A 57,671-nucleotide genomic window follows, 5' to 3' on the forward strand; every position below is an offset into this window, starting at 1 on the left:
TTTGGGGAGTCGAATCCGTTCGAGATAAGCCCGGCTATTCCGCCACAGAGATGTTCGAAAATTTAAAGAACGGAAAGATGAAAGCGATTTGGATTGTTTGTACGAATCCAACAGTGAGTCTTCCCGACGCAAGAACTGTAGAGGCCGGACTTAGAAATGCAGAATTAGTAGTCGTTCAAGATATTTCGAATCAACATGAATCGATCCCGTTCGCTCATTATGTTCTTCCTGCCGCAGGTTGGACAGAGAAACAAGGCACTATGACCAACTCAGATAGGAGAATAACGTATCTGCCTAAAATTTTCAATCCACCTGGAGATGCAAAGGCGGATACTTGGATACTAACTGAGTTTGCGGAAAAGATGGGGTTCGGTCCTTCTTTTAATTATAAAAATGAAGAAGAAGTTTTTCTAGAACATTGTCTTCTTACTAAGGGTACGAATCTGGACATCGGCGGTTTGGACTATTCTATCTTACAAGAAAGAAGATCCGTGCAATGGCCTTTTCCTTCCAGGGATCATGTTGGAACCCCTCGTTTGTTTTCCGACGGAAAGTTTTATCGTCCAGGCGGAAAAGCAAAAATACATGCGGTAGAACCGGAAGATAATTCCGAAAGAACGAATAAAAATTTTCCGCTTATTTTAACCACAGGAAGGATCAGGGACCAATGGCATACGATGACCCGAACCGGAAAGGTAAGAAAACTTAAAGAACACAAAAGAGAACCATATCTAGAGATCCATCCGATTGATGCAAAAGAAAGAGAAATTATAGAATCTCAGATAGTAGAAGTTAAAAACCAAAGAGGAAGCGTTCGTGTTAGGGCCACGATCACCGAAAGTATACGACAAGGAACTGTATTCTTGCCTATGCATTGGGGACGAAAGAATGGAAACGACGAAGCAAGAGCGAATAATCTCACAAGCTCTAAGTTTGATCCGTTCTCAAAACAACCTGGATTTAAAATTTCTGCTGTAGAAGTCCTTCCTTATAAAAAACCTAAGGAAAAAATACTGATCATAGGCGGAGGCAACGGAACTCTTGCATTCCTCAGAAAGTTTAGAGCAATCTCTCCCGAGGACGAGATCACAGTATTATGCAAGGAAGAACATCCATTCTATAATCGTATTCTCTTACCTGATTTGATTAGCGGAGATAAACAATTCTCACAATTGTCCGCAGTCAGCGAAGAAGAGATCGGAACCTGGAATATAGAAGTTAAACCTTCTATTTCCGTTTCGGAGATCCTACCTGAAGGGAAGAAGGTGAGAGATTCCCAAGGTAACACGTATTCTTATAATAAACTGATTATTGCAACCGGTAGTAGACCTTCCATCCCTAAATATATCCCAGAGAAGATGTTAGGTATTTTCAGTCTTCGTTCAAAAAATGATGCGGATCGTATCAAAGGATTTTTCGTTCCGAACACTCATGCGTTGATAGTGGGAGGCGGACTACTTGGTTTGGAGCTTGCAGCCGCATTAAGAACTTTGCATGTGAATGTAACCGTTCTCGTAAGAACGGATCGATTGATGTCCAAACAATTGGATGAGATCTCCGGAGAAATTTTAAGAAGAGAAGTGGAAGCCAGAGGGATCCAGATCTTATTCGATACCGAAATTTCTAAAGTATACGGAACGGAAAGACTGGAAAGTGTTAAGTTCAGAGACGGTTCCAGCATTCGACCGGACGGGATCGTATTTGCAGTAGGTACAGTCCCGAATTTGGAATTAGCGAAAGAAGCAGGGATCGATTGTAAGTCCGGTATTTTGGTGAACGACTTCTTGCAGTCCAGCGATCCGGATATTTACGCAATCGGAGAAGTCGCTGAACATTCTACCGGAATGTATGGAACTGTTGCAGCTACGGAAGAGCAAGCTGAGTTTGCCGCTTGGCATATATATGGATATAAGATAGGTTCTTATTCAGGATCCATGCATTCAAATCTTCTAAAGATACCCGGATTGGAATTGGTTTCCTTGAGATTGCCCGATGTTCCGATGGACGAGGCTGGCCCTGAATACGAAGAGATAGTATTCTTCGACAAAAGAAAACGCCGTTATAAAAAATGTATCATTAAAGGAGATCGTTTGGTGGGAGCGATCTTAGTGGGAGACAAGTCCGAGTATTCAGAATTTAAGGCGATGATCTCTTCCGGTATCGAGCTTGGAGATAAGAGGGATAGACTTTTGACTGGATCTTCTCCCCTGAAACCTCCAATAGGTGCTTTGGTCTGCTCTTGTAATGGAGTAGGAAAAGGTAATATAGAAGAGGAGATCCGAAATGGCGCCTGCGAGCTTAAGACAATTTCAGAGAAGACTGGCGCGGGAACAGGTTGTGGAAGTTGTAGGCCTGAAATATCGAAAATTTTAAGAGAGTCCGGCGCAGTTGCCCCGGCTTAATAACTTTCAATACATAGGACAAAGGATTAGATTATTCTATATCCAGATCTATATCGGGTTTATCCCCAATAAAATCGTCTTGGGAGTAGATTACTTCCAAAACGTCGTCCATCCAATCAGGGGCGCCGTCGAACAAAGTGTCCTTTGTTCTGTATTTTTCTATGATACGGCTGTGTTTGATGATTTGCTCTTTGGTAGCTGCGTTCATATTATTAGCTTCGGTCGAAACGGTGGTTTTATTTCGCCTACGTAGGAAAAATAGAGAAAGATATTTCCAAAAAGTACAAGAAAAATTCGTTATAATCCGGATTTTTTTCTCCGACAAAGAACGTCGGTAAGATGAGTTCTTTATATAGAACGAATGTTAGGCTGTAGTATATTAGAAGATAATAATAAAAAACCCGGTGGTCTTTTTAGGGACACCGGGTCTATAAAAGGAAAGATCGGTTCTATTAGAACAGTTCGTTTCCTTTGAAGAAGAAGCTGATCTCTAATGCAGCGTTATCATCCGAGTCTGAACCATGCACTGCGTTTGCTTCTTTGCTTTCCGCGAATAGAGCTCTGATAGTGCCTGCAGCAGCTTCTTTAGGATCGGTTGCTCCGATTACATCTCTCCAATGCTGGACCGCATTATCTCTCTCTAGAGCGGCAGCGACGATAGGTCCGGAAGACATATAGCTGCAAAGGTCGTTATAGAAAGGACGAGCGGAATGGACTTTATAGAATTGTTTTGCGTCTTCCAGAGAAAGTTTAAGATATTTTAGTCCTAAAATTTTGAATCCTTCTTTTTCGATCCTTTGTAGGATGTCGCCGACATGTTTGTTTTTTACTCCGTCGGGTTTGATCATGATAAATGTTCTAGCCATTTTTATTCCTTAGTTACTTGTGGTATAATTTTTTAAGTAATGCTTTGCTGACGTGGTCCGGCACTTGAGCCGAAACATCCCTTCCGTGTCTTGCAACTTCTTTTACGATCGTAGAGGATACGAAAGAATAGTCGTTGGAGGACATTAGGAAGATTGTCTCCACTTCGGGAGCGAGCTTCTTATTCATTAGAGAAATCGCATATTCGTAATCGAAGTCGGTGACTGCTCTAAGTCCTCTGATGATACTTTTAGCCCCTCTCTTTTTGCAATAGTCCACTGTCAGTCCTTCGAAAGTGTCTATTTCCAGATTATCCCAACCTTTGGTTGCTTCTCTGATGAATTCTATTCTTTCTTCGATCGAAAAAAGAAGACTCTTATTGGAGTTTACCGCCACTCCTACGATCACTTTATCGAACAGACCGACTGACCTATGGAGAATGTCCAAATGCCCTCTAGTCAAAGGATCGAAGGAGCCGGGATAAACAGCAATTCTTGTCATTTTCTACGCAACCTTGCGGCTTCTTTTGCAGGCAATCCGTATAAGTTGATAAAACCTTCGGCATCTTTTTGGTTGTACAGTTCTTCTTTTTCAAAAGTTGCCATCTCCGGATTGTATAGTGAAACGGAGGATTTTCTTCCTACAATAATGCAGTTTCCTTTATATAGTTTCACTTTTACTGTTCCGGTCACAAATCTTTGTGTTTCAGAAATGAATGCTCTAACTGCAGCCATTCTGGAAGAGAACCAATGTCCATTATAGATTAACTCTGCAAATTCCGCGGATAATTTATCTTTATGATGTTGTGTGTCTCTGTCGATTGTGATGGATTCCAAGTCTCTGTGTGCATGGAATAGGATTGTTCCGCCCGGAGTTTCGTATACTCCTCTGGATTTAATTCCCACAAGTCTGTTCTCTACTATGTCCACTCTTCCGATCCCGTGCTTTCCGCCGATCGTATTTAGAGTGTCCACTACCTGGTACGGATCCATTTTTTTGCCGTTAACCGCGACACAATTTCCCTCAACGAAGTCGAGTTCTACATATTCAGGAGAATCTGGAGCCTTCTCCGGAGAAACGGTAAGAAGGAACATATCCTCATTCGGTTCTCTATAAGGATCTTCTAATATTCCACCTTCATAAGAGATATGCATTAAGTTCCTGTCCATGGAGTAAGGTTTGGATGCAGTAACCGGGACCGGGATACCTTTGGACTTTGCGTATTCAATAAGGTCGGCTCTTCCTCCGAAGGACCAGGTCCTCCAAGGAGCTATGATCTCTTTTTCGGGAGCTAAAGATTTGAACGCCAATTCGAAACGAACTTGGTCGTTCCCTTTTCCGGTCGCGCCGTGAGCGAACGCATCAGCTCCTTCTTTTTTACCGACTTCCACCATTGCTTTTGCGATCAAGGGTCTTGCTAAGGAAGTTCCGAGTAAGTATCTCATCTCGTAGATTGCATTTCCTTGGATGGCAGGATAGATAAAGTCCCTTGCGAATTCTAGACGAAGATCTTCTATATAAACTTTGGAGGCTCCGGTCTTGATCCCTTTTTCTTCCAGGCCTGTGAGCTCTTCTTTTTGGCCCACGTCTGCGGTAAATGCTACCACTTCGCAACCGTAGGTTTCCTTAAGCCAGGTAAGAATTACGGACGTGTCCAATCCGCCGGAATATGCTAATACGATTTTCTTTATGTTCTTTTGAGCCGCCATTCTAAGGATAGGGAAATCGCTGGACCCCTCCCGACAAGTCGGATTTTGGTTGGAATTTCTATATTAAGAATCGATCCGGAAGGAATTGTTATAATTTTCCTGGCCAGCTTAACTTATCAGCTAAAGCCCTAAGAATGAGAATTAAAGCATAAGTATCCATCTTGCAATAAGCGATTAGGTCGGACTCCACTCTTCTTTTCTCTTGCTCAGATACAATCTCAGTCTTGATCCTTAAGAATTCGGAGTTAGCGATATGACCCGCGTTGATCGTAAGTTCTTTGTAATTCGCACCGGTAAGAACCGGGAGAACCACCTTTAAAGAAGTGGTTCCTTCTTGTGCGGGATGATAATAGTCATAATCCCAAAACGGTTTTGCTAGATCCGAGAAATCATGTTCTATGGATTGGAACCATTCCTTAAACTTCGGATAAGCTTGGACGGATTCTTTCAGACAACGTTTTTCAAAACTATCATTGAATGCAAGAATGGTCCCCCCCGGCTTGATATGGGAAGAAAGTGATTCCAAGATCCCGAGTCTTGGGTCATTATCGTGATCATCCAAATAGATATGTTCTTCCGGTTCTTCATTTAGATCTTTTCGGATTATATGCAAAGAATATAAAAAAGGAACATGCTGAAAGGGATGTGTATCCTTATATACCGGAACCGGGGGATTGATCGTTTCAAAGTCCAAACAATATAAAGGAAATTTTAAATGATTTAGATAAGATAGAAGAGCATCCCTGTCCAAATATTCTTTTCCTGTTTTTACGGCTTCTACTTGTATTCTTTGACGATGGGTAAATTCGGAATCAGGTTCGACTTCGGAGAGGTTTCGAATACCTTGGTTCCAAAGTGTAAGTGTGAGTTCTTTTCCTTCTCTCAGAGTAAATAGGTCTCCAGGAGGAGAATCGGAATAACAGGATTCAGGATGTATACAATTTCTGGGATGCTCGCAATGTTTGGAGAAGGTGATGGAAGGAATTTTATCATTTTCTAATACTTCAAGAAGTTTGTAAGCCTTCTCTTTTGTATCTTCTAAATTTGCTAAAGTTTCCTTGCTACAATCCTTTTTGTGAAACAATCGATCCGGATCTATTTCAGCTCCGGTATACGAATAATCCGAATTTACCGTCCATACTTGGGTAGAACTTACTTTGTATCCCGCTTCTTCCAAAACCATTCTGATAAAAGAAAGTTCCGAGATATGTGTCCTTTTGGCGGAAGAAGACGCTTTGATAATAATGACTTTCCAACCTTCTTCTCCTGGAATTAGAAAGTCGGCCCTTGTATCGAAAAATTTTGTCCTGACACAAGCACCTTTGGTCGGTTGTCGTGAATCCAAATAAGATCTGGTCTTAGCGTCTTTGTATCCGGCATGTTTTGCATCAGGGAATAAATTGCCTGCAATATCTTTAAGTAAGGATTTTTGTTTGGGGGAAATGAACTGATTGGAAATATCGAACTCGGAATGAGGCTCTTTTAGAAATTTCCAAAATTGTAATTCACAATGTTGTCCCGTTTGGAAAGCGGATCTTCCTAAGAGGGGAAGTTCTTTTTCCCTATAGGGAGCAAGAACGTCGAATAAAAGTTTTCGTCTGAGTGATTCCGGAAAGAGAAAAGACAACCGCCGAATCGAGGTTCTTATTAATTTAGGAACCGAATCCATGGCGGAGTCTTTTCTTGTCCGAAGGGAGAATTCCCTAGATCGGAAAGTTTAAGCCAGAAGTACCTTAATGTCTTTCGGGCTGGATGCGCTATAAATTTTGTTCTCAGAAGTTCCCAAGTTTGCTTGGGTTAGTTTTTGAGAAACGACGCTCGGTCCAAAATCGATACCGACTAACTTAGGGGTTTTTACGAAGGTGGTAGTCGCTTTGTCCCAATAAAGAGCTTTGATCAAAACTTCTCTGAATAGAGGTAAGCTGATGTCCGCTTCGTTTTGGTAGTTCCTTCCGTCAAAGATGGAATAAACAGGGATTTTTAGATCGGAACCTTTATAGCTGAATCCAATCCTTTCCATATCTTTTGGAACGGTCTTTTCAGTTTCGTCCATGATAGGGCAATGAAAAGGTGCAGTAGTTCTTAAGTAGACGAATTTTACTTTTTTCTCATCCATCTCCGCTTTGAATTTTTTGCGGAAAGAAAGAAGAGCCTCCGGAGTTCCGGAAACGATATTTGAATCAGGAGTGTTGAATAGAGAAACATAAATCGCTTTTGTTCCGCTCAGTCCAAGTTCCGTATTCGTTTGTTGAACTCTTTCAGAAAGTTCAGCTGCGCTGTAACCGATTACCGCAACCATTGGAGCAGGTTGTTTGTCACCGATCTCTTCGTTACCTTTTAGAACTTCTTCGGAAGGATTATAAACTCCGAAAAGTTCCTGAGCGCGATATCCGAGATAAAGAACGAATTTCAGGAATTTTGCGTATTCTTTGTAGAAGTCTGCGCCTTCTTTTCCGAGCGCGATCAATACTGCCGGAATGATCCCTTGGCTATGGCCGGTTGCTCCTACTGCGTTTGCAATAAGTTCGGAAGTGGCGAAACCTTTATTAACTAAAGAGACGTAATTTGCCGTTTGTGTGAGGAAGATACCTACGATGGAAACGGTAGCGCTGCAGAGATAATTTTCATCCGGAGCAGATTCAGGGTTTTTGATCCAGGATTCGAAATCATATCCTTGGGAGATGATTTCCTTTTTTAAACTAGGAACTTCTTCCGCTAGAGTTTTGAAAGCAGTATCAAATAATTCTTTTAAAGAAGGATCTGTTTCGTAAAGTTTAGAAAGTTCCTTCAACCAAGGAGATCCCTGGCCCCCAAATTGCAAAAATAGTTTATTGCCTTGAGCTTTTGCTTCGTTCAAAAAGTTTGCTACTGCCATACATTGCCTTGTTATAAGTCGTTAGAAGATGCTTTTCTTTCCAGCCTTGGGTTCGCAATTCTTTTTTAAAGAGCTTTTTCGTCCTTAATGGCGTTCGTAAAGAACGACCGTTCCATTGAATATATGATTATTCCCTTGAAATCTCCCAAAACCTTATGGTTCGGTCCTTCTCCGGGAAAATGATTGACCTAGTCGGGTCCGCATGAGGTTATTCTTTCCAAAACCCTTCTAATTAGAAATATCTTCTAATCTCCGGTACACGGGACAGAAAACAATATGATAAAAGTAAGGAATCTTTCCAAATTTTACGGAGAGAAATTGGCCATTGATCGTCTGAATTTCGAACTCAAAGAGGGAGAAATCGTAGGATTGCTTGGTCTTAATGGTGCAGGAAAAACGACTACGATCCGGATACTCACAGGTTACCTGATGGCAACCGACGGATTATGCGAGTTCAACGGACTGAATACATTCGAACATCCTATCGATGTAAAGAAGAAGATCGGTTATCTTCCGGAGACTCCTCCTCTTTATCCGGAATTGACTGTGACTGAATATCTTACTTTTGCAGCTAGGATTAAACAGATCTCAGAAGAGGATATTTCTTCCGAACTGAATAGAGTTTTAAATCTTACCGATCTTACTCAAGTAAAAGATAAGGTGATCGAAACTCTTTCTCTTGGTTTCAGAAAGAGGGTAGGGATCGCTCAGGCTATTTTAGGAAATCCTGAAATTATCATTATGGATGAACCTATATCCGGCTTGGATCCGAAACAAATAGTAGAAATTCGTAATTTAATTCACGGCTTGAAGGAAAAACATACGATCCTTCTTTCCAGTCATATTCTTCCTGAAGTCTACAAAACCTGTAATCGATTCCTCTTCTTACATAAAGGAAGATTGGTTTACCAATGTGATCGCCAGGAATTGGAAAGAGAGATGGAAAATCTTTCCGGTCTGGAAGTGACCTTATCCGGAAAATCCAGATCGGAAACCGAATCTTATCTGAATGGGATTGCGAACAAATCGGGTGCGACATTCAAATTTGTGGGGGAAGATTCGGTAGGTTCTACTTTTCTTGTGAACGCTTCCTCCGAGAGGAAGTTTAAAGAAGAATTATATTCCGGAATTTCTTCCTCCGGTATCCTGCCTGAATTTATTCGTAAGCAGGATGTGACTCTAGAACAAATCTTTATGAACAAGGTTTAATTCATGTTTCGAAATATTAAATGGATCTTCTGGAAAGAAGTCAGGGTATTTTTCGGTACTTATTTGGCTCCTTTGGTTTTAGGCGGGACTGCGTTCTTAAATTCATTATTCGTATTGATACTGAATTTTAACTCAGGTACTAACTACACTGAGACCACAATTATCACTTTCATTTCCTTTATGAGCACGATGCTGATCGCGATGTTGATCGTTGCTATGGGCTCTATCACGGAAGAAAAAAACAGAGGAACGTTGGAGTTCCTATTTACTGCTCCGATTTCGGATCTGGAAATCGTAGTCGGTAAATTCCTGTTCGGAACGTTTGTATGTGCGATCATCGCTATCGCAGTAGATGGACTTTTTCCTCTATTCCTTTATTTTTTCTGGAAAGCTCCTTTGTACATAGTCGCCTCGGGGACCATCGGAGTATTTTTACTCGGATTATTTACTTTTGCCGTGGGATTGTTCGGATCTAGTTTAGGGAAAAACCAAATGATCTCTCTTTTGATCTCGATTGCGATCTTGTTAACACTTTGGGTGATCGGATACTTCTCCCATTTATTCGATGCAGCAACTCGAAGTATTTTGTTCCATTTGCATATATTCACCCACTTTATCAGTTTTTCGAAAGGAGTGCTCCCTTTGAGCAGTACCGTTTTTTTTATCAGCGGAACGATCTTCTTTTTGTATCTGACCGTAAAAGTTTTGGAATCTAGGAGATGGAGAGGATGAGATCAAATCTAATTTCCAGAATTATTTCCTGGGCATCCATCGTATTTTTATTACTCTTCTTCCCTGTTTATGAATCTTTTGCGAGTGCAGGAGTCCGATGGGCGATTTCTATACTAGTAATTTCGGTTATAGCCGGATCAGGATTTTTGTCTTACATAGGTTCCAAAAAAGAAGATAAGGAAATCAACTTACTCATCTCTTCCGGACTAGGCATTCTTTCATTGGGAATTTATTTTCTGAGAGTGTACTTAGAAGATCTTTCTTTGCAAAAAGGAGGAACTGCTCCTGTTTGGATCACAAATTTAAGAGAATTCCTTTTGGTCTTTTTGGTGCTCTTCGTATTAGGAAGCGTATTCTTAGGAATATTAAGAGAATGGGAAAGAAGTTCCTTTGAGAATCAATCAAGCCTTAAAGGAAGAAAACAAAGCTTGGTCCGGGATTTTTTCCTTGGAACAGGGATACTTCTTCTTATTCTAATATTAGCAAATTATATTTCCGTAATGAGAAATCATAATTTCGATCTAAGTTCTAAGGGAGTTCACTCCTTCTCTATCGAAGCTAAAAAGATCTTAAAGGAAATTCCGGAAGGTGCAGAAGTAGACGTAATTGCTTTTTATCCTCGCCCACTGGACAGCACCGCTAGAAATGCGGATGGAAGTTCGTCTCTCGCCCTAAAAAGAATTCGTCCCGATCTAGAAATTTTACTCAGTCAATTGGTGTCTATTCATCCTGGATTCAAAGTAAAATTCATCAATGCTGATGTGGAGCTGGACGAGATTGCCGAATTCGGACAAGTTTCCAATGGAAATATTTTGATACGTTATCGTAAAGCCGGTGCGACGGCTGGGCCGTATCCCGAACAAAAAGTCGGAGTAAAAGACAAGTCAGAGTTGGAAGATCTGGAGAGAAGATTGGTCCAAGCGTTCATGAATGTAACTACCAAAGAACGGAAGGTATACTTCACGGAAGCAAATGGAGAAAGATATTCCCAAACTTTCCAAAATCTTCCGAATGAAAAACTGGTTCGTTTTGCTGATGCATTATCTTTCTTGAATTTTAAGTCCACAGGCATCGGTTTCCAAAATAATTGGCCTCCAAAAATCCCTGATGACGCGGAGTTCTTAGTAATAGCGGGACCAACTGTTCCTTTTTCTCCGGAAGCAAGAGTTTCTATCTTGGATTTTGTATTCAAGAAGAAGGGAAAACTATTCATTACTATCGAACAAAGAGGCGCTGAAAGTTTCGATTGGCTATTAGAAGCCGCCGGATATTCTTTTGTAAAAGGAAATCTTTCCCAAAGCCCAAGCAGGGCTCCCGGTTTGATCTTAACTAAAGCATTCAGAGATCATCCGATCGAAGAATCTCTATCTAAAAAAGATACTGGGATCGTATTCCCTTATGGAGGATACTTCGAGCAGAAACCTCCTACAAATCCTTCGGAGATTAAGTTAGACTCTTCCATCCTTTTGGAAACTGGCGGAGATGTTTATCTGGATAAGAATGGAAATGGAAAGCAAGAGAAGGAAGAAGAGAAAAAGAATCTTCCGATCGCTTTGGTATTAAAAACCAAATCGACTGCTCCGATCATTCCACCTACAGATCCAAATGCACCTCCAGCTTCCTTACCGGAAACAAAATCGGAAGACGAAGGAAGGATAGTGATCTATTCGGGAACTTCTTGGATCACTAATCAGTATATTCCTTATGAGGCGAATTACGAACTCGCAGGCGCTTCTGTGACTTGGATGTATCAAGATGTTAGCCTTCCTGCGATCGCTCCTAAAAAAGAAGAGATCGAAACTGTTTCCTTAACGGACGGGCAGAAAAGAGCGGTTTGGATCTTAGGAATGTTCTTATTCCCTGGGCTGATTGCCGGCCTTGGTTCTATCTATGTGATCAAAAGAAAAAGGGCCGGACAAAAAGATGCGAAATAAACTCTATCTACTCGCCGTAGCAGTTGTTTTACTTTTTCTGGCCTTCTTCCTTTTGGAAAAAACAAAAGAAGATGCAACTGAGATAGAATACTGGAAACTTTCCTTAGATCGTATCGAGTATTATCCTCCCAGTGAACAATGGGTGGAAAGGACCGGAGATAAATTTTATTCTAAACCCTTTACGATCTCAGTAAAGGAAGGGATCAAGAAGGGAGAAAAATTTTTTACGGTCCTGAACAAAGACTCTGAAACCGGAAAGGATATAGAATACGAAGGCGGTTATAATTCCGAGAATACTGTCAGGGATTTCGGAACTTATAGAGTAAAAGGAACGGAAGAAATTTTAGAAGGGATTCAGATCAAGGAATCCTTACAAGTAGGAGAAGATTCTCCTAAGTTGGTTTTTTATTCCGGAAATATTTCCAAAACTTTGAGGATCGGTAAAAAACATTCTTTGGGTTCTACTCGAGTGATCTTGCATGAAGGACCGGTCCGCAATATTCTTACATCTTCTTCTTATCTATTCGATAGATTCCAAAAAGGTCCTCAGGACTTCCGTCAGAAGAGTATCCTGACTTTGAACAAAGAATATGTAAAAGAAATTTCTTATATAGATGAAAATGGGACTTCTATCAAAATAGATAATACACCTTTCGAATCTAATAGTATTAAAAAGAATTTTTGGCGTAGACTTTCCGGAGAGATTATCCTGCTGGAACCGAAGTTGGGAGAGGATCTCTACCGATACATGACCGGTTTGAAGGTAGAAACTTTCCCGGACGACGAGAATGGTGCGGGTTTCGGCATTGGCAATATCCTGGCTCCTAGTGTCGAGAAGTCCGAATTTTCGTTAGCAAGCGTAAAGGTTTTGATTTCAGATGGGAACGAGATCGTTTATCGGTTCCATAAAGAAACAAGCATAGGAGATAAAAAACTGACTCCTGTGATCAGAATTATAAATTCTAATTTTAAAGAACCTCCTGTTTATGTAGTAGCAAATGCGTTTACTCAGATCCAAGCTGCGGCAAAGGCGATCAAAGATGCAAAGGCAATCGTAAAACCTGATAAGTCTAGATCTGGAAATACTTCTCGGAAAAAATAATGTTTTTGATCACACCGAATTCGGAACTCACAGAAGTAGAAAAGTCGAAACTTTCTCTCTTAGAGAAAATTTTCAGGGCTCCAACGGAAGCTTTCGACCTATATCTCAGAAATCCTTCTCTTGGTAGAAAAGAACTATTAAGATTACATTATGCACTTTGGGCGCTCGCTCCGATTTTCAAAATTGCCGGTAACCTGATCAAGATCATTCTGGATCTGGTCTCTGGAGACGAGGTTGATTTTAATCCGTTCTCCGGAGTCGTTACTTCTTTGATCATCTATCCTGTTCTACTTTTGGTAGTGTCGCAGTATGATGTTGTCCGAGTATTTTATAGAAAAGTGGATCGTACAAAAGGCGAGAATTATCCGGCTGCGGATGTCTTGACTCTCGCATTCTTAGCATTCTCCTCTTCTTCCGTGTTTTGGATCTTACCAGGTCCGATCAATTTTGGACTGATAGGGATCTCATTTTTGTATTCCGTATATCTTTCCTTTATAGGAATGAAGAGAGTAAGCGGAGTAGATACTAAGGAAATACTGATATTCTTTCTTTTTGGAACCGCTTATCTTTTAAGTATTTCTTTGATTTTCGTATTCATTTATAATATTATTAGGACTTTATTAAATTGAAAATCCATCTGATAGGGATAGGCGGGATCGCAATGGGAAACCTGGCTTCTATGTTGAGAAGCTTAGGTCACGAAGTTTCCGGCTCCGACGCCGGAGTATATCCTCCAATGTCCGATAAACTCAAGGAGTGGGGGATCCCTTATTCGGAAGGTTTCGATGCCGAGAGAGTCAAGGGTAAAGATCTGATTGTAGTCGGAAACGCCATCTCTCGAGGAAATCCAGAAGTAGAAGAAGTCCTAAATACCGGATTGGAATATGTTTCCATGTCCGCCGCTTTAGAAAGATATATTCTTGCAGGGAAAAAGGTAGTAGTAGTTGCGGGGACTCACGGAAAGACCACGACTACATTCTTAATCCATCATATATTGAAAGAAACAGGACTAAATCCTGGATTGTTCGTAGGTGGAATTCGTAAGGATGGATTTCCCGGTTTCGAGTTTACAAACGGAAATTATTTCGTAATCGAAGGAGATGAGTATGATACCGCATTCTTCGACAAAGCATCTAAGTTCTTACATTATAGACCTACTTATGCAGTATTGAACGCGTTAGATTTTGATCATGCGGATATCTTTAAAGATATAGGTGAGATTGAAACAATGTTCTCCAGATTATTAAGACTTGTGCCCGGGAACGGAAAAGTATATTACTGGGCAGGGGCCGCCAACTTAAAAAGGATTTGTGGAGAAGCATCCAAATTCGTAAAATCGGAAGCATTCGAATTTAATAAAAAAGATTCGATTCTCACATGGAAGAAGGGAGAATTATATAGCGGGCAACGACTTCTTCGTCCCGGATTTTTCGGAAATCATAATTACAGAAACGCAGAAGTCGCTCTCAGGGTCTGCGAAGAGATATTAAATAAAGAGAATGTTCCTAAAGCTAGGGAAAAATTACTAGATGCTTTAGAATCCTTCCCAGGTGTAAAACGTAGACAAGAGATCTTATTCGAGTCTGCGAAAAGTATCCTGATCGAGGATTTCGCCCATCATCCTGTGGCTGTCGAAGAAACGATCCGCTCTGTAAAACAGAGATTTCCTGGCTTTAAGATTATAAGTTTATTCGAGCCAAGAAGCGCCACTTCTCATCGAAACGTTTTTCAAAAGGAATATTCCTTTGCGTTTAAAGGCTCTGCTGTGACCATGATTACCGAAATTTATAATCTCAAAAAGGTCTCCAAGGATAGCCGTTTGGATGTGAAAAAATTGATCCTGAAACTTCCGAAACATTCAGGCACCCTTCCATTTTATTGCAAGGATCCCAAGGATCTGGTCCAGAAAGTTCGGAAAATCCTTCCCCAATTCGAGAAGGATAAAATCCTGATCCTAGCGATGTCCAATGGGGCTTTTGGCGGAATTTATCCTTCTTTGAAGGAACTGGTCGGATCTAGAAAATGAATCTATCGGAAGAATTAGACAAAATTTTTGAAGAAGCAAATCGTCTGATCGGATCTTCCGTAGACGAAGCGGACCTGGACAAAAATAAGAACGAGTATCTTGGTAAAAAAGGAAAACTTACCTCCGTACTCAAAAACTTAGCTTCCTTATCTATCGAAGAAAAAAAAACCGTAGGTCAAAAGGCGAACGATCTTTCAAAAAGTCTGGAAGAGATCGTTTCCAAAACCAGAGAAAATCTCAAAGCCAAAGGTTTTAAAGAGCAATCCGAAAAAGAATGGTTCGATGTCCTTCGTCCTTTGGGAGAGACTGAGCCTGGCACGTTACATCCTATTACAAAAATACAATATGAGATCGAAGACATATTCACTTCTATGGGTTTCGAGATCTGGGATGGACCGGAAGTAGAAACGGACTTCAACAATTTCGGAGCACTGAACTTTACGGACGATCACCCTGCGAGAGATATGCAGGATACTTTTTATTTGGAAAACGGAAGCCTTCTCCGCACCCATACTTCCGCGATCCAAGTTCGTGCATTAAGAAAATTGAAACCTCCATTCAAGATCATTGGACCAGGACGAGTATTCCGTTACGAAGAAGTAGACGCTTCTCATGAAACATCCTTTTATCAAATAGAAGGTATGGTGGTCGGAAAAGACATTTCCGCGGGAAATATGCTCTATACGATGGAAGTCCTACTTTCCAGAGTTTTTGAGAAGGAAGTAAAGACCAGACTTAGACCTGGATTTTTCCCGTTCGTAGAACCTGCATTCGAGTTAGATATCAACTGTCAGGTATGCGGAGGAAGCGGCTGCTCCGTATGTAAACACTCCGGTTGGTTGGAATTGATGCCTTGCGGTTTAGTGCATCCTAACGTTTTCAAATTGAACGGTTTAGATCCGAAAGAATGGACTGGTTTTGCATTCGGATTAGGATTGGATAGGCTGGTAATGATGAAATACGGGATCCACGATATCCGTTATCTTCATTCAGGAAACCTAAGATTCTTAAAACAATTCTAATATGATTATCACTCCGATCCAGACGAGATGGAACGATTTGGATCCTTTCGCTCATGTGAACAATGCAAGATACATGTCTTATTTCGAAATAGGAAGAGTGGATTATTGCTCTAAAAAGTTTAATACAAAAGATATCTACGATGTACCTTTCTTACTCGCCAGGATGGAAGTGGATATGCTCAAAGCAGTGGAACTTTTCGATCCCATTCAAGTTTGGACCTGTGTTTCCAAAATAGGGAATAAGTCTTGGGATTTTACTTCTTTGATAAGACATTCTGAAACACAGGAAATTTTTACTAAAGCAAAAACGGTCCAAGTATCTTACGACCATAGAACCAAAACATCCATTCCGATCCCGGATTGGATCCGCAAAATTTTGGAAGAGGATTTGGAGAAATTCAAAGCCGCTTTCGGAAACGTGGATTAAATTCTCCGCTTTTATAATCCTCCCTCAAAACCTAGGTGATCAACCTTCTCCCATCGGAAGTTCTAAAGGTTTTCCTGTTTCCGCTAAACTTTTGATAGAAGATAAAACTCTTGCCCAACCTCCGTCAGCAGAACGTTCGTAGGAAGGATCTCCTTCTTTAATTTGATCGTTCACTAGTTTTAATCTGGTTAACTTACCATAAGGTTCCAAAGTATAAATTGTCCTGGACTCAAAGTTTTTGTAATGTTCTCCGTATACGGAACCAACTAATAGGGTCATGGATAGAATTTTGTTTGGAACGATCTCCAAAATTTTTCCTTCTACATGGACTGTTCTGTCTCCGGAAGGTCCAGGGCCGATGTAGGCGTAATTACTTCCTGTTTTGAAATCCGATTCGATCCCGCAACCATGGAAAATTTTGCTACTCTTTTCATTAGAAACTAGAATGTCCCAAACTTGTTCCGGGCTTGCTGCTATATAAATTTCATATTTGATTTCCATATTTATATCCTTAACTAGATCCGATCGATCTTCTCCTTCGTTTTTGTAATCAGAAGAATAGCAGAGCACTAAACAAAAAGATTGTAAAAACGCGACAAACTCGGAGAATTTGGAAGAAATAATCCAGGGTCCTATCTTGAAAACAGACTTAAACAAACCCAAAGGGATCATAAAGTCCTTCGCAGGAGAGAATTGGAGTTTAACTAGAAGCGCTCCTTCTCAGGGATTAAGTTTTTTTGTAGAACATTATTGGTCAGTGCGTTGGGATATGAGAGAAGTAGGACCAAAGGTACAAGAAAATCTTCCTCATCCTTCCGTTCATTTGGTTTTCGAAAAGAATAACACTAAAATTTTCGGAGTGGTTAGTGGTAGGTTCGCGCAAAGGTTAGAAGGAGAAGGTCGCGTATTCGGAATAAAATTCAGGCCCGGTGCATTCTATCCCTTTTATAAAAGATCGCTTTCTGAGATCACTGATAGAACAATTCGGATTGAAGAAGTTTTTGGAACTCCAACAGAACCTTTAGAAAGAGAAGTATTCGAATTAGAGTCTGAATCCGATCTTGTACAATTTGCAGAAAACTTTTTATACGAAAGACTTCCGGAAGAAGATGAAACAATCACTTGGATCAACGATCTGACTGAAAAAGTTTCTAACGATAGATCTATCTTAAAAGTAGAAGATATGGTCAAACTTTCAGGAATGAATAAACGATCTTTACAACGTATCTTTAATCAATATGTGGGAGTCGGTCCTAAATGGGTGATCAATCGTTATAGAATGTTCGAGATCTTAGATCGAATTACCAAAGATACAGACTGGGTCGAGTTAGCATTGGAGTTAGGATATTTCGATCAGGCTCATTTTATAAAAGATTTCAAAAGAATGGTGGGTAAAAGTCCGGAAGAATATTCCAAAAGTATTCCGGAATCTTAAGTAGATCTGTAACCTGGGGGTACGTTGGAATTCCCACAGAGGCGAAATGCCAGGTCACTCCACACAGTTTACCTGGCATTCTGCTCCTGCTTTTTTTAAGATCTTAACTATATTAGGATTTTCGTATCGATTCTTTTGAACTGCCCAGTCCATAGGAGTCCAACCAATATTATCTTTTTCGTTTACTCTTGCGCCTGCTTGGATCAAAAGTTTTAAGGATTCAGGATCTCCGCTTTCTGCAGCTTTATGAACAGGTGTCCAGCCCTCGTCATTCTTCATGTTCAGATCAGATCCTCTTTGCAAAAGTAATCTTGTGATCTCAGGAAATTGAACTGCTAAATGTAAAGGAGTCATTCCATCATTCCGAGTTGCATTTGGATCAGCCCCAGATCTTAAAAACAATACACATAATTCATAAAACCCATGAAGAACTGCTCTATGTAGAGGAGTTTCTCCTTCTCCATTTTTAGAATTTAACTCTGCTCCGATCTGTAAAAGAAAGGAAGATACTTCATAATATCCGAAACCTGCAGACTTATGAAGAGGAGTGTTATCTAAATAATCTTTTGTGTTTGGATCGGAACCTCTTAGTACAAATCGATTGATATCATCTATTTTTCTTTGGCGAACTGATTCAAAAAAATCCGAATCTAAACTTGAATTGGTCTTAATTGAATTTCTTAAAATTTTTAAGGAATCAGGACTGATCAAGATTGTATCACTTTCCGCTAATCTTTGGGCAGCGCTTTTGCCTGAGTCGGATTGGATAGAATTCGGATTGGCTCCTAACTTAATGCAAGTATCCACTTGTGTTTTGGATTTTTTATCAATTCCTTCATGAAGAAGAAGGTCCGCAGTTTCCTGATCGAATAGATTTTTGCCAATCTGAGGAGCTGCCTTGGTTCGGAAGTGGTTGAAATATTTGATCTGCTCTTCTGAAACAAATTCGGACCGAGCTAAAATCTCTAGGATCTGTTTGAAACCTTCTCCTATCTTTTCCGCATAATTTTTTTTGCGGTCAGGATCCGACTCTAATGCTTCCGCTAAAAAGGATTTTTCTAAATTTTGGTATGACCCTGAAAGTTTACTTTGTAGATAGGATCTCCCTGTTGTTTCGGAAGTAAGGATCTTTCTTTCTACTCTTGCCTTTAATGCGGAGGATTCAGGTCCGGACTTCAATTTGATAAGCTCGTTTCTAACAGATCTGTAATTTAAGATAGCTCCCGTAAAATCGAAATCCGCATAAAGTCGATCTCCTTCTTTCTCTTGAAGTCCAAAGATCAGAAAATTCAGTTTTTCGATCCGATCATCTAACGCTTTTTCAAACTCAGACAATCGGAAGGAAAAAGGTGTTTTAGTAGTGTAATCTTTTTTGAGATCCTTATATTCTCCATTTAATCTTTTTAAAAATGAGATCTCTCCTCCTTTCTGAGCGGCTAAGTCCATTTCGGATAATTTATCTTTATATATTAAAAAATAAGAATTTGATATTTTTCCTCTGATATTTTTCAGATAATCCGACATTTCCGTTTTAGATCTGTCCGAAAGTCTTTGTTCCAATGCGTTTAATGTGTCCCCATATTCTAGAATGGATTTCTCGTAGAGTTTTTCTTTTACTAGATCGTCTGCCTTGGAAAGTTTGGGCCGGATTGTTTCTATAAAACTTTTAGCGCTTTGGTCCTCTATTTTGAAATTTAGGACATTGATCTCTCCAGTTTTATCGTCTTGGATCTTGAAATTAGGAAATTCTATCTTTTCTATTGCTCCGGGAAATGCGGCTGCAAAATTGATCGCATATCTTGGATCGATTAGTTTACGTCCCGCTTCCGAAGAATAATAATCGATTTGGTATTCTGGAAATTCCAGATCGAAAGAAGTTTTGATCGTATAAGTTAACGCGACTGAGTCCCTTTTTTGAGATCTCAAATTGATCTTATAACCTTTATTCGTTTGAAAAATAGTGCCGGAGATCAGTTCGTCTGCATCGATTGCATCTGCGATCTGCTTCATACAGATCTCGTCGCTGCAATTTAATTTTTGGCTCAGTTCTACTTGTTTGAGAAGCGCTGCCAAAGAATCGTCGTCGGCTATATTGAACTTTCCTTCAAAATTTTTTAATATAGAATTGATGATCCCGTTTCTAAATCTGCTCTCTAAATATTTAGGAACTCCACTCTCTAATTTGAGTTTATGTATATAGATCTTTTGGACTGAATTTTCTTTCGAGAGAAGTTCTGAGCTCGAGATAAGAAAAAATAAAAAGATGCAAGCAAATTTAAAAAAACTGCTTCTTGTAGGAATTCCTACATTGTGAGATTTCCAGGTTACAGAAGGTCTTTCAAAAATAATTTCCAAACGATTACCTCCTATTTTCCAGAACGGAGATCATTTTGGACCAATTCTCCTGAGTGTATCCGTATTCTTTGAATAGGACGTTTTTCTTTTGTACCACCATAGTTGTTGGAGTTCCTGGAAATTCCAAAATTCTCATACTGGTCTGTAAGCTATCAAAATATAAGGAAGCTTGCTTTTTAATCCCGAGTTCAGTCGCTAATTTGGAGACCGAACTTGGATCATCTCCCACAAAAACGATCCAAAGATGTAACTTTCTTTTTGGATGAGATCCATTCCATTTTTTCGAATATTCCAAGAGGTTAGGAACTTCTTCTTTGCAAGGAGGACAATCGGAACTAGTGAAATTTAGGATTACCAAATCTTCTTCCGGGATTCGGTTAAGTTCTTGATACAATGTTTTTCTTTCAAGATCCAACGAATAGAGAGGAATGTTTTGGATCTCATTTTGGTCTTTTGGAACAGAGGAAAGACTTCCGAAAGTTAACAATAAGATTAATATCCAAAGGATCGTTTTCATACAAAAGCCGGACAGGAATTGTCCTTGGAAAATTGGACCCGGATTAGGTCCGATTTACTCCCGAGGTTTTTGGATTTAGAACGAAGTTCTATAAATGGAGAACGGATTTTGGATAAGTTAATCTTCTTCGCTTGAAAAAGTGAAAACGAAACATGCCAAGATGCTTAAGACGGATTGGTAGAATACCCAAAGCCAGATCAGTTTTACCGGGAATGCGCCGGTAAATTGAGAGATCGCTAAGGCAGGTGACACAAAAGCAGCGATTGAAAAACAGATCCCGGTGAGTAACCCGCCCAAAAGCCCGTAAGGTAATGCAGGTTTAACAAGAGATGCTAATATTCCAATGAAGAATACTTGTAAGATGTCTGCGACGATAGGCCCGATCCAAAAGACTTGGGACATAGGAACGAAGAAGTTTTTTAAGTTTGGATCAAAATAGAAAGTAGAGAATAATAAAGTTCGAAGGGAAACAGAGGCTACTTCCCAAATTCCAAGGGCAACGAAGAACCTAAGTAAGAATTGATTCCAATCTTTTGCCGTGCGTAAACCCATATAAACGAAAAGCCCGGGGATACCGGGCTTTTCCATTCTTTTTTGTAGAAAGAATTTATTTTCCGACTACGAACACGTAATTGGTGGTTGCAGATCCGCCAATATTGAGCATCAGTCCGTTTTTAGCGCCTTCTACTTGGTAATCACCTGCAGTTCCGGTAACTTGTTTGTAGATGTCTAACATCATTCTAACACCGGAAGCTCCTACTGGGTGTCCCGCTCCGATAAGTCCGCCGGATGGGTTGATCGGTTTTTTGCCGTGGAAGTCGATTACTCCGTCTTCGATCGCTTCGTGTTCTTTACCAGGTTGAGTGATCCCGAATGCGGAGATCGCTGCATACTCGGAAGAAGTAAAACAGTCGTGAGTTTCGAAAACGTCGATGTCCTTAGTGTTTAGACCGGAACGATCGAATGCGTCTTTAACGGTTTGACGAGTCCAAGGAAGAACCCATTTGTCTCCTTTGGATTCGGCAACTTTCGCTTCGAAAGTGATCGGAGCAACTCTGTGTCCCCATCCTTTGATCTTAGGATAAGCGGATAGTTTGGTCCCTTTTTTCTTAGCGAATTCTTCCGCGTAGTTCTTGTTAGCAAGAACTACTAACGCAGCGCCGTCGGTTACCTGAGAACAGTCGGTGATCGCAAGACGTCCACCCACTGCCATATTGAACTCTCCGCCCCTTGCGTTCGCATGTTCGTTGTTCATGAACCAAGAACGAGTTTGAGCTTTAGGGTTACGTTTAGCGTTTGCGTAATTAATTCTAGAAATTTCCGCAAGTGCTCCCATATAACGTTTTTCATCTAACTTATAACGCTCTAAAAGAACGTCTGCGAGTTTTCCGAAAAGTTTAGGGAATGGGAATTGAACTCCCTTAGCTTCTTTTTCGTAATAAGCTGCTGTTCCTAAGAAGTCTCCTCCAACAGAAGAAGAAACTGTCTTCATGATTTCCATACCTACAACGATCGCTACGTCATAATCTTTAGCGCGAAGTTTGGTTTGAGCAGCATCAAGAGCAACGGATCCGGAAGCACAAGCTGCTTCATAACGAGCGCCTGGAACTCCGAAGAAACAAGGATCAACTTCGGTTAAAAAAGCGCCTAAATGTCCTTGGACTGCATACTGTTCCCCGTCAAAGTTCCCTACGAAAACTCCGATACGGTTTTGTTTATTTAACTTTTTGATCTCTTCGGGAGTAAGACCAACTTTTTCTAATCCGTCTTGAACGGCTTCCCTGAACAAGGACATGAAGGTTTTTCCTTCTTTAGTCCAGTTACGTTGGAAGTCTGTTTGTTCTCCGCCGAGTACGTAAACTGCATCTTTCATGTAATCTTTCCTCCCTTATTATCCTTTAAAAAGAGAACGAGCGTCTAGAATATCTTTCAGTTGATAGAAAGGTTTCCCCGCTTTTGCCTTTGCCAATACTTCCGGAACAGGAAGTTTTGCTTTAGTGATTAGACTGATCGCTTCCTTAGGTCCGCCTAAGAAGTCTACGAATGCAGATGCAGGCGCCCAGTTAAATCCGGTTCCCATTGCAAGGTCGCTCATTTCTTTCGTTTCTACCACTTCTCCCACGATGGAAAGAGAGTAGCTTACGTAACGAGCGATAAAGTAACGAGCGATGTCCGCTTCAAGACCTTTCGCTTCTTTTACGATATTCATTGCGCCGATATAATCAGCTTCGCCGATCCTGCGGTTTGCTTCTTTGATAAAAGGAATATCGAATTTAGGGACCGGAACATACAGGTCACCTTTGATATCGTAATACAATTTTTCCTTTTTACCGTCAGGAGTTTTGGTCATCTTATAAAGACCTTGTCCGGACTTTCTTCCTAAGTCGCCTTTATCGATCAACTTTTGGAAATAACCGGGAAGTTTGAATGTAGAATGCGCGGCATCTTTAGTCATCTCATAGAGGTTGTCTACGATCGCTTTGTGAACATCCAAACCTACGAAATCAGCAGTGTCCAGAGGAGCCATTGCTCTTCCGGTATATCCGCTCATGATCGCGTCGATAAGTGCGATACCACCTTTGTCGGAATATTCTTCCGCTTTGATCGCAGCCTCGTTGATGAGCTGGAATCCGATCCTGTTACCTGCGAATGCCGGAGTATCGTTCGTATAAACTACAGCGCGTCCCAGAGTGTTGTCTAAGTACTCGCCCAGTTTTTTAGTAACTTTTTTATCGTTTCCTGCGTGAGTTACCAATTCGCAAAGGATCATTTTATACGGAGGGTTGAAGAAGTGAGTTCCGTAATAATGTTTTTTACCGTCTTCGTCGAAAGCATCCGCTAAACGAGCGATAGAAAGACCGGAAGAAACGGTGGATACGATAGTGCCCGGTTTACGAGCTTTCGCGATCCTTTTGTTGATCGGTTCTTTTACTTCATAACTTTCTGCAACAAGCTCGAAAACCCAATCGGATTCGGAGACTGCTTTTTCCAGGTCTTGGTCGTAAGAACCAGGAATTAATCTAGGACGAATAGTGTCCGTTTTAATGGAAGAAATAGCTTTTTCGATCCCTTCTTTAGCTTTGTTTACGTCACGGGCCAACATATGGACTTTTGCCTTACCAAAAGCTGCCACGATAGCTGCGGATCCGGCGCCCATTGTCCCATTTGCGCCAAGAACGGTTACGGTTTTGATTTCCCTCATGGAATTATACCAACATCTCGGTTTTTGTAGAGTTAATCCTTGTTTAAAACAGGCTTTTTAGAGGGAAAGGCTTTTTTCTCCTTCGAAGCGCCTGCTTTAGCCGTTATCTATAAGACTTTGTAGAACGGTCGTTACGTTCGAAATAAACACTGTTCTTCAAAAAAATCGAATTTTCCCTCGAATCAAGGAAAGTTTCACGGATTGTAGGAGTATCCGTTACCTCTTTAACGGCTATAACTCACTCAAGTGGGGGATGGGTTTTCTGAGCGCTCGTCGTCCATCTTTGTTACATTATTATGAGGTTTCCCGCTTGCCTCTTGTTAGATTAGAATAAAATGATTCCGATAATTTAGATTGATAAGCGAAACAAATTTAGCAGGAATCATTCGGGGGAACCTTTTCTATGATCTTAGAAAAGAGCTTATTAGATATACTTTGGGTCTTGGTATGTTCAGGACTGGTGCTAATCATGCAAGGCGGTTTCCTTGTATTAGAATCCGGGCTTACTAGAGCCAAGAACTCGATTAACGTCGCTATCAAGAATGTGGCGGACTTCGGGGTCGCCACTCTTCTTTTTTACACATTCGGATTCGGACTTATGTTCGGAGTCACTTGGAACGGTCTTGTAGGGACTTCTTTATTTGCCCCTGCATTTCCGGAAGGTAAGGCTTGGCCTCCGACCTTCTTTCTATTTCAATTAGTGTTCTGTGGAACTTCTGCGACGATCGTCTCGGGAGCAGTTGCAGAAAGATTAAAGTTCCATTCTTATTTATTCGCTACTGCTCTCATCTCTGGATTGATCTATCCGATCGCCGGTCATTGGTGTTGGGGAGGAAGCCTGACGGATGAGAATCATGGTTGGTTGGCCGCAAGAGGGTTTCATGATTTTGCAGGTTCCACTTTAGTTCATAGCGTAGGTGGTTGGGTATCACTTTCACTTCTTCTTATCGTGGGAGCAAGGATCGGAAGATTTCCGGAGAACGAACCGCCAAAAACCGTGACCGGAAGTAATTTGCCGATGGCAATGTTAGGCGGGATTCTTCTTTGGTTCGGATGGATGGGATTTAATGGGGGAAGCACCTTAGCTTTTAACGAAAAAGTTCCGGGCATTATACTGAACACGATCATTTCATCCGGGTTCTCTCTCATGGTTGCAATGTTGTCAGCGTGGTTGATCAAAGGATTTCCGGAGCCTACTGCTCCTTTGAACGGTTCCTTGGCGGGACTAGTGGCAATCACTGCGGGCGCAGATTGTTTTTCTCCGATCCAATCCGCGATCATAGGTAGTATTGCGGGTTCCTTAGTCCTTCCCGCAGAAAAACTTTTAGAAAAATTAAAGATAGATGATGCAGTAGGAGCTATCCCGGTCCACTTGATCGGAGGAATTTGGGGAACGATCGCAGTTGGAATTTTCGCCGACCTGAATCTGATCGGGCATAATGTTACCAGATCTTCTCTTCTTCTTACCCAAGTCCTAGGAATTCTTTCCGTAGGAGGATTTGCATTCGGACTTTCTTTGCTGATCTTCTATCTTATTAATAAATTTTTCCCTCTCAGGGTAGATGGGGACGAAGAAAGAATGGGACTAAACATCTCGGAGCACAAGGCAACTACCGAGTTGATCGATCTATTCTTAGCGATGGATTACCAAAGAAAGACGGGCGATCTGGCAGTGGATGTACCTGTAGAACCTTTTACCGAAGTGGGGCAAATCGCAGAACGTTACAATTTAGTTCTCGGAACGGTACGATCCACGCTTGCAGACAATGAAAAGGCAAGGGTCGAGATCGCAGATGCGTATGAAAAGGTGCGTATTGAGCAAGATAAGGCGGAAAAATTACTTTTGAATATTCTTCCGGACTCTATCGCTCAGGAATTGAAGTCAAACACAGGACTCATAGCGGATAGTTATCCGAATGTTTCCATTCTATTTGCGGATATCGTAGGCTTTACCAAAATTTCCGCGGTGATGAGGCCTGAGTCCGTCGTACGCATCTTAAACGAAGTATTCTCTCACTTCGATATTCTGGCAGAAAAGTACGGCTTAGAGAAGATTAAGACGATAGGAGATGCATATATGGCTGTAGGAGGCCTTCCTTTGCCGAATGAGGCGCATCCTTTGCTAGTCGCTCATATGGCTTGGGATATGAAGGAACTTCTTTCCAAATTCAAACTCAAAAAAATGGGTACTAAACTGCGTATGAGGATCGGGATTAATACCGGCCCGGTAGTTGCAGGAGTCATCGGAACGAAAAAATTCATCTACGATATCTGGGGAGATGCAGTAAATCTTGCTAGTCGCATGGAATCTCATGGTGTTCCGGGAGAAATTCAGGTCACAGAGTCCACAGCAGAACTCATTCGATCCGATTTTGCGTTAACAGAAAGGGGAGAGATCAAGGTGAAAGGAAAAGGTTTAGTCAAAACCTTCTTAATTAGCCATCGACTACGTTCTCCTGAAGAAAGTTTTACCGATCTAGGATACTCATTCAGCGCAACTTAAGATAGAAATGAAACATTATGAAATGTTTTAGATTGCTTTAACGAAAGAAAATGAAAAAAGGTTTTACTCTTTTGGCTCTAAGTCTTACGAGTGGAAATTTACTCTAGGAATAACGGAAAGATTCCCCAGATACAAGGAGTATCTATACCATGGTAGCTAAGAAGAAAGCAAAGAAAAAAGCCGCACCTAAGAAGAAAGCGGCAAAGAAGAAAGTAGCGAAAAAAAAGGTCGTTAAAGCCACTAAGAAGAAAGCAGTTAAGAAGAAGTCTGCGCCTAAAAAGAAAGTAGTTAAGAAAAAAGCTGCTCCAAAGAAACCGGCGCCTCGTCCTGCTGCTCCAGTTGCGACCCCAGAACCTACGCCTGCACCAAGCCTGTTCCCAACTGGCGGTTCCAGCGAAGGAGAGAGCAACATCTAATTGCTCTTTTTTCTAAAAAAACTGGTCCCGCTCCCTCTTGGGAGCGGGATATTACTCTACCTTTTACTCTTCTCCACATCCAGATTCAGCCAAAACACTCCTCCTGTTTATGCAAAAGTACTTTGTATTAACTCTCCGGAAGGTTGTGAATGCAAGTTTCCCGAAAGGGAGCAAGGAATTCGTGTATTTCATGGAGAAGCTGTCATCTTAGAAGACCCAATCTCCAAAACCGAAACCTCAAAGATACGCCGCTCTAAGGATTCCTGCATCTATCCAAGGACAAATTTGAAACCTTTGGCTTACCAACACTCATTTCGACCGATGCAGACGTCTCTGGACCATTCTCCTAAGCCTTTAGAAAGATTTCTCTCCCAAGAAGACCTGGAACGTTTGTCGGAATTCCAACCAACGAGTTTGGGAGCATATTATCCGACCTATTATCATTTAGCATTGGAAGAAGCATTTCCAGGAACAGAAGTGGCGGCATATTCTCCTTCCGGAAAAGAGATCGGCAGAGCATCCGCTACATTCTTAGAACAAGTTCGCTGGGAAGGTTCCGGAATAGCAAAGGATGGAAAGAAATACCATTTCGCAGGAGAAGGAAAATATGAACTCTATGATCTGGAATGGGGTTGGGGTGCCGGATATAATTACCAGGTGTTTCCATATCGCACCTTAGCTGTGAGTTTTAAAGATCTATGTGAAAAGATCGGGTCTAAAATTTCTTCCTGTAATAAGTCCAAGGTGATCGGTGCGCTTGCATTCATTCCCAGGATTAAAGAGAAGAAGATCAAAATGCAGAATGGAAAGTACCATGACGGGTACTTCTGTTTAAACGATACAGGGTCGCCCCTGTACATCCGAGACGATAGAATGGATATGTTTGTAGGAGTACATGGAGGAGGAAGTCCTTATCAACCCCAGGAACTTTCCAGAAATCTGTTTTTAGATGCCGGGATTGCTCCTCTTTATCCTTCCGATTGGAAATTGTACAGCTCCGAAAAGGAAAGATTTTGGTGTCCTAAGGAAAAACTTCCGCGAAATCCTTTCTCTCCCTTAGAATCGGAATGCAAACTGGATTATCACGCACAAGCTCCTGAAAAGGGGATGGAGATGAAGATCTTTTTCCGCAAGGATGGGAGTTTGGTCCGTTGTAGGACGTGATCCGGATCGATCAATGGCTACTATATTCTCCCACCCTGCAGTACCTATCTCTCTCTTTTTATTCTTCGGGAAAAAGAAGATCCCTCTAATACTTGCAGTTTTTGGAATATTCTTCTCTATTCTTCCCGATTTTGACGTAGTCGCCTTTAAATTCGGGGTTCCGTACGAAAGTGATTGGGGTCATAGAGGGTTTACTCATTCTATCTTATTTGCTTTGATCATGTCCTGTATTGTTGCATTTTTCAGGACCAAACTGAAGGCAAGCTGGCTTGCCATCTTTTTATTTTTATTCGTATCCTTGATCTCTCATGGAGTATTGGACGCAATGACCACAGGTGGTTTAGGAGTTGGGTTTTTTATCCCTTGGAGTTCTGAAAGATTTTTTTTCGAGTTCCGGCCGATTAGAGTCTCTCCTATCGGCCCTAGAAATTTTTTTACGGCGAGAGGTTGGGTTGTGATCCAATCGGAACTGATTTGGATTTGGGTCCCGGCGGTTTTGGTTTCCGGGACCGGTGTTTTAATGAGAAGGTTTGTCTTTAAAGATCGATCACTGAACCACTAAAAGATCTATCTTTCCGTGTTTATTATATTTCACGAAAGCCTTTCCTTTTTCGTAGTAGTCGTGATACTCGCCTTGCTTTCGGAATTTAGAACCCAAAAGTTTTTCCGCAGCCGGTTTAGAAGATCCAACCGTGATCCCTTGTCCCAAGCCAGGACTAGCATCTCCTACGACGTTTACCTGTACTACGGTTCCCATATCTAAGATGAACGCGGTCTCTTTGTTATCGTATTCGAAATATTCCAAGCCGCTTTTCTTATCCGTTTTGATACGAGTTGGTTTTCCCCAGTTTTTCAAAAGATCTTCTAACTTGTCTCCCGGACCTACCCCACCCACTTTAAAAGCATTCACTTCGTTTGGAGCCGTAGGAGCAGTCAGTTCAATCGAATGGATCTTGGCTAATACCTTTGCCCAACCGGAAGTGGAATCGTAATTTGTCAGATAATAACTCGCGAGTCCTTTGGACTTTGGATCTACTGCAGAATAAGATTCTACCAGTGCAATGTTTAAAATAGGGGTAAAGTTCTCATAAATATAATCAGGATCCACTTGTTGTTTTTGAGCGGTGGATTGACCGATTGTTCTCAGATACTGAGCTATCTGAGGGTTGTTCCCACTTTGAGAAGCAAGAGTTCTGATTTTCTGATCGATAGAAAGTGCGAGACGATTGAAAAGTTCCTTTGCTTCTTCTTTTTTATCCGTCCAGAAAAGAACTACTCCCAAGTTGTTTGCTAATGCAACAGTTCCTTCCGCTTGGAAAGCTTGGTTTGCAACATTAACTGCTACATCCAGATCTTTCTCGTCTGCGGAATATGAAAGTAATACCGCATAGTTAGATAGAAAGTAAGGATCGTCCGTTTTTACGATCACTTCTCTGTATGCTTTGAGCGCTCGATTGTATGCTGCCTCGTTTCCTGGAACGATCCTCATAACTGCACGTTTACTTTTGTCCGGTGGAAACACCATAGTGTCTCTGAAAGAAGGCATATCTAACACAGGCTTTAATTTTAATTCTTCGTTAGAAGCGGTCGCCATCCAAATCTTGTGCATACAAACCGCAAGAGCTTTGCTCAAATAAGTATTCTCGGGAAATTTTTTGAGTCCGTCTTCTAAGTTGGATCTTGCTTCGTCTAAGTTCCTTCCTAATTGGATATCATCGAAAGTTTTTTCCATCTTAGCTAAGAAGCTGTACAGTTCTTGTTTATCCGTCTTGAGTCTGGATAATCTCTCGTTTGGAGAAGGGTGACTGGAGAAATAATGTGAGCCGATCAATTCAGGCCTGGTTTTATCCGCTTTAGAAGAAGCTAATGCTTCTTTATAAGATTGTTCCACCTCGTTCAAGGTTTGGAGAGTGATTAGCATGAAGTCTCCGCCGTAACCTGCCTTGTCTAACAAGAACAATCCTGTTTGGTCTGCGTCCAGCTCTTGCTCTTGAGAGAATTTACTGTTTTCCAAAAATGCTTTTCCAGACGGCTCATCTTTAAGTGCATAAAACTTTTTTACACTATTGAAAACATGTCTATTATAGAAGTGAGCTAACTCGTGAGATAGGACTCCTGCGATATATCTTTCACGATGGAAGTCCAACTTTTGGGCTGCATCCGCTTCTTTTTGTTTTATTATCTCATCGAGTGAATCCAAAGCGCCGGAGTGAATGCAGAATTGTCCGCCTGCCATCGCAAACGCGTTGAAGCTAGGTTCCTTTACGATTTTATAAACTAGAGGAAAAGGAGGGTTTCCTGAATTTTTGGAAAGTTTTCCGAAAGCTTTGTCTATCGGTTTCTTCCAGCCTTTATGATCCGCGAGTACTGTCTTGGACTTGATCAGATTGGTGAACTGCACGTTACTCTGTCTTACTAACTGTGCATATAATTCCGCGTCGAATTCTCCCGGTTTACTTTGAGAAAAAATTGGGGAGCCCGAGAAGGATACTAAACCTAAAACCACCAATAATTTCAGGACATAAGGGCGAACCGAATTCGAAAGATCGATCATAAGAAAAACCTCTTGAGGAGAGAAAACTATCTGCTATTAAACGAATGTCAACTCTGAAAGGTTTAAAAAGTGAAGTGAAATTTTTTGAGCGAAAAACCGGTTTGGTGGACTTTTAAATTAGGCAGCGATGGAATGATCGATCAGAATTAAAATATTGATCAAAAATAAGTGAAGAATGCTAAAGAAGAAAAATCCCCTCGCAAATTTCGGTTCTGGGTTCTGGAACAATTTTACGGAAAGATAAAGTATGGAGATGCTCAACGCCACGGAAGAGATCATATACAGCCAACCCATGGAAGGTTCCGCCCAATAGAACGCGATCACTGATCCCACATACAGAATCGTATAAAACAAAATAGAACGTCCTGTTTCCTTTACACCTTTCACAACCGGGAGCATAGGAAAATTCGCGTCGCTATAATCTTCTTTCAAGAAGATTGCGAGCGCCCAGAAGTGAGCAGGAGTCCAGAGAAAGATCATCAGGAATAATATCCACGCAGGCAGAGGTAAAGAATTGCTAACCGCAGCATAACCTATTAGAGGCCCTACACAACCTGCTACTCCACCAATTACGATATTCTGATGAGTCCTCGGTTTTAAAAGAATTGTATAAAGAAAAACGTAAGCGAGAAGTGCTGCAAATGCACATATTGCTGTCAGCAAATTCGCAAAATAATATAAGATCCAAAATGCTGCGAAAGTCATCGCAAATCCCGCGATCCAAGCTTGAGCAACACTTATCCTTCCGGCAGGAAGTGGACGATTCGCAGTCCGTTTCATTTTAGAATCTCTGTCTATTTCTATGATCTGGTTAAAGACAAAAGATGCGGAAGACATCAAAAAAGTCCCAAGCATTGTCATAAAAACCAAAAGTGTACTTGGTGCAGAAGAGCCGCCCAGGTATAAACCCGGTACAGCAGTAGCTAATACCAGTGAACTCACCCTTGGTTTGATCATTTGGTTCCAGTCTGAAAGAAAACTATTCATTCTATTTAGGAAACCTTACTCTTAGAAAGCTCGGAAGCTCTCTGCACCCAAACTGCATACATGGATAAGAAAAGAAGAATGGCCACGCCGGTATGGGCGGCTGTCACTAATTTAGGGAGCTTCATATATACGTTTACAATTCCCAATCCTATCTGTATGAGCAGCAGAATGATCGCCGTTCTAACGTATTTTTTAGTCTCCGCGGAGAATCCTTTGAATATTCCGTAAAGGTTTATTAGAAGAATATAAAATGCAACCAAATAGGCGCCCAATCTGTGTTGTACTTGAATCTGAACTTTGGGTTCCGGGACGGAAGGTATCCATTCTCCGTTACAAGTCGGGAACTCTAAACAAGCGAGCCCTGCATAGTTGGAACTTACTCTTCCCCCTAAAATGATTTGGAAGAAGATCAACAATACTCCGATCAGCAGAGGGATTTGGTCCTTCTGCAATAAACTATTCTTTGTTAAAAACTCATTTGAATCGGTGGAATTTGCAAGATAGCGCGCTTTAAAAGTCGCGGTAACTATACAAAGTAAGAATAAAATAGCATTCAATAAATGGAGATTTACGGTAGCAGGATCCAATGAAAGAAGAACTGTCAAACCCCCCAGAGTAACTTGAGAAGCGATCAGTAGGATCCCTATGATAAAATAACCTAGAAAAGGTTTTCTAAGTTCCGGAACGATTGCGGTCCAGATAGTTCCAGCAATGAGCACAATTCCTAAAAATCCGGAATAATATCTATGTCCGACTTCCATAAAAATATTAAAATCGAAGTCCGGAAAAATTTTGCCGAAACAAAAAGGCCAATCAGGACAAGCGAGTCCCGAGTCAGTGGCTCGAACAAGCGGTCCGTACAATAAATTTAGAAAAATTAAAACTGAATACAGGACCAGAAAGAGAGAAAACTTTCTGAAATGAGAATAAGTAGAAGCGATCATTCTGTTTTTTCGGAGGATCCGAGCTCTTCTTTACCATACTTGAGCGCGATTGATTTGGGGCAAGAGATTTGATGTTTGAAAATCGAAAGCTTCCATTTTGATCTGAGACTAATTCTCATGCAAAATGCATTTTAAGATTCTGAAGAACGAACGTTCTAATACCCGACCTTCGGTCAGAAGCTTTTTATGTCCGTTCTAAATGCTTGAAAAGACTGAAAAGCAAAAACGCTTTCAAAAAAAGGACAGGTCTTCAAAACTGGTTGGTATCTTTCGCTTTTTACAAAAGTGAAACGTTTTTTTCTGATACTTTAGGAGTCATTCCATGAGCCAAAACGGAGACCATTACAACAAGGCAGGTTTTTGGACATTCGTGGTCGTATTGACCGCAAACATTCTTTATTTCGTTTATCTTACTGCGTTCCATAAAGGTGTTAAAGATTATAACGAAGTAGTTCCTTCCCACACTTCGGCAGCGAAGTAAGGAAAGAATCCGGGAATAAAACCTTGTTCTCCTCCAATCATCCGCAGCGTTTTTCTAAAGGTGCTGCGGCTCTAATTTTTTTTCTACCATTCCTATCCGTTCTATCCTTCGATACCGAAAGAGAACTACCTGCGCATGCAGTTCCTCCTGAGCTCGAAGGTGTAGGTCTGGAAGAAAAATTAGGAAACCATATAGATACTAATTTATCTTTCGTAGATGAGCAAGGTAAACAAGTCCGCATAGGCGACTATCTGAAAGAAGGAAAGCCGCTTCTTCTAACCTTAGTATATTATAGATGTCCTACTCTCTGCAGTCTTTATCTAAATGAGATCTCAACCGCTCTCAAAGAACTGAATTTAGAAGTCGGAAAAGAATTTAATTACGTAGCAGTAAGCTTCGATCCGAAAGAAAAACCTGATCTTGCAAAAGCGAAAAAAGAAGTATATGTGAAAGATTATGGAAGAGGGGACGGCTCCGGCTGGAGTTTTTTAACCGGAAACGATCCTGAAATAAAGGCTTTGGCTTCCAGCCTAGGTTTTACCTATAAATGGAATCCTTATAACGATCAATGGGTGCATGTTTCCGTTGCCTATGTGATTACCCCGGAAGGGCAAATTTCCAGGTATTTAAAAGGCATTCCGATGGAAGAAAGGACTCTCAGATTATCTCTCGTAGAGGCTGGAAACGGTAAAATCGGCGATTTGACTGACAGTGTTGCCCTTTTTTGCTTCCAATTTGATCCATCCAAAAATAGGTATACATTATACGCATTCAATATCATGCGAATCGGCGGTTTTCTCACCGTCGTTATCCTTGCAGCGTTCTTATTCCGCTTTTGGAAGAAACAAAACTCGTCTAGTACAGTATAAAAAAAGGAAGGAGTGATTTCGATCCGATGAACTGGTTCTCTTTTATTACGGCGACAAGCTTCATGCCGGTTCCAGCGACTAAAGAATCGGGAGATGTAGACAACCTCTATATCTTTCTTCTTGTTTCGGGCCTTATCTCTTTTATCATTCTCATTGGGGGAATGGTAATATTCATTTTCAAGTATAGAAGGAAATCTGAAGATCAGAAAAGTGCTTACATCACGCACAACACTCTTGCTGAGTTTCTTTGGTCCTTCATACCTTTCGTGATCATGATGGTCATCTTCGCTTGGGGATGGAGCGTGTTTCATGATCTTCGCCGAGTCGGAGAGAAAGGTGATGTTGAGGTTCACGTTACTGCTCGTCAGTGGGCTTGGACTTTCAAATACGCGAATGATATCGAGATCAATAGCCCTAGCGACAAAAAGTTAGTAGCTGACGATCCGGATTCTACTCTTCTCAAACCTGAGGTCGTGGTAGTTCCGGTTGGCAAAACCATTCGTTTCATTCTTACTTCAGATGACGTTCTGCATAGCTTCTATGTTCCTGCATTCAGGAACAAAATGGATGCGGTTCCCGGCAGAAGAACTACTTTCACTTTCACTCCGATTGAGAAAGGGGACTTCACAGTATTCTGTACAGAGTATTGCGGAACTAAACACTCCAATATGATGGCTACGATTCGTGTGGTGGACGGAGAGCAATTCGCTGCTTGGCAGGCCGAAAAACTCGCTGCTTCTGCCGGCGCGAGCACAAGAGGACCTGCGGAAAGGGGAGAAGCTCTTTTCAAAGGAAGCCTTGGATGTAGCGGATGTCACTCCATCGATGGATCCAGGATTGTTGGACCGACCTTCAAAGGTCTTTATGGCAATAAGAGAGAATTCGCAGACGGTTCTTCCGTAACTGCGGACGACGCTTATATCAAACAATCCATCCTTGTTCCTACAGCTAAGATCGTAGCTGGATTCCCTCCTGCGATGTCTTCCTTTCAAGGAAGGATCAAAGAGGACGAGATCAAGGACATCATCGAATTCATTAAGACGCTTAAATAGGATTACGGACAATGGCCCACGAGCAACATAATTACCTGAATCACCAAAAGGGGATTTGGTCCTGGCTTACTACCTTAGATCATAAGCGTATCGGGATCATGTACTTTATCGCGATCATGAGCTTCTTCTTCTTAGGAGGAATTTTCGCTTTATTAGTTCGCGCAGAATTATTCACACCGGGAAAGACCCTTTTTTCCGCAGACGTTTATAACAGAATGATGACCTACCATGGAGCCATTATGGTGTTCATGGTAATCGTTCCTGGTATTCCTGCAATTTTCGGAAACTTCGTTCTTCCGATCATGATCGGAGCAAAAGACGTAGCTTTCCCTAGATTGAATCTAATGAGCTGGTACATGCTAATGATCGGCGCTGCGATCACCGGCTCCACTCTGTTTATGCAAAACGTAGATACCGGTTGGACCTTCTACACTCCATATTCTTCCATTAAAACTGGAATGGGTGTGATTCCGATGGTTCTCGGAGTATTCATCATTGGATTCTCCTCCATTTTGACCGGTTTAAACTTTATCGTAACCACTCATAAATTAAGAGCACCTGGAATGACCATGAACAGAATTCCTCTCATGGTTTGGGCGCTTTATTCGACTGCGATCCTCCAAGTATTGGCAACTCCAGTTCTTGCGATCACTCTGCTTCTACTTGTTGCGGAGAAAACTCTCGGAGTGGGGATTTTCGATCCTCAGTTAGGAGGAGATCCGGTACTGTTCCAGCACTTCTTCTGGTTCTATTCTCACCCTGCGGTTTATATTATGATCCTTCCTGCGATGGGAGTGATTTCCGAGTTGGTTGCTACTTACTCTCGTAAAGTAATCTTCGGATATACTGCAATTGCTTATTCTTCCTTAGCGATCGCTGGGGTTTCCTTCTTAGTATGGGGACACCACATGTTCGTTTCAGGACAATCCGAGTTTGCGGGTGTTCTTTTCTCCTTTATCACAATGCTGGTAGGGGTTCCTACTGCGATCAAGTTGTTCAACTGGATCTCGACAATGTATAAAGGAAGCATTCGTCTGGATGCTCCAATGTTATACGCGATCGGGTTCATGTTCTTATTCACCATCGGCGGTTTGACCGGAGTGTATCTGGCTTCCACCGGTATGGACGTTCACTTCCACGATACCTACTTCGTAGTGGCTCACTTCCATTATGTGATGGTTGGTGGAACTCTGATGGCTCTTATGGGAGCATTGATCTACTGGTTCCCTAAAGTTACCGGAAAAATTTACAGCGACGTACTCGGAAGAATTTCCTGGGTCTTTATCTTCTCAGGATTTAACGTTACCTTCTTCCCTCAATTCATCTTAGGAAATATGGGAATGCCTCGTAGATATTACGATTATCTTCCTACATTCACCGAATTAAACCAAATGTCGACTTTCGGATCTTGGTTGATCGGAACGGGATTTTTGATCGGACTTTTCGGAGTGATTCATGCACTTCTAAAAGGAAAAGAAGCAGGCAATAATCCTTTCGGAGGAAAAACTTTGGAATGGACTATTCCTTCTCCTCCTCCACACGAAAACTTTGAAAAGACCCCAGTACTAACCGGAGGGCCATATGAGTACCGCTAATCACACAGGTGGTTTTCATCACGCGCATCATTTCGATAGCGCAGAACATCAATACGAGTCTTCCAAACAAGGGATCTGGTTATTCCTTGTTACGGAAATCCTGATGTTTGGTGGATTATTCGTAGGATATTCCATTTATCATTCTCTATATCCTCAAGTTTTTCATGCGGGAAGTAAGCAACTTTCCGTTGTCTTGGGTGCAGTGAACACGGTAGTTCTTCTATTCAGCTCCTTCACAATGGCGCTTGGAATTAACTATGTGCAAAGAGGTATGAAAAATAAGGCGATCATCGCTCTTGCAGTGACTATCGCTTGTGCTGCGATCTTCATGGTCGTAAAGTTTTTCGAATACACTCACAAGTTCCACGTAGGTACGGTTCCTGGAAAATACGCTTACACTGAAGAGTTAAGCGCTTCCGGCGAAAAGGTAACCAAAGTAGGCGCACTACTTGCCGAAGCTAACAAACTTAGTGTAGCAGAAAGAGAACACAAACTTCATCTGGACGAGACTGAATACGAACACCTTACCCTTTTGGAAAAAACCAAAAACTGGCCTTTGTTCTTCGGATTCTATTTCGTAATGTCAGGTATTCACGGTTTGCACGTTCTTGCAGGTGCATTCCTGATCTTTTGGGTACTTTTGAAAGTGATCAAAAACCAAGTTGGTCCTGAATACTACACTCCAGTCGAAGGAGTAGGTCTATTTTGGCACGTAGTTGACTTGATCTGGATTTACCTCTTCCCTCTTCTTTATCTGGTGGGATAGGTTAGAATTACCAAGCAAGAGACCGAAAGGCCTATTGCGAAAAAGCCGGGGCGCTCGCTCCGGCTTTTTTATTTTCTGCACCAAACTGAGGACTTAAAAAAACTGCAAAGAAACGGCAAATCCTGCCGATATTTGAAAAGAGACAAGTTTTCCCGGACGCAATATGCAAAATATAGATTATTCCAGAAGACTGAGACAATCCGGAACCAGAGGTCCGGCTCCACGTCAGGGAGAGTCTTTTCCTACCGTGCAAACCATCCAGCATGTGAGGGGAGGAAATTCTCCGATCCGTTCTTTCCCAAGCTCCAGATCCATTTTTTTGGTTTTGGTGGGAGCCATTTCACTTTTTACAGGCGGAGTAGTAGTCGGTCTTAGATTGGATCAGAAGGAGCAAGCATTTGCTCAAAACGAAACCCAATCTTTTTATAATGCGGGAAAAAACGTTAGAACGGAACAATCAGTAGAAGAGAGAGAAAATTCTTCTTCCGAAAACGTAAGCTCCAATGTTACGGAAAGTTCTACTGAAACTTCTTCTTCTCAAAACTCGAGCAAAAATCCTGGTCTCAAATTTCCGGCAAGATCGGATAAGGAAAATTATTTCCTATCTATCCCGACCGAAGACTCTGTAGAGGCGATGGAAATTGGAAAAAAATTGCTTAGAGCAAAACCGGAATTCCAAGGAAGATTTTTCAGATCCAAAGACGGAGAATTATTTTTAGGATACTTTTACGGAAAAGAAGAAGCTGCCAAGGCGCTGGAATCCATTCGTCCTCTGAATGATCCGATTTTTCACAAAACTTCCATTCACAAACTTCAATTTTGATCTGAATTTTCGAACAAAGTTCAGATCTGAGCTTAAACTCATTTTTTCCTTGACTTTGCCTCAAAATTTGCTATATTTTTGGGCAGAGTTTTAACGGAAGTCTTAATACTAATTGGCTGGCAAAAAGAAACAATCTGGCTACGATCATGGCGTAGGTGACTACGTCGTATATCCGATCCACGGGGTAGGTGAAATCACCGAAATCGCTAAAAAGGTTATCCTGGGAAAGAAAAAAGAGTGCTACGTAATGGAAATCCAGGGTAGCAAGATGAAGGTGATGATCCCGGTCGATAAAGCAAAGCAGGTCGGGATTCGACCGATTATCGACAAGAAGGATATCAAAAAAGTTATCAATCTACTCAAGAAAGACGAGGTCGATACTGAAGAGGACTGGAAGATCAGGTACCAAAACAACCTGAACAAAATAAAGTCCGGATCGATTTTCGAAGTGGCGGATGTGTGCAGGAATTTATTCCGCAGGGCAAACGGTAAAGAACTGTCCATCATGGAACGGAAATTGTACGAAAGTGCGTACAATCTAGTTAAGATGGAAGTCGCCCTAAGCAAAGGAGTTTCCCAAGAAGAAGCTGGGAACCTTGTGTCAGATGTTCTAGCTAGTACATTCGCTCCGGGAGAAAGAGTTCCCGTAGCAGCAGTCGACATAGACGAAGAATAATTTCCGATAAAACTCGAATCTTATTTAAAAGGATTTGAGTTATGGCGTATTTTTATAAAGGTCTAACGGCCGTCTTACTCTCCTTAGTGTCGTTCTTTGTAACGCAAAAGCAAACTCAAGAGTTTGTATTTTCAGGCTCCAGTGCAGGGCTTGTACTCGTTATTTCTCTCGTACTTTTGTTCGGTGAAACTAAACTATTTCCAAAACTTCGCGGAGACGTTATTTTTTGTGTAGGCGTGGGTGCATTATTAGGATTCGCCCTAGCTTGGTTTATTGGAACTATCATTCGTTTCGAGGAATTGAATCTTGCATTGTACCTGATCCTAGGTCTTTTCGGAGCTAGAGCAGGTAAGTCATTTGCAAAAGAACCTGGCCTTTCCGTATTCGGAGGCGGCGCTTCCGGACCTACTTCCCTAGTAGATCCATTCGGTGTTGCTTCTATCGGTAAAGACGAAGTCAGAGACAAAATCCTGGATACTTCCGTTGTTATCGACGGAAGGATATTAGATATTGCTGATACACATTTTATCGACGGACCTCTCATTCTACCTAACTTCGTATTGAGAGAGATCCAGTTGATCAGTGATTCTTCTGATCCGATCAAAAGAGCGAGAGGACGCCGAGGTTTGGAGATGTTGAACAAGCTCCAAAGAAAAGGTTCTATCGAAGTTAAGATCACTTACAAAGATTATTCCGATACTAGAGAAGTGGACGCTAAGTTGATTAAACTAGCTAGAGACACCGGCGGAAAGATCGTAACTAACGACTTCAACCTCAACAAAGTTGCAGAACTCCAAGGAGTAAAAGTCCTAAACTTGAACACCTTGGCTAACGCATTAAAACCTGTCGTCCTTCCTGGAGAAGAATTAGCTATCCAAGTCATCAAAGAAGGAAAGGACGAAAACCAAGGTATCGGCTATCTAGAAGACGGAACCATGGTAGTGATAGAGAACGGCGGACATCTAGTCGGAAAAGAAGTGAAAGTTACTGTTACTTCTATCATACAAACTGCAGCCGGAAAAATGATATTCACCAAGGCCAACGGAAACAGTGGCTTTGATAAAAGTGAACGCGCCCCTGAAAAAGAAAACAGAGGCGGTAAGGGCGGAGAACGCGGAGAAGATCGTGGAAATAGATACGATCGTGGGGACCGAGGAAACGAGGAAAGAGGTAACCGTAAAGATTACCAAAACAAAAACCAGGGCCGCGGCAATTACCAAGACAGAGGCGATAAAAACGAGAATAAGGGAGATGATTTCGGAAATCGTAAAGACTTCCAAGATCAGCAGCAACAACAGCAATAACCCGCCCCTAAAGAGACAAAATGCGGGTCGGATTTAGGAGTTGCTTCCAAATTCGACCCGGTTCCGAATTGACGGTATCTCACTCCGAAAAAAAATTGAAATACGATCTCAGCAAGGAGAGCCAAATGCAGGCCCAGACGCAAGTGAAGGGACTGAAGGAGCTCGGTTTAGAGCCCTCCGAAGTCTTCCATAACCTTTCATACGACGAAATTTTCGAACACGAAAAAAATAACGGGGAAACGGTAATTTCCTCTAACGGAACCATGATGGTAGATACCGGTATTTTTACCGGACGTTCTCCGAAAGATAAATACTTCGTAGATGAACCTTCCTCTAATAAGAATATCTGGTGGGGTCATATTAACTTTAAAGCTTCCGAAGCGGTTTTCGAAGAACTTTATCAGAAATGTGTAAACTACCTGAACGGAAAAAAACTCTACGTATTCGACGGATATGCTGGAGCGAACCCTGAGACCAGAATCGGTCTTCGAGTAGTTTCTGAAAAAGCTTGGCAGCATCACTTCTGCACCAACATGTTCCTTCGCCCTACTAAGGAAGAGTTGGCTAACCTTCTTCCTGAATTCACTATCATCAATGCTTGCGGAGTGAAGAACGAAAAATACAAAGAGCATGGCCTGAACTCGGAAGTATTCGTGATCTTCAACCTAGCAAAAAAACTTTGTATCATCGGCGGAACCGAGTACGGCGGAGAAATGAAGAAGGGTATCTTCTCCGTAATGAACTACAAGTTGCCGTTACAGGGAATTCTTTCCATGCATTGTTCCGCGAATATCGGGAACAAGAATGGCGACACCGCTTTATTCTTCGGACTTTCCGGAACAGGTAAGACTACTCTTTCCACCGACCCGAACCGCAAACTGATCGGAGACGATGAGCATGGTTGGGACGATAACGGAATTTTCAATATCGAAGGCGGTTGTTACGCGAAAGTAATCAACCTGGATCCTAAGACGGAGCCTGAAATTTTCGAAGCGATTAAAAAAGACGCTCTTTTAGAGAACGTAGTTTACGACGAAAAAACGAAAGTTGTAGATTATACTTCCGCTGCTAAAACCGAAAACACCAGAGTTTCCTACCCGATCTACCACATCAAAAATATCCAAGTTCCTTCCAAAGGCGATCATCCTAAAGTGATCATCTTCTTGACTTACGATGCATTCGGAGTTCTTCCTCCGGTTTCTCGTTTGTCTATCGAACAAGCAATGTATCACTTCTTATCAGGTTACACTGCAAAAGTTGCCGGAACTGAAAGAGGTGTTAAAGAGCCTACCGCTACTTTCTCCGCTTGTTTCGGAGCTGCGTTCATGACACTTCACCCAACTGTTTATGCTAAGTTGTTGGGAGAAAAAATGCGTAAACACAATGTGCGCGCATACATGATGAATACAGGACTTGTAGGTGGAGCTTACGGAACTGGTAAGAGGATGAACCTTCCTTCTACTCGTAAAATTATCGACGAGATTATGAACGGAAACATCGATAAATCCGCTTTCACAAAGCACCCGATCTTCCAAGTTGAATATCCTAAAACCGTAGAAGGTGTGGATAGTTCCATCCTGGATCCTCGCGAGGCTTGGGCTGATAAGGCTGCATACGATGAGTCCTCTAAGAAGCTTGCAGGCATGTTTATTGAGAACTTCAAAAAATATGCAGAAGGTTCCAAAGACTTCGACTTCACAGCGTTTGGACCTCAGTTAGGCTAACAGCTTTAAAAAGTCGGATTTATTTCCGGAGGAGTAAGTGGGATTTTCACTTACTCCTTTTTTATGCCCTCTTAGTTTCGGTAAGTTGTTGACAAACCGTTGTGCGGCGCATAATCATCATACAATATATAGGATCAAAAGTATGGAAAAGGAAATCAAAGAAGCGCTGAATTTCGCGATCGGAGCGGCAAAAACCCTGAGGGAACAAGCGGACAGTATTCTTTTAAAAGTGGAAAAAGAATTTAAAGAACTCTCCGCAAAAGGTTCTCAAGATCAAAGCGAAGTTGCAAATAATCTTAGAAAGTATATCGAAGACGCATTACGTTCCGTGGAAGGTCTTGCTGGCCAAGTTAATTCCAAAGTAGAAGAAGCGAAAAAAGAATTCGGTAAGAAAAACTCTAACGACTGAGATCTCACTACTTTTCGTTTTTAATCTTCCCCACCAATCCAAATAGATTTTTACAATTAAAGCCTGGGATCATCCGATTCCAGGCCCAACCATTTCGCCAATCGTTCTTTAAAAGAGATCGGAGGAGGACTTTCCATATCCAATTCGAAAGAAGTATTCCATAAGGAGATTCCCTGTTCGAATTTGATCTTCAGGATTTTGAGAATCATCTCTCTCGAACTAGTAAACCATTCGGAAGAAGGGATACCTTTTTCGATTAAGTAACCTTCTATCAGATCTATACTTCTATAATCCGAAGAAAGTGCAGAATAAGAAAAAGAATCATCTGCAAATTCGGAAAATACATTCTCCCATTCATCTGCAAAATTTCTTTCTTTATTCCTACAATCATAGGCTTGGCAGATAGAAGCTCCGTAAAAGGAATAATTCTGGCTACGAGGATCTCCGGTGTAAACAGGATGGATCATGCAGCCTATTCTGCTTCTGACATTTGTCTCCGGAGAATACCCATTTATTTCTTCCGTAAGCATTCCTAAAAAAGGGCAGTTATAGGTAAGCGGATCTTTCTTAACGTAATTTTTTTCAGCTTCTTCCCTTACCTTTCTGAATTCGGCCATTGTATAAGGTTTCGAGAAGTCCACTGACTCTTTAAAAGTTTCGGTCCTTTCTTTCAGGATAGTTCTGAATTGGTCCGGCTTTAATTCAAGATTGAATAATCCGCAGCAGGCTCCGCAGGAAAACGGAACGTTTGCGGAAGGTTGGCAAAGCCCCACTACTTATAAACCGCCGTGAGGCAAATTCCCTGCTTTAGAAGGGAGAAATCCCAAGAACGCGAGTTCTAATTCTTTGGTCTCGGGATTTTCCACTATATTACAGTTTAGAGGGAATATCTGCATTCTATCTTCGTGAAAAACGATTACCTTTCCTCTATACTTTTCTATCTGCTCTCCTATAAAATCTTGTTTGATCATAGGAGCAGCTACTAAGGAGGATTCGGGTTTTAAACCGCGGAAGAATAGATGATTATTCGAGTTTGTAGAAACTAAGAAAACGCTGATCCTTTCTAGCTCCTCTAACTCTGTCAGAAGGTTTTCGAAATAATACTGGAATGTGATCAGATATCCGTCAGCTGATTCAGGTTGGATCTGTCCTTTGGAATATAGATCAATCCATTGGATCATCTTAGAGATAGTATCCTTGTTAGCGAAAAGTATTTCAGGTAGATCGGTAACGACAGGAGTTATCTCCAATTTCCTGAAGTCATGAAGGCATTGGAATATCAGTTCCCACCATCTTTCCGTATTATACGCATCGTCCGGATTATTCGGGATGTATTTTCCTAATGAATGATTTTGGTGATCGCTAAATAATATTCCGCCGATCACTTTGGAAAACTCCTCAAAAGCAAAGATCAGATACTCCATCAATTGATAGGAAGTGAGCGATTCTTCTTTTTGTTTTTCAGTGAATTTGTAATAGGATGCCGCAATCGGGTTAGGATAAAATTTGAATATTAAAGAAGGATTAATTATTTTATGAACAGGTTTACCTTTTGCGGGATCGGAAACCACTCTGATGATCGGCTGCCCGTGCAAACTGTAATTGGTCCAAGTTAGATCGCTAGGATCGTAATTCCTTCTGGCGTGTTCTTTTGCAAGATACAAGGACTCGCCTATACTTCTATCTGCAAATAAGTTCGTATAAAATTGGATCGTGAAATCGATCGTATTTTGATTGTCTGCGATTTCCCAGTTAGTACCGATAAAACTTTTGATCCCGGACATCAAAAAGGATCCGGCAAAATTGTTCATTAGATCCGCGTTCAGATTTCTGGTCGCGCTCTTGTTGGATTGGCAGGAGTTGGAGAATACCATATCGGTATTGAATCCTGAGTTTTTGATCTCTCTTGCTTTCAGGATCTTTCCTTCAGAGATTAGCCATCCGTTTTCCAAAGGATCGTCTGAGAAGTAAAGATGTCCAGAGTAATGGATGATATTCTTTCCTTTGATGAGGGAAAGAAGTTTTAATTTAGTAACCTGACGCCCGCCGATAAATTCTATCTCTAATCTGGAACTTGGTACCTTCTCGCTTAGGACCCTAAAGATCTGCTCTCCTTCTTTTTGGGCCCATTCTAGATCCTCGGTTGGATCCGCAATGATGAGCATCCTGAGCTTCTCCTTCTCTTTGAAGGCGCCGCTACTGGATTCTCCTCTTACGGTTTTCCCTATATAGAATTTGTCCGAGAGAAAACAAGTACCATCATGTAGGAGTTCCCACGGGATCACTCCTAACTTAGGATCTATATTAAAGTGAAGGTATTTTTCAGTAGTAAGTCTGAGTTTTTCTTGGATGGCAGCAGGGAAAAACTGATCGTAAAAAGTCTCTCCCAAGATCTTTAGATCGTGAAGAATGTCCGTTTCTAAAGTCGGGGTCTGTGCCGATTTTTGGTGGATCGCAACGGAAACACGAACTAAGTTTTCGATTTCCTTAATATACTCTAAGATTAGGTCTTCGTCCATTGTGGACTGAAGATGCGATTCTGATCCGCTGCCGGAACTATCTAGGATATTGAATACGTTTACGGCACCGACTCTGTCTATGATTAGGTTCAGCATTGGATCTAAAAACTGCGCCTAAGAAGTTTCCTCGCCGTGACATAAGAGTCAGGAAGGAAACTGGTTACAACGCTCTTAATCCAAAAGGATAAAGAGATCTATGGATTTAGACAAGTCTTTTCCCTGAAACTCTACTGTGTACTTTCCTTCTCTCAATCCGGAGAAATTAGTGATCCCTTCGGAGTTGAATTGGTTGGAAAGTATGAATCTTCCGTCCTTAGAAAGATTTACTCTTTGGAAATCTTCCGGTCTTGGACATTCGATTTTGACACTTAAGTAAGCAGTTTCTTCGGTTTCTTGTACGACTTGGTAAGTGAACTTGCAGTCCTTATCCATTTTTTCTTCAAATACGATGAACTCGGAAGAAGAAGGCGATTTAGCTACTGCAGAACGCATAGCAGGCGCATAATCTACACGAGTATTGATTTGAAGAGTTTCGATCAGGCTTCCGAAAAGTTGTGCTCCGGATTTTCCTAATTTAACTACGATGGATTCTTTTCCTTGTGCCTTACGGGCTAATTCCATTTCCACATATCTTTTCAGATATTCTGGAAAGGGTTTAACCTGCCATCCTTCGTTTAGTTCGGCCTTATTCAGATCCAAGTCCTCTTGGAAGGATTGGAAAGAATGTTTACGTGAAGCTGAATCGAAGTAGGACTCGCCGGCAGCTTTTAGACTAGCCTGGAGAGCTTCTTCCATTCTAATAAGTTCGTTTTGTAGTTCGGTGTCTTTTTCTAGTTTAGTCAGAACTTCAGGTTTCCCTTCGAATAGTGACTGGATGATTTCTGGCACCGAGTTTTCGCGGTTGGATTCCATTTGAGTAAGATTCTCCAATAGGTTTTAAGACGATTCTTTCTACTCAGACAATTCGGAAAATTTGAGTTTTTTTTGTATTTTTTCGATCAATCTGAGTAATGTAACGCTCACATTTCCTTCGGTTATCCCTAAAAGGTCAGCAACCTCTCTGTACGGGGTTCTTGCTAGGAAATGGCCTTTTTTGCGTTTTTCTAAGAGTTTTTTCCTTTGTTCGTATTTCTTCTTTAACGCTTGGGAAGTTTTATCTACTTCTTGAGGGAGTAAGGGCGCTTTTTTAACAGTTATAGTCTGTTTTTCTTTCAGCTCTAGAATATTTAAATATAGAGACGTAATCTTGTCTTCCATACGTATATTCTCTTCTTCCCGCTTGGAAAGTTCGGAGCGAAGACCTAAAATTTTCTTTTTAATTTCCTCTACACCAAGATTCGTTTTTTCGATCAGGAATTGGATCTCTTCCTCGTCTAGGTTGAGATAATATATATAGGAAAGTTTAAAAATGACTCTCTTCTCTACGCCGATCTCTCCCAATACCTGGTGGAAATGTTTGGTCAGTTCCTGGGCTTCTTCCACTAGATCCGGGCGAAGATCCGGTTCGTCTTCGATTGTGGCGTATTCTTTTCCTTCCTTGTTGATCTTTCCAAGGTTGGTCATTTTCAGCTCTCGTTTGGTCCTTTGCCAATCAATGAGCATATTACGTAGAACGGAATAGAACCACGTTCTAAAACTTGATTTACCTTTGAAGCTAGAGAATCTGGCTCCGGTTTTCAATCTTTCGAACGCGTATAAGAAGAAATCTCCGGCGTCATCTTCACTAAGGTGAAAAATCTTCATCGGAAAATTGTAAATATCTTCGGAATAGGACTCGAAGAATAACTTGAGGGCGGCCTCGTCTCCTTCCCCGCAACGGGTAACTAGGTCGAGGGTTTTATCCTTTGACAAATTCATTCTTTATGTAACCTTGCACCTGAGAGCCAACGATATGAGACGTAGTATATCCCTCGGAATTATCTTGGCCGCGTTCCATCTAAGCACCTTTGCGCAAAACGATAAAGTAATAAATTTTCTTTTCCCGGTGAAAACCGACGGAATCGAGAACAAGGTCACCTCCGTATTCGGAGAATCCAGGGGGGACCATTTCCATAACGGAATGGACATCGCTTCTACTGGAGAACCGGTTTTGGCAATGGCAGAGGGAAAGATCCTCTATTCACGGTTTGGCGAAGACGATCCTTTTGGGGAAGAATTCGGTACAGGAAACTCAGTGTGGCTGGATCATGGAAATGGGACGTACTCTTCCTATTACCATTTAAAAGACGGACGGCTTCCCGGTTTATTAGAAGAGCGTCTAGTTGCCGCGGGGGAAAAGATCGCCTACACCGGAAACACAGGTCACTCCAGCGGTGCCCACCTCCATTTCGTCTTACTTAAGGATTTTGGAAAGATCATCCAGGACCCTATGAAGGTTTTGCCTATCGTGGAAGATGAAAATCCTCCAGTGATCGGAAATTTACTCATTCATCAGGACGAATATAAATACAGTCAGGTAAATGACGGGGACAATATCAATATATCTCGTGCATTTCCGGTGACAGTCGGCATCCAGGACGCCGGAAAAAAACCCGGCCAGAGAAGGGGTGTTTCTCAAATCCAAGTTTCCTTGAACGGTCAATTATTAAAGAAAGCTAGCTTCTCCAATCTACATTATGAAAAAGGAGAATGGAAAAATTCGGAAGGTTTTCCTTTTTCAGACCTTTATTATAAGGACCAATATTTGGTAGGTAATTTGGATTTTCGTAATGGAGAAAATGTGATCAAGGTTTTGGCTTGGGACTTCCGCCAGAATCTTACAGAAAAAACATTCACTTTCTACGTAAATCGCATCCGTTAACCGTCCAATAAGCCATTCGATCCGCTCTTTCGGAAAATAGGGTGCCCTTATGTTTGAGATCATAGATATCCCAGGTCTGCCTCGCAAAAAATTTCTTTTAGGGATAACGATTGTAGTCGGCTTTATGTCAGCCGCAATCTTGGGCTTTGAATTTTTAACAGGAAATCATACATTCAGGCCCGGCTACACAGTTGCAGGGATCACTTCTATCTTATGCTGTTTTTTACTTTATAAATCCAGATATAAAGAAGCAGTTTATCTTTCTTCCTTTTTGTTTGCCTTGGCATTGGGACTTGGAGTTGTTTACGGTCCAGGCGTAAAAAATGCGGCTGTTTGGTTTCCGGTTTTAGTTTTTTTTCAACTCTACTTTTTCAATCGTAAGATGGCCCTTCTTGCTATGTTCTATTGTTTAGGGCTTATCTTTTGGAAGACAGGTATTCCGATCGGATCTAGCGGCAGTGAAATTTATACCGACTCGATTGCGTCACTTTGTATTCTAACGTTATTCGCCATTTTAATAGGAGCAAATTTGGATAAGTTGATCTTGGACAAAGATGTTCTTTTAAAAGAGCTATCTCATCGGGTCAGGAATAATATGCAAGTGATCTTGGAGATGGTTTCCTTTCTGAAAGATTCGGAACATTCTATGGAAACTAGAAATGTTTTGCAGATTCTAGAAAGAAGAATATTGGCTCTTGCTTCCGTTCACGCCGTTTCACAAGACGCCGAACATATTCAAAGTGTATCGATCGGAGAAGTGATCGAAAATTATCTGAATCGCATCGTTTCCAAATACAAAGCTTTGCCTAACTTGGATCCGGTGGCAAAACATTATCAACTGGATGTAAAAGAAGCAAATCTTCTTCTTTTGGTTTTAGGGGAGATAGTTTCCGCAACTTCCGAATCTGTTACGAACCACGTGGAAGATCTGAAGATCAGTTTTAGGAATCCTACCGTCAAAACTTTGGAGCTACAAGTAGAAGGGGCAAATTTGATGGAAGGGGATTGGAGCCGTTTTTCTAGAGATTTGCTCAGTCATTCAGGCGGGGATCTTAAAGTAGATCCGAGCGGTAATGGAAAAGTTTCGGCCAGTTTGGTAACTTTAAAAAGATAACTTTAAGTTCTATTTTTCCAATCTTCCGAATGAATCCTGTAAAGTACATGAGTTCTAAGGGGAGATCCTAATTTCACTCTGGGATGTTCGAATTCTCCGGAATAACTGAACCCTAAACTATTCATTACTCCTCTAGAAGGGTGATTGATCCTTGAAGTAAAAGAAACGATATCTTTTACGCGGAGATTTTCGAATCCAAATTTTAAAACTTCTGCAGCGGCTTCTTTTGCGTATCCTCTTCCCCAAAAGTTTTGGTTCAATCTCCAGCCTATTTCTATGGCAGGTGTGAAGAATGAGTTAAAATTCGTGTTCATAAGCCCGGTGAATCCGAAAAAATTTCCGGAAGACTTTTCCTCTAAAGCGAATAGTCCGAATCCGTATCTTTCCCAATGTTTGTTAATACGAAGAATGAGTGTTTCCGTTTCAGATTTATTGAGTAATTTTGGAAAAAATCTCATTACACTCGGATGTGAATTCATTCTGGAAAAAGGTTCCAGATCGGAGGCTTGCCATTTTCTTAATACTAGGCGGGAGGTTTCTAACATTTGCGGACCGAAAAAGCAGGATCGACTGGAGACCGTGGAAAGACTTACATCTTAACTGCTTGTCTTGTTCCGTTTGTTCCGTAGAGTCTTACATTATCTCCGAAACTTTCGTAAACGGTTTCTTCTCCCAGTAGTGTAACCAATCGATTCATTAATTCCGGATTCGGTTGTACGGAATAATGATTATGAGCACGGATTACTTTCTTTTCCTCGTCTCCGGATATCAAATGGAAATACACTTGGGAATTTCCCTGATAGGCTGCGAGTAAGGTATGAAGTTGGCCGATTATATCCGGCATTTTTCTATGTCGGTCTCCTAGTTTGATATGAAGCGCCTTCTCCATTTTGTCTTCGATGGTGGCATCGTTTAAAATCTCGAAGCTATTTACTTTGATCTGCCCTCTGAGCTCCGATTCTCCCGCTTCTATCCTGTCCAGGTCCCCTTTTAGAAATACTGCTTGGTCTTCTTTGATGATCTCTTTGAACTTTTGATATACTTTCGGGAAGGCCACACATTCGATTTCTCCAGTGCGATCTTCCAGTTTGAAATTTACGAATTCTTCTTTTTTCTTGGTGAACTTGATCTTTAAAGAAGTTAGAATTCCGACTACTTCTACCTTGTTACCTGCTTTGATATTATCCAAGGTTTCGATAGGGACAGAGTTCAGACTTTTTAAGTGACCTTTATATTTATCTAATGGATGCCCGGAAAGGAAAAGACCCGTAACGGATTTTTCTCTTCTGAGTTTTTCTTCCATCTCCCATTCGTCTGCGTCTTTCGGAAGTTTTAATTCGTAGCTAAGCCCGCTATCTCCGAAAAGCGAGAATTGGCCTTCTCTAGATCTTTCCTGTTCTTTTTGCGCAAAAGAAACTAAACTATCCATAGACTCAAATAAACATTTTCGAGTGTAGCCGAAAGAATCTAAGGCGCCACCTTGCACTAACGCTTCGAGAATTTTTTTATTTAATACTCGAGTGTCTATATTGGTCATGAACTCGGTGATCTCTTTAAATCCTCCGAGATTTTTTCTGGCCTGGATAATATTTTCTGCAGCGCCTTCTCCTACTCCTTTCATTGCGGAGATCCCGAAACGAATTGTTTGGTCATCGATTACGGAGAAGGATACATCGGATTCGTTTACATCCGGAGTTAAAACGTTGATCCCCATTTCACGGGCGTTATTGATATATTTTGTAATGTCGGTCGTTTTGGAATGATCTCCGGCGAGCAATGCGGCCATATACTCGGTCGGATAATTTGCCTTCATATAAGCGGTTTGATAGGTGACTAACGCGTAAGCCACGGAGTGGGATTTGTTAAATCCGTATCCTCCGAATTTTTCCAGCTGATCAAAGAGTTCTTCTGCGAATTTTTTTGCATGACCTTGCTTTTGAGCTCCGTCTATGAACTTGACCCGTAACGGATCCATGAGTTCTTTTTTCTTCTTGGCCATAGCCTTTCGGAGCATATCCGATTCGCCCATGGTGTATCCGCCCACAACACGGGAAATGCTCATCACTTGTTCTTGGTAAACAGTGAGTCCGAAAGTTTCCTTTAAGATAACTTCGCAAGAAGAATGCGGATATGTAACAGGTTTCTTTCCGCTCTTACGCTCCAAATATTCTTCTAACATTCCCGATTCCATCGGACCAGGACGATAGAGTGCGATTAAGGCTACTATCTCGTCAAAGTTGGAGACCTGGCTTCGAGCCACAAGATCCGTAATTCCGGTGGATTCTAACTGGAAGATCCCAAGTGTATTCGCTTTTCGTAATAATGCGTAAGTGTTTGCGTCATCCAGAGGGATTTTATCCAGATCTAATTCGATCCCTCTTCTTTCTTTTACGAGTTTGATCGCATAGTTTAGGGTCGTTAAGTTTTTGAGACCCAGGATATCCATCTTGATAAGACCGACGGATTCTAAATTATTTTTTTCGTATTGAGTTACGATAGAACGAACGCCTGGCTTGTCCTTCTCCGCAACCGTAGAAAGTGGAACTACTTCCTCTAAAGGAAAAGGTGAGATCACGACACCGGCTGCGTGGCGTCCAGGTTGTCTATGGTTCCCTTCCAGACGTTTAGCGATGGCGAATATCTTTTTGTTTAGATCGTCTTTTTCACTGGCTTGTTTTAAGTCACCGGACATAGCCAGAGCTTCGTCGATTGTGATACCAGGTTTGCTTGGACAATAACTTGTGAGTTTATTCGATTCTTCATAGGGAAGATTCATCACTCTGGCAACGTCTTTGAGTGCGGCCTTTGCTCCTAAAGATCCGAATGTGATGATCTGACCGACTCTATCTTCTCCGTACTTTTGGCGGATATAATTGATTACTTCTTCTCGGCGTTCCACGCAGAAGTCGGTATCTATATCCGGCATATCCTTTCTGTCCGGATTTAAAAATCTTTCGAAGAGTAGATTGAAGCGTAGAGGTTCTACGTTGGTAATTCCAAGTGCGTAGGCTACGATAGAACCGGCCGCAGATCCTCTTCCTGGGCCTACAGGGATCCCGGTTTTTTTGGCGAAGTTGATATAATCTTGAACGATCAAGAAGTAACCTGCGAAGTGCATACTTTTGATCGTGTTTAGCTCGAACTCTACTCTTTCTTTGATCTCGGAAGTAACCTGAGGATAACGTTGGTTAATTCCTTCCCAAACCAGTTTTTCCATAAAACCGTATTCGTCGAAGCCGTCCGGAACGGCGAACTCAGGTAGAAGATAATTGCCGAATTTTAATTTGAGATCTACTTTATCACGAACTTCTAATGTAGAATAAAATGCTTGGGGAAGTTCGGGGAAGAGCGCTTTCATCTCCGCAGGACTTTTGACGTAGAAGTGTTGGTTGAATCCAAACTCCATCTCGTCTTCTATGTTCTTTCTCATTCCGATACGAAGAAGAATGTCCTGAGCTTCTTTATCGTCTTTTTTTAAGAAGTGAGAATCGTTTGTGACTACTAATTTGATGCCAGTCTTTTGAGCAAGATCGTATACTCCCTTGGCTACGATATCCTGTTCAGGAATTCCGTGGTTTTGGATCTCTAGATAAAAGTCTTCTTTATTGAAAATTTCGTTTAGTTTTCCGGCGAGCTGGAAGGATTCAGGGGCCTTACCTTCTAAAATTTTACGATTCACTTCTCCCGCAAGACAAGCAGTAAGACAGACTAGGCCTTCGCTATGTCTGTCCAGAAGATCGTAATCGATCCTTGCCTTCTTATAAAAACCTTCGGTATAAGATTTACTTGCGAGCTTTATTAGATTTTTATAACCTACTTCGTTTTTAGCGAGAAGAATTAGATGGTATGCGTTTCCGTCGGCGATCTTAAATTCTTCGGTTTCGGCTTTTCTGTTCGGAGAAACGTAAAATTCGCAGCCGATGATTGGTTTTACACCTGCTTTGGTCGCTTCGTTATAAAATTCAATGGCTCCGAACATGTTTCCATGGTCCGTCATTGCCACGGAGCTCATTCCAAGCTCCTTAACGTGCTGCATTAGCTCTTTGATCCGGATCGCCCCGTCGAGCATAGAGTAAGTTGTGTGGAGATGAAGGTGGGCGAAGTCTTCCATACCAAGGGACATAATAGAAACCGGGTCCTGTCTCCGTCAAGCGGAGTAGCCGGAAATCTCAAAAACCGGTTTCGGATTTCCGTATCGAAATGCCAGAATTTCCCGAAGGCTTTCCTTGAGAATCATAATGGGAAAAAATAATAAAATCCATACTTTTCAAGCGACCCATAGGGAGCGAGAAACCCGAAGGTTTGCCGCTATGCTAACTCTTTAACGAACTTATCCAAAGGACCCTCCTGTAATGATTTTTGCTACTTATGGAGAGGAAAATATTTCAAAAATAATAGAAAGCGGATGAAAGTTTATAAAAACTATGGGCGAGAAGGTATAATTTAGAAAATCGAAATGGACTTTAAAACGCGTAAATTGTTTTTATTCCCTCTGAAAGAAATATGCAAAAAGAAAATTTGATCAACGTAAGAACAGCCAGCCGTTCCGATTTAGAGGAACTTTCTGAATTGTTCGACCTCTACCGTAAATTTTACGGATTTCCTTCCGATCTTATCGCAGCCAAAAAGTTTTTAGAAGATAGACTCTTGCATAAAGACTCAGTTCTGATCGTTGCAGAAGGAGCAGGGGGTTTGTTAGGCTTTGCACAATTGTATCCCGTATTCTCTTCTTTATCTTTGAAAAGGGACTATATACTCAACGATCTTTATATTAGAGAAACGGAACGTAGAAAAGGAATCGCTAAAAAAATCCTTAAGGAAGTTGCCGACCATGTTACAGAGCACGGCGGTAAGGGAATGGGATTAGAAACTCACCCGGACAATCGTCATGCGAGACATCTATACGAACGTTTTGGGTTTAAATTAAACGAAGAATATTTGCACTATTATTGGGCAGTTCCTAAAGAGAAATGAAGCTTTATACTTCGATCCTGCCCCAGCCTGGCCGATTTTTTCCCTATAACTGGACTGATTATCGGCTGGATCGTCCTTTTGCCACATCTCCTATTGACCTATTGCGATAAATAGCGTAAAAGGTAATGAAGATCAAATCTGTTGGGAATTCAGAATGAGCAAGTTTCTAGCTTTTGTAAAATTAATATACTCGTCCAAAAAGCGAAGATTTGCGGCTACAGGAATCTTTCTTTTTTTAGTCTTATTACTTTCTTATGCATATATTAAAGGCAGAAAGGAAGAGGTCTCGCCGAAAGTAGGGCCGATCGTCGAGTTGGTTTATTCTCTCGGAACTGTAAAATCGGAAAGAGTTTACCATTTAAAGTTAGGCGTAACATCTTCCATTCGAAAGTTGTACGTAAAAGAAGGCCAGGAAGTAAAAGAAGGCGCAGACTTATTATACGCGGATACCGGGACCTTATTCAAAGCTCCTTTTTCGGGAACAGTAACAACTCTTCCATACCAGGAGAGTGAAGTCGTAATGCCCGGCGCTCCTATTCTTACCATCATGGATCTGAAAAGAACTTATGTTTTGCTTTCTTTGGACCAGGATTCCGTCCTGAGAATGCGACCAGGGCAAAGAGCCGAACTAAGTTTTGAAACGATTCGTGGAAATAAGCTTACCGGAAAGATCGACCGTGTGTATCCATCCGACGGGCAATTTTACGTAACTGTAGATGTGGATTCGATGCCGGAAGGAGTTTTGCCTGAGATGACTGCTGACGTTGCGGTAGAGGTGGCAAAAAAAGATAAAGCGCTCTTAGTGCCGGTAAGTGCCATCGAAAAAGGAAGGATCCATTTGATAAGATCCGGGAAAAAAATTTGGGTGGATGCGAAAGTTGGGGCAGTTGATGGAGAATGGTGCGAGATACTCGAAAACTCCGTATTAGAATCCGATTCCGTCCTTTTGAACGGAAGCCGATAGGAGATCGGTATGTTTTTTTTAGCGATCCGGCAGCTAATCAGTCGTCCTCAACAAACCTTTCTTACATTTTTCGGAATATTATTGGGCACCGCAGGTTACGTTGTTTTTTCCGGGATGATGCTCGGCTTTCAAGAGTATATTACGGATCAATTGGTGAATAACGACGCGCAGATCAGAATATCCCCGAGAGACGAGGTACTAAAGGAAGAAAGTTTTCGCGGAGTTTTTTTTCCGGGATCTTTCGTTCATTGGATCAAACCCCCATCCGGAAAAACGGACTCAACTCAGCTAACGAACGTTAAGGGATGGTTTTTGAAATTAGACCTGGATGATAGAGTTGAGGCTTACGCTCCTCAATTGAATCGACAGTTGATTTTCAAGTTCGGAAAACAGACTATTCCCGCAAAACTTTTCGGGATAGATCCTGTGCGACAAATGAAAGTTACCACAATTGGGAACTATGTTGAGAAAGGAAATTTGAGAGACCTGGACAGAGGTGGCGACGTTATTTTTGCCGGTGCCGGGCTAATAGAACGTTTAGGCGCGGAAGCCGGGGATATCATCCAAGTAGTTTCTACGGACGGAAAAATCTCAAATGTAAAAGTAGAAGGGGTGATTCGGGTCGGAAATCGGATGATAGACGAGAGTTCCGTATATGCGTCGATCCGCACAGTGCAGAGACTGACTCAGGCAAACGGTATCATCTCTGAGATAGTAGTTCGTTTAAAGGACGTCTCTATGGCGGCGGATGTTGCGACCGAGTGGTCCTTTTTGACTAGAGATAAAGTACAGAGTTGGGATCAGGCTTACGAAAGTATTCTTTCGGTATTTAAGACCCAAAACATAGTAAGGAACACTACCACGTTTACCATTATTCTGGTAGTTGCATTCGGAATTTATAATGTGTTAAATATGGTAGTGAATCATAAGAAAAAGGAAATAGCGATCTTGAGATCCCTCGGTTTTGACGAGAATGATACGATCCGACTTTTCATTATCCAAGGATTGTTATTGGGATTGGTCGGAGCTATTTTGGGACTTTTAGTCGGAGCGGGTGCCTGCTATTGGTTGGATGGTTATCCGATCGGAGGAAAAAGTACAAAAGGTCCGATCATGACGAATGTGATGAAGATCTCCTGGGATTATGGGATTTACGTCCAGGCTTTTTGCCTTTCCGTCATTACGAGTGGTATAGCGGCATATATTCCTGCAAGGTCGGCGTCAAAATTATCTCCTGTCGAGATCATTCGGGGAAGCGCATGAAACCAGATCCGAATACGATTCTCAGTTGTGATTCTCTAGTAAAATCCTTTGGAGAGCCTGCAACTTTAGCCATAAACAACGTAAGTCTTAGTATGAAAAAAGGTGAATTTGTTTCTTTGACCGGAAGGTCCGGCTCGGGAAAGTCCACCTTACTCTATATGTTAAGCGGTTTGGATATTCCGACATCCGGTAAAGTATACTTGGATGGAAAAGACCTGTTCCAAATGGAAAGTAAAGAGGCTCACCGTTTTCGGAATGAAAATATCGGATTCGTTTTTCAGTTCCATTATCTACTGCCTGAATTAAGTGCGATAGAGAATATATTGATGCCTGCGAGAAAGATCGGAGAAGAAGGTAAAAAAAGAGATTATGCTAGAAGTCTGCTGAAGGATTTCGGACTGGAACAATGCAAAGATAAATATCCGTCGCAAATGTCCGGAGGAGAACAACAAAGGGCTGCAATTGCAAGAGCACTTATTATGGATCCTGGATTGATCTTTGCTGACGAGCCCACCGGTAATTTAGATACCGCAAACGGCGATAAGACTATGGAGATCTTTAAAAGAAGGAATAAAGAGAACGGCACAACTATTCTATACGTTACTCACGATCCGGAATACGCGGCTCTCGCGGATAGGAGGATCAATATGGTGGATGGACAAATAGAATCCGATCAAAAGCAGAACTCAGGAAAGAAAAAATCTCATGCCTAAGATCTGCGTTTAATGGGTCCAACTTGGATCAGCCTTTAGGAGGCAGAGGTCCTAGTTTATCCAATAACATTTGGTTTACTAGATTCGGATCCGCTTTTCCTTTGGATACCTTCATTACGTAGCCAACGATCGCGCCGAGAGCTCTGTCTTTACCGGATTTGTATTTTTGGACTGCGTCTTCGTTTGCCGCAATTGCTTCGTCCACGATCCTTTCGATCTCTTTGTCGTCACGAACAACGATCAGATTTTTTTCGGTTACGATCGTTTCCGGATCTTTGTCGGAACCTAACATTTCTTCGAAGACTGTTTTACCGATCTTTCCGGAAATTTTTCCGTCTGCGATCAGTTTCACTAGCCCGCCTATTCTTTCCGGACCTACTTTGAATTCGGAAATAGTAATACTTTCTTTATTAACAATTCCTAATACTTCGTCTTTGACCCAGTTAGAGGTTTTTTTAGCGTCCCCGGAAACTTTGAGAGCGCCTTCGTAATAATCTGCAATCTCTCTTTCCGCGGTTAGGACTTCTGCGTCATATTTTGGAAGGCCTAGTTGTTCTACAAATCTGTCCCTTCTTGCGTCCGGAAGTTCCGGAAGGGATTTGCGGATATCTTCTACCGTTTCTTTGGTAAGAATAACAGGAGGAAGATCCGGATCAGGGAAATATCTATAGTCATGGCTCATCTCTTTGGTTCTCATTGTAAGAGTGACGTTAGAAGCCGAGTCCCAAAGTTTAGTTTGTTGAGGGAAGGTTTTTCCTTGAGAATACATATCTCTTTGCCATTCGACTTCGTAATCGATAGCCGCTTTGACTGCTTTAAAGGAGTTTAGATTTTTGATTTCCACTCTTGTTCCGAATTTGTCCGAACCTTTAGGTCGAATGGATACGTTTGCATCGCAGCGGAGTGAACCTTCTTCCATATTACAATCGGAAACTCTAATATATCTAAGAATTGATTTTAGAGCTAAAAGATAAGAATACGCTTCGTCGGAAGATCTCATTTCCGGTTCGGAAACGATCTCTATCAAAGGAGTTCCTGCTCTGTTTAAATCCACATAAGACTGAGGGATTTTGGGATCTGCAGAGTGTATTAATTTTCCGGCATCCTCTTCGATATGAATTCGTGTGAGGTTTACGGATTTAGGTTTATCTTCTCCCTTAACCGTAAAAGTGATTTTGCCGCCTTCGCAGATCGGTCTGTCGAATTGTGAAATTTGATAACCTTTTGGAAGATCCGGATAGAAATA

52 protein-coding genes (2 of these 52 only partly in view) are annotated in these 57,671 nt (G+C 41.5%); 30 read left to right on the forward strand and 22 right to left on the reverse strand.

Going from position 1 to position 57,671, the window contains the following annotated elements; genetic code table 11:
- Positions 1–2,402, forward strand: the 3' portion of a protein-coding gene (locus LEP1GSC185_RS03910; RefSeq protein ID WP_008596201.1) for a nitrate reductase. The gene continues 1,135 nt to the left of window position 1, outside the view; only the last 2,402 of its 3,537 coding nucleotides appear in the window; its start codon lies off the left edge, out of view; the stop codon is at positions 2,400–2,402.
- Positions 2,403–2,433: 31 nt separating this feature from the next.
- Here the strand turns inward: LEP1GSC185_RS03910 and LEP1GSC185_RS20005 are convergent, their stop codons facing one another.
- From LEP1GSC185_RS20005 to LEP1GSC185_RS03940, 6 genes are all read right to left on the reverse strand, one after another.
- Complete coding sequence (locus tag LEP1GSC185_RS20005; protein ID WP_008594117.1) at positions 2,434–2,610, reverse strand: hypothetical protein; 177 nt, start codon at positions 2,608–2,610, stop codon at positions 2,434–2,436.
- Positions 2,611–2,854: 244 nt separating this feature from the next.
- Positions 2,855–3,268: a nucleoside-diphosphate kinase gene (locus tag LEP1GSC185_RS03920; RefSeq protein ID WP_008593886.1), complete on the reverse strand. Its 414-nt coding sequence runs from the start codon at positions 3,266–3,268 to the stop codon at positions 2,855–2,857.
- 13 nt (positions 3,269–3,281) lie between these two features.
- Positions 3,282–3,767: a pantetheine-phosphate adenylyltransferase gene (coaD, locus tag LEP1GSC185_RS03925; protein WP_008594744.1), complete on the reverse strand. Its 486-nt coding sequence runs from the start codon at positions 3,765–3,767 to the stop codon at positions 3,282–3,284.
- Positions 3,764–4,975 carry an argininosuccinate synthase gene (locus LEP1GSC185_RS03930; RefSeq protein ID WP_008593880.1) on the reverse strand — a complete coding sequence of 404 codons (1,212 nt, stop codon included), beginning with the start codon at positions 4,973–4,975 and terminating at the stop codon, positions 3,764–3,766. Before LEP1GSC185_RS03930 ends, coaD begins: the two co-directional genes overlap by 4 nt.
- An 88-nt stretch (positions 4,976–5,063) precedes the next feature.
- Positions 5,064–6,644, reverse strand: coding sequence for a DUF2779 domain-containing protein (locus tag LEP1GSC185_RS03935; RefSeq protein ID WP_008594359.1), 1,581 nt, complete (start codon positions 6,642–6,644; stop codon positions 5,064–5,066).
- Between the two features lie 48 nt (positions 6,645–6,692).
- Positions 6,693–7,850: an ACP S-malonyltransferase gene (locus tag LEP1GSC185_RS03940; protein ID WP_008594001.1), complete on the reverse strand. Its 1,158-nt coding sequence runs from the start codon at positions 7,848–7,850 to the stop codon at positions 6,693–6,695.
- 276 nt (positions 7,851–8,126) lie between these two features.
- Between LEP1GSC185_RS03940 and LEP1GSC185_RS03945 the strand changes: the two genes are divergently transcribed.
- The 8 genes from LEP1GSC185_RS03945 to LEP1GSC185_RS03980 are packed head-to-tail and all read left to right on the forward strand — an operon-like array spanning position 8,127 to position 16,302.
- Positions 8,127–9,059 carry an ABC transporter ATP-binding protein gene (locus tag LEP1GSC185_RS03945; RefSeq protein WP_008594697.1) on the forward strand — a complete coding sequence of 311 codons (933 nt, stop codon included), beginning with the start codon at positions 8,127–8,129 and terminating at the stop codon, positions 9,057–9,059.
- A gap of 3 nt (positions 9,060–9,062) precedes the next feature.
- A complete protein-coding gene (locus LEP1GSC185_RS03950) occupies positions 9,063–9,791 on the forward strand; it encodes an ABC transporter permease (RefSeq protein ID WP_008595765.1) in 729 nt (242 codons plus the stop codon).
- Positions 9,788–11,725: a motility-associated ABC transporter substrate-binding family protein gene (locus tag LEP1GSC185_RS03955; RefSeq protein ID WP_008593676.1), complete on the forward strand. Its 1,938-nt coding sequence runs from the start codon at positions 9,788–9,790 to the stop codon at positions 11,723–11,725. Before LEP1GSC185_RS03950 ends, LEP1GSC185_RS03955 begins: the two co-directional genes overlap by 4 nt.
- Positions 11,715–12,827 (forward strand): DUF4340 domain-containing protein, encoded by a 1,113-nt coding sequence (locus tag LEP1GSC185_RS03960; RefSeq protein WP_008594769.1) that lies wholly within the window; start codon positions 11,715–11,717, stop codon positions 12,825–12,827. Before LEP1GSC185_RS03955 ends, LEP1GSC185_RS03960 begins: the two co-directional genes overlap by 11 nt.
- Positions 12,827–13,456 (forward strand): hypothetical protein, encoded by a 630-nt coding sequence (locus LEP1GSC185_RS03965; RefSeq protein WP_008593756.1) that lies wholly within the window; start codon positions 12,827–12,829, stop codon positions 13,454–13,456. The genes LEP1GSC185_RS03960 and LEP1GSC185_RS03965 overlap by 1 nt, the downstream gene beginning before the upstream one ends.
- Positions 13,453–14,853 (forward strand): UDP-N-acetylmuramate--L-alanine ligase, encoded by a 1,401-nt coding sequence (locus tag LEP1GSC185_RS03970; protein WP_008594831.1) that lies wholly within the window; start codon positions 13,453–13,455, stop codon positions 14,851–14,853. The genes LEP1GSC185_RS03965 and LEP1GSC185_RS03970 overlap by 4 nt, the downstream gene beginning before the upstream one ends.
- Positions 14,850–15,875, forward strand: a complete 1,026-nt coding sequence (gene pheS, locus LEP1GSC185_RS03975; RefSeq protein ID WP_008594025.1) for a phenylalanine--tRNA ligase subunit alpha — start codon at positions 14,850–14,852, stop codon at positions 15,873–15,875. The genes LEP1GSC185_RS03970 and pheS overlap by 4 nt, the downstream gene beginning before the upstream one ends.
- 1 nt (position 15,876) lies before the next feature.
- Positions 15,877–16,302, forward strand: coding sequence for an acyl-CoA thioesterase (locus LEP1GSC185_RS03980; protein ID WP_008595114.1), 426 nt, complete (start codon positions 15,877–15,879; stop codon positions 16,300–16,302).
- A gap of 39 nt (positions 16,303–16,341) precedes the next feature.
- Here the strand turns inward: LEP1GSC185_RS03980 and LEP1GSC185_RS03985 are convergent, their stop codons facing one another.
- Positions 16,342–16,803 carry an SRPBCC domain-containing protein gene (locus LEP1GSC185_RS03985; protein WP_024863896.1) on the reverse strand — a complete coding sequence of 154 codons (462 nt, stop codon included), beginning with the start codon at positions 16,801–16,803 and terminating at the stop codon, positions 16,342–16,344.
- A 109-nt stretch (positions 16,804–16,912) separates the two neighbouring features.
- Here LEP1GSC185_RS03985 and LEP1GSC185_RS03990 point away from each other — a divergent pair, with 109 nt between their 5' ends.
- On the forward strand, positions 16,913–17,737 hold the full coding sequence (locus LEP1GSC185_RS03990) for a helix-turn-helix domain-containing protein (protein ID WP_232298479.1): 825 nt from the start codon (positions 16,913–16,915) through the stop codon (positions 17,735–17,737).
- Between the two features lie 54 nt (positions 17,738–17,791).
- Here the strand turns inward: LEP1GSC185_RS03990 and LEP1GSC185_RS03995 are convergent, their stop codons facing one another.
- From LEP1GSC185_RS03995 to LEP1GSC185_RS04015, 5 genes are all read right to left on the reverse strand, one after another.
- On the reverse strand, positions 17,792–20,092 hold the full coding sequence (locus LEP1GSC185_RS03995; RefSeq protein ID WP_008593569.1) for an ankyrin repeat domain-containing protein: 2,301 nt from the start codon (positions 20,090–20,092) through the stop codon (positions 17,792–17,794).
- 4 nt (positions 20,093–20,096) lie between these two features.
- The gene (locus tag LEP1GSC185_RS04000) at positions 20,097–20,609 is read right to left on the reverse strand and encodes a TlpA family protein disulfide reductase (RefSeq protein WP_008595904.1); all 513 of its coding nucleotides are present in this window, start codon (positions 20,607–20,609) and stop codon (positions 20,097–20,099) included.
- Positions 20,610–20,726: 117 nt separating this feature from the next.
- Positions 20,727–21,161: a hypothetical protein gene (locus LEP1GSC185_RS04005; RefSeq protein ID WP_024863897.1), complete on the reverse strand. Its 435-nt coding sequence runs from the start codon at positions 21,159–21,161 to the stop codon at positions 20,727–20,729.
- A 55-nt stretch (positions 21,162–21,216) separates the two neighbouring features.
- Positions 21,217–22,482 carry an acetyl-CoA acetyltransferase gene (locus LEP1GSC185_RS04010; protein WP_008595576.1) on the reverse strand — a complete coding sequence of 422 codons (1,266 nt, stop codon included), beginning with the start codon at positions 22,480–22,482 and terminating at the stop codon, positions 21,217–21,219.
- Positions 22,483–22,500: 18 nt separating this feature from the next.
- Entirely contained in the window at positions 22,501–23,811 is a 1,311-nt protein-coding gene (locus LEP1GSC185_RS04015; protein ID WP_008595249.1) for a 3-hydroxyacyl-CoA dehydrogenase family protein, read from the reverse strand.
- Between the two features lie 403 nt (positions 23,812–24,214).
- Here LEP1GSC185_RS04015 and amt point away from each other — a divergent pair, with 403 nt between their 5' ends.
- From amt to LEP1GSC185_RS04035, 4 genes are all read left to right on the forward strand, one after another.
- Positions 24,215–26,314, forward strand: a complete 2,100-nt coding sequence (gene amt / locus LEP1GSC185_RS04020) for an ammonium transporter (RefSeq protein ID WP_008593944.1) — start codon at positions 24,215–24,217, stop codon at positions 26,312–26,314.
- A gap of 149 nt (positions 26,315–26,463) precedes the next feature.
- Positions 26,464–26,730 carry a hypothetical protein gene (locus LEP1GSC185_RS20070; RefSeq protein ID WP_010513955.1) on the forward strand — a complete coding sequence of 89 codons (267 nt, stop codon included), beginning with the start codon at positions 26,464–26,466 and terminating at the stop codon, positions 26,728–26,730.
- Positions 26,731–27,894, forward strand: coding sequence for an RlpA-like double-psi beta-barrel domain-containing protein (locus tag LEP1GSC185_RS04030; RefSeq protein WP_008594527.1), 1,164 nt, complete (start codon positions 26,731–26,733; stop codon positions 27,892–27,894).
- 13 nt (positions 27,895–27,907) lie between these two features.
- Positions 27,908–28,456 (forward strand): metal-dependent hydrolase, encoded by a 549-nt coding sequence (locus tag LEP1GSC185_RS04035; RefSeq protein ID WP_008595485.1) that lies wholly within the window; start codon positions 27,908–27,910, stop codon positions 28,454–28,456.
- On the opposite strand, the gene LEP1GSC185_RS04040 is transcribed toward LEP1GSC185_RS04035, so the two are convergent.
- From LEP1GSC185_RS04040 to LEP1GSC185_RS04050, 3 genes are all read right to left on the reverse strand, one after another.
- Positions 28,442–30,448 carry a M48 family metallopeptidase gene (locus LEP1GSC185_RS04040; protein ID WP_008593791.1) on the reverse strand — a complete coding sequence of 669 codons (2,007 nt, stop codon included), beginning with the start codon at positions 30,446–30,448 and terminating at the stop codon, positions 28,442–28,444. The two genes, LEP1GSC185_RS04035 and LEP1GSC185_RS04040, sit on opposite strands and share 15 nt — an antisense overlap.
- Before the next feature lie 117 nt (positions 30,449–30,565).
- Positions 30,566–31,435 carry a heme o synthase gene (gene cyoE / locus LEP1GSC185_RS04045; protein WP_008594634.1) on the reverse strand — a complete coding sequence of 290 codons (870 nt, stop codon included), beginning with the start codon at positions 31,433–31,435 and terminating at the stop codon, positions 30,566–30,568.
- Positions 31,436–31,440: 5 nt separating this feature from the next.
- A complete protein-coding gene (locus tag LEP1GSC185_RS04050; protein ID WP_008595665.1) occupies positions 31,441–32,379 on the reverse strand; it encodes a COX15/CtaA family protein in 939 nt (312 codons plus the stop codon).
- Positions 32,380–32,701: 322 nt separating this feature from the next.
- Here LEP1GSC185_RS04050 and LEP1GSC185_RS20010 point away from each other — a divergent pair, with 322 nt between their 5' ends.
- The 10 genes from LEP1GSC185_RS20010 (at position 32,702) to LEP1GSC185_RS04095 (ending at position 42,078) form a co-directional block, all read left to right on the forward strand.
- Complete coding sequence (locus LEP1GSC185_RS20010; RefSeq protein ID WP_008593596.1) at positions 32,702–32,860, forward strand: hypothetical protein; 159 nt, start codon at positions 32,702–32,704, stop codon at positions 32,858–32,860.
- Between the two features lie 23 nt (positions 32,861–32,883).
- Entirely contained in the window at positions 32,884–33,729 is an 846-nt protein-coding gene (locus LEP1GSC185_RS04055; protein ID WP_008593786.1) for an SCO family protein, read from the forward strand.
- A 26-nt stretch (positions 33,730–33,755) separates the two neighbouring features.
- The gene (gene coxB, locus LEP1GSC185_RS04060; RefSeq protein ID WP_008596140.1) at positions 33,756–34,781 is read left to right on the forward strand and encodes a cytochrome c oxidase subunit II; all 1,026 of its coding nucleotides are present in this window, start codon (positions 33,756–33,758) and stop codon (positions 34,779–34,781) included.
- 11 nt (positions 34,782–34,792) lie between these two features.
- A complete protein-coding gene (ctaD, locus tag LEP1GSC185_RS04065) occupies positions 34,793–36,376 on the forward strand; it encodes a cytochrome c oxidase subunit I (protein ID WP_008594671.1) in 1,584 nt (527 codons plus the stop codon).
- Positions 36,363–37,142: a cytochrome c oxidase subunit 3 family protein gene (locus tag LEP1GSC185_RS04070; RefSeq protein ID WP_008595712.1), complete on the forward strand. Its 780-nt coding sequence runs from the start codon at positions 36,363–36,365 to the stop codon at positions 37,140–37,142. Before ctaD ends, LEP1GSC185_RS04070 begins: the two co-directional genes overlap by 14 nt.
- A gap of 163 nt (positions 37,143–37,305) precedes the next feature.
- Positions 37,306–37,965, forward strand: coding sequence for a hypothetical protein (locus tag LEP1GSC185_RS04075; protein ID WP_008594175.1), 660 nt, complete (start codon positions 37,306–37,308; stop codon positions 37,963–37,965).
- Positions 37,966–38,077: 112 nt separating this feature from the next.
- Entirely contained in the window at positions 38,078–38,641 is a 564-nt protein-coding gene (locus LEP1GSC185_RS04080) for a CarD family transcriptional regulator (RefSeq protein WP_008593510.1), read from the forward strand.
- Between the two features lie 41 nt (positions 38,642–38,682).
- On the forward strand, positions 38,683–39,945 hold the full coding sequence (locus LEP1GSC185_RS04085; RefSeq protein WP_008594497.1) for a PIN/TRAM domain-containing protein: 1,263 nt from the start codon (positions 38,683–38,685) through the stop codon (positions 39,943–39,945).
- Positions 39,946–40,070: 125 nt separating this feature from the next.
- A complete protein-coding gene (gene pckA, locus LEP1GSC185_RS04090; protein ID WP_008593933.1) occupies positions 40,071–41,669 on the forward strand; it encodes a phosphoenolpyruvate carboxykinase (ATP) in 1,599 nt (532 codons plus the stop codon).
- Between the two features lie 142 nt (positions 41,670–41,811).
- Positions 41,812–42,078 (forward strand): phasin-related domain-containing protein, encoded by a 267-nt coding sequence (locus tag LEP1GSC185_RS04095; RefSeq protein ID WP_008595105.1) that lies wholly within the window; start codon positions 41,812–41,814, stop codon positions 42,076–42,078.
- Between the two features lie 56 nt (positions 42,079–42,134).
- Here the strand turns inward: LEP1GSC185_RS04095 and LEP1GSC185_RS04100 are convergent, their stop codons facing one another.
- From LEP1GSC185_RS04100 to LEP1GSC185_RS04115, 4 genes are all read right to left on the reverse strand, one after another.
- Positions 42,135–42,851 (reverse strand): hypothetical protein, encoded by a 717-nt coding sequence (locus LEP1GSC185_RS04100; RefSeq protein WP_008594401.1) that lies wholly within the window; start codon positions 42,849–42,851, stop codon positions 42,135–42,137.
- A 3-nt stretch (positions 42,852–42,854) separates the two neighbouring features.
- Positions 42,855–44,693: a CHAT domain-containing protein gene (locus LEP1GSC185_RS04105; protein WP_008595455.1), complete on the reverse strand. Its 1,839-nt coding sequence runs from the start codon at positions 44,691–44,693 to the stop codon at positions 42,855–42,857.
- A gap of 75 nt (positions 44,694–44,768) precedes the next feature.
- Positions 44,769–45,509 (reverse strand): hypothetical protein, encoded by a 741-nt coding sequence (locus LEP1GSC185_RS04110; protein ID WP_008594354.1) that lies wholly within the window; start codon positions 45,507–45,509, stop codon positions 44,769–44,771.
- Positions 45,510–45,548: 39 nt separating this feature from the next.
- Positions 45,549–46,454: a sigma-70 family RNA polymerase sigma factor gene (locus LEP1GSC185_RS04115; protein ID WP_008595481.1), complete on the reverse strand. Its 906-nt coding sequence runs from the start codon at positions 46,452–46,454 to the stop codon at positions 45,549–45,551.
- A 34-nt stretch (positions 46,455–46,488) separates the two neighbouring features.
- Here LEP1GSC185_RS04115 and LEP1GSC185_RS04120 point away from each other — a divergent pair, with 34 nt between their 5' ends.
- Both LEP1GSC185_RS04120 and LEP1GSC185_RS04125 read left to right on the forward strand, forming a co-directional pair.
- The gene (locus tag LEP1GSC185_RS04120; RefSeq protein WP_024863900.1) at positions 46,489–47,397 is read left to right on the forward strand and encodes a M23 family metallopeptidase; all 909 of its coding nucleotides are present in this window, start codon (positions 46,489–46,491) and stop codon (positions 47,395–47,397) included.
- Positions 47,398–47,446: 49 nt separating this feature from the next.
- A complete protein-coding gene (locus LEP1GSC185_RS04125; protein WP_008594504.1) occupies positions 47,447–48,511 on the forward strand; it encodes a histidine kinase dimerization/phosphoacceptor domain -containing protein in 1,065 nt (354 codons plus the stop codon).
- A 2-nt stretch (positions 48,512–48,513) separates the two neighbouring features.
- On the opposite strand, the gene LEP1GSC185_RS04130 is transcribed toward LEP1GSC185_RS04125, so the two are convergent.
- Positions 48,514–49,056 carry a GNAT family N-acetyltransferase gene (locus LEP1GSC185_RS04130; protein ID WP_008593948.1) on the reverse strand — a complete coding sequence of 181 codons (543 nt, stop codon included), beginning with the start codon at positions 49,054–49,056 and terminating at the stop codon, positions 48,514–48,516.
- Between the two features lie 44 nt (positions 49,057–49,100).
- Entirely contained in the window at positions 49,101–52,622 is a 3,522-nt protein-coding gene (dnaE, locus tag LEP1GSC185_RS04135) for a DNA polymerase III subunit alpha (RefSeq protein ID WP_024863901.1), read from the reverse strand.
- 392 nt (positions 52,623–53,014) lie between these two features.
- On the opposite strand from dnaE, the gene LEP1GSC185_RS04140 reads away from it, so the two are divergent.
- The 4 genes from LEP1GSC185_RS04140 (at position 53,015) to LEP1GSC185_RS04155 (ending at position 56,425) form a co-directional block, all read left to right on the forward strand.
- Complete coding sequence (locus LEP1GSC185_RS04140) at positions 53,015–53,485, forward strand: GNAT family N-acetyltransferase (RefSeq protein ID WP_008594477.1); 471 nt, start codon at positions 53,015–53,017, stop codon at positions 53,483–53,485.
- 154 nt (positions 53,486–53,639) lie between these two features.
- Positions 53,640–54,449: an efflux RND transporter periplasmic adaptor subunit gene (locus LEP1GSC185_RS04145; RefSeq protein ID WP_008595848.1), complete on the forward strand. Its 810-nt coding sequence runs from the start codon at positions 53,640–53,642 to the stop codon at positions 54,447–54,449.
- 9 nt (positions 54,450–54,458) lie between these two features.
- The gene (locus tag LEP1GSC185_RS04150) at positions 54,459–55,712 is read left to right on the forward strand and encodes an ABC transporter permease (RefSeq protein ID WP_008595338.1); all 1,254 of its coding nucleotides are present in this window, start codon (positions 54,459–54,461) and stop codon (positions 55,710–55,712) included.
- Positions 55,709–56,425, forward strand: a complete 717-nt coding sequence (locus LEP1GSC185_RS04155; RefSeq protein ID WP_008595440.1) for an ABC transporter ATP-binding protein — start codon at positions 55,709–55,711, stop codon at positions 56,423–56,425. The genes LEP1GSC185_RS04150 and LEP1GSC185_RS04155 overlap by 4 nt, the downstream gene beginning before the upstream one ends.
- Before the next feature lie 28 nt (positions 56,426–56,453).
- Here LEP1GSC185_RS04155 and gatB read toward each other — a convergent pair whose 3' ends face one another.
- Positions 56,454–57,671 carry the 3' portion of an Asp-tRNA(Asn)/Glu-tRNA(Gln) amidotransferase subunit GatB gene (gene gatB / locus LEP1GSC185_RS04160; RefSeq protein WP_008593731.1) on the reverse strand. The gene runs 240 nt beyond the window's last position, so only the last 1,218 of its 1,458 coding nucleotides appear in the window; its start codon lies off the right edge, out of view — the gene reads right to left on this strand; the stop codon is at positions 56,454–56,456.

The organism is Leptospira licerasiae serovar Varillal str. VAR 010 (genome assembly GCF_000244755.1).
Lineage (GTDB): Bacteria > Spirochaetota > Leptospiria > Leptospirales > Leptospiraceae > Leptospira_B > Leptospira_B licerasiae.

What these genes read in the sequence shown, in the direction of transcription:
- LEP1GSC185_RS20070 (WP_010513955.1), top strand. Translation starts at nt 26,464, where the DNA reads ATGGTAGCTAAGAAGAAAGCAAAGAAAAAAGCCGCACCTAAGAAGAAA.
- LEP1GSC185_RS04015 (WP_008595249.1), bottom strand. Translation starts at nt 23,811, where the DNA reads ATGAGGGAAATCAAAACCGTAACCGTTCTTGGCGCAAATGGGACAATG.
- LEP1GSC185_RS04040 (WP_008593791.1), bottom strand. Translation starts at nt 30,448, where the DNA reads ATGATCGATCTTTCGAATTCGGTTCGCCCTTATGTCCTGAAATTATTG.
- LEP1GSC185_RS04000 (WP_008595904.1), bottom strand. Translation starts at nt 20,609, where the DNA reads ATGAAAACGATCCTTTGGATATTAATCTTATTGTTAACTTTCGGAAGT.
- LEP1GSC185_RS04095 (WP_008595105.1), top strand. Translation starts at nt 41,812, where the DNA reads ATGGAAAAGGAAATCAAAGAAGCGCTGAATTTCGCGATCGGAGCGGCA.
- LEP1GSC185_RS03950 (WP_008595765.1), top strand. Translation starts at nt 9,063, where the DNA reads ATGTTTCGAAATATTAAATGGATCTTCTGGAAAGAAGTCAGGGTATTT.
- LEP1GSC185_RS03945 (WP_008594697.1), top strand. Translation starts at nt 8,127, where the DNA reads ATGATAAAAGTAAGGAATCTTTCCAAATTTTACGGAGAGAAATTGGCC.
- coxB (WP_008596140.1), top strand. Translation starts at nt 33,756, where the DNA reads ATGAACTGGTTCTCTTTTATTACGGCGACAAGCTTCATGCCGGTTCCA.
- LEP1GSC185_RS20010 (WP_008593596.1), top strand. Translation starts at nt 32,702, where the DNA reads ATGAGCCAAAACGGAGACCATTACAACAAGGCAGGTTTTTGGACATTC.
- LEP1GSC185_RS04105 (WP_008595455.1), bottom strand. Translation starts at nt 44,693, where the DNA reads ATGCTGAACCTAATCATAGACAGAGTCGGTGCCGTAAACGTATTCAAT.
- dnaE (WP_024863901.1), bottom strand. Translation starts at nt 52,622, where the DNA reads ATGGAAGACTTCGCCCACCTTCATCTCCACACAACTTACTCTATGCTC.
- LEP1GSC185_RS04115 (WP_008595481.1), bottom strand. Translation starts at nt 46,454, where the DNA reads ATGAATTTGTCAAAGGATAAAACCCTCGACCTAGTTACCCGTTGCGGG.
- LEP1GSC185_RS04085 (WP_008594497.1), top strand. Translation starts at nt 38,683, where the DNA reads ATGGCGTATTTTTATAAAGGTCTAACGGCCGTCTTACTCTCCTTAGTG.
- LEP1GSC185_RS04050 (WP_008595665.1), bottom strand. Translation starts at nt 32,379, where the DNA reads ATGATCGCTTCTACTTATTCTCATTTCAGAAAGTTTTCTCTCTTTCTG.
- cyoE (WP_008594634.1), bottom strand. Translation starts at nt 31,435, where the DNA reads ATGAATAGTTTTCTTTCAGACTGGAACCAAATGATCAAACCAAGGGTG.
- LEP1GSC185_RS03940 (WP_008594001.1), bottom strand. Translation starts at nt 7,850, where the DNA reads ATGGCAGTAGCAAACTTTTTGAACGAAGCAAAAGCTCAAGGCAATAAA.
- pckA (WP_008593933.1), top strand. Translation starts at nt 40,071, where the DNA reads ATGCAGGCCCAGACGCAAGTGAAGGGACTGAAGGAGCTCGGTTTAGAG.
- LEP1GSC185_RS04145 (WP_008595848.1), top strand. Translation starts at nt 53,640, where the DNA reads ATGAGCAAGTTTCTAGCTTTTGTAAAATTAATATACTCGTCCAAAAAG.
- LEP1GSC185_RS03930 (WP_008593880.1), bottom strand. Translation starts at nt 4,975, where the DNA reads ATGGCGGCTCAAAAGAACATAAAGAAAATCGTATTAGCATATTCCGGC.
- LEP1GSC185_RS04130 (WP_008593948.1), bottom strand. Translation starts at nt 49,056, where the DNA reads ATGTTAGAAACCTCCCGCCTAGTATTAAGAAAATGGCAAGCCTCCGAT.
- LEP1GSC185_RS04120 (WP_024863900.1), top strand. Translation starts at nt 46,489, where the DNA reads ATGAGACGTAGTATATCCCTCGGAATTATCTTGGCCGCGTTCCATCTA.
- LEP1GSC185_RS04010 (WP_008595576.1), bottom strand. Translation starts at nt 22,482, where the DNA reads ATGAAAGATGCAGTTTACGTACTCGGCGGAGAACAAACAGACTTCCAA.
- LEP1GSC185_RS04125 (WP_008594504.1), top strand. Translation starts at nt 47,447, where the DNA reads ATGTTTGAGATCATAGATATCCCAGGTCTGCCTCGCAAAAAATTTCTT.
- LEP1GSC185_RS03935 (WP_008594359.1), bottom strand. Translation starts at nt 6,644, where the DNA reads ATGGATTCGGTTCCTAAATTAATAAGAACCTCGATTCGGCGGTTGTCT.
- LEP1GSC185_RS03960 (WP_008594769.1), top strand. Translation starts at nt 11,715, where the DNA reads ATGCGAAATAAACTCTATCTACTCGCCGTAGCAGTTGTTTTACTTTTT.
- LEP1GSC185_RS04035 (WP_008595485.1), top strand. Translation starts at nt 27,908, where the DNA reads ATGGCTACTATATTCTCCCACCCTGCAGTACCTATCTCTCTCTTTTTA.
- coaD (WP_008594744.1), bottom strand. Translation starts at nt 3,767, where the DNA reads ATGACAAGAATTGCTGTTTATCCCGGCTCCTTCGATCCTTTGACTAGA.
- LEP1GSC185_RS03985 (WP_024863896.1), bottom strand. Translation starts at nt 16,803, where the DNA reads ATGGAAATCAAATATGAAATTTATATAGCAGCAAGCCCGGAACAAGTT.
- LEP1GSC185_RS04110 (WP_008594354.1), bottom strand. Translation starts at nt 45,509, where the DNA reads ATGGAATCCAACCGCGAAAACTCGGTGCCAGAAATCATCCAGTCACTA.
- ctaD (WP_008594671.1), top strand. Translation starts at nt 34,793, where the DNA reads ATGGCCCACGAGCAACATAATTACCTGAATCACCAAAAGGGGATTTGG.
- LEP1GSC185_RS04070 (WP_008595712.1), top strand. Translation starts at nt 36,363, where the DNA reads ATGAGTACCGCTAATCACACAGGTGGTTTTCATCACGCGCATCATTTC.
- amt (WP_008593944.1), top strand. Translation starts at nt 24,215, where the DNA reads ATGATCTTAGAAAAGAGCTTATTAGATATACTTTGGGTCTTGGTATGT.
- LEP1GSC185_RS03980 (WP_008595114.1), top strand. Translation starts at nt 15,877, where the DNA reads ATGATTATCACTCCGATCCAGACGAGATGGAACGATTTGGATCCTTTC.
- LEP1GSC185_RS04150 (WP_008595338.1), top strand. Translation starts at nt 54,459, where the DNA reads ATGTTTTTTTTAGCGATCCGGCAGCTAATCAGTCGTCCTCAACAAACC.
- LEP1GSC185_RS20005 (WP_008594117.1), bottom strand. Translation starts at nt 2,610, where the DNA reads ATGAACGCAGCTACCAAAGAGCAAATCATCAAACACAGCCGTATCATA.
- LEP1GSC185_RS04155 (WP_008595440.1), top strand. Translation starts at nt 55,709, where the DNA reads ATGAAACCAGATCCGAATACGATTCTCAGTTGTGATTCTCTAGTAAAA.
- LEP1GSC185_RS04075 (WP_008594175.1), top strand. Translation starts at nt 37,306, where the DNA reads ATGCAAAATATAGATTATTCCAGAAGACTGAGACAATCCGGAACCAGA.
- LEP1GSC185_RS04005 (WP_024863897.1), bottom strand. Translation starts at nt 21,161, where the DNA reads ATGGGTTTACGCACGGCAAAAGATTGGAATCAATTCTTACTTAGGTTC.
- LEP1GSC185_RS03955 (WP_008593676.1), top strand. Translation starts at nt 9,788, where the DNA reads ATGAGATCAAATCTAATTTCCAGAATTATTTCCTGGGCATCCATCGTA.
- LEP1GSC185_RS04140 (WP_008594477.1), top strand. Translation starts at nt 53,015, where the DNA reads ATGCAAAAAGAAAATTTGATCAACGTAAGAACAGCCAGCCGTTCCGAT.
- LEP1GSC185_RS03965 (WP_008593756.1), top strand. Translation starts at nt 12,827, where the DNA reads ATGTTTTTGATCACACCGAATTCGGAACTCACAGAAGTAGAAAAGTCG.
- pheS (WP_008594025.1), top strand. Translation starts at nt 14,850, where the DNA reads ATGAATCTATCGGAAGAATTAGACAAAATTTTTGAAGAAGCAAATCGT.
- LEP1GSC185_RS03920 (WP_008593886.1), bottom strand. Translation starts at nt 3,268, where the DNA reads ATGGCTAGAACATTTATCATGATCAAACCCGACGGAGTAAAAAACAAA.